The sequence below is a fragment of the Ohtaekwangia koreensis genome (genome assembly GCF_900167975.1).
Taxonomy (GTDB): domain Bacteria; phylum Bacteroidota; class Bacteroidia; order Cytophagales; family Cyclobacteriaceae; genus Ohtaekwangia; species Ohtaekwangia koreensis.
This window is the reverse complement of the sequence record NZ_FUZU01000001.1, coordinates 408,701-466,371: the sequence shown is the minus strand read 5'-3', so window position 1 is coordinate 466,371 and position 57,671 is coordinate 408,701. Positions and strand designations below refer to the sequence as shown.

Genomic DNA, 57,671 nt, shown 5'->3' with positions numbered 1-57,671 from the left:
ACATAGTACAGATACGCAACACCCTCACCTTGCTGAATAAGGAATTCTCCCTTTTTAAAATTTTTAACTATAAAATGAGATCGAATGAAAGCGAACTCATCATCTGTTAGTGGTATTAACTTTTCTATCTGGTATTTGAGTTGCTCGTGCATGGACACTTTTTCGTATTCATATCAACTAAACCGTAGTAAACTCTTCGCGGTTACTCTATTCGTGTATTTTCACTTCACCATTGCTGAATGACAATACCTAATTGTTTATCCGTTACAGCAAATTCTTTTGCACCCCATGGGCGAAGCGTAATTTTACTAAGGTTGGGATGCAGAAACTCTGGATGCGATGAACTTATCTTTCTATATACTTCCTCTATATCATTCGTTACAAGTCTAAATTCAGGGTTATGTTCTTTTGCTAATTTCCTATTTTGAAAAAGATTTATATGCAGCCCATCTTTTTCAATTACACAAAACGGATTATCTGATTTCAATTCATCGTGCCTAATACTAAACTCCAGACAATCGACAAACAGTTTCAGGGCATCTTGAATATCTATATAAAACACATTGGGAACTAACTTGACAAATTTCATAAATCATTAGTTTAAATATTCAACTTTTGAATTGTTCTTTGATGTCTCTGCAATGGCGGTTTTACTTATCAACGCTTAGCCCTCCAATATATATTTCGGTTATCGCTGTCTTTTCACCCCTGGCGCCTTTGTAAACATCAAGTATTTCAAATTCTATTATCAAAGGTGCGTTCGCAAATCGGATCCAATCTTTGGCATAAGGAGAATTCCTGCAGTTGTCTTGTATCGGCTAAATTTAGTTTTTCAAAGCGTATACCATTTACCAACATCTCAAGCACCTTAACGCGTGAGTATTCTGCCCATTCTTCCTTCGATTTAACGAAGCCGTTAACCACGACAATTTTAGTGACTGCCGGGTGATTGCTTTGTAAACCAAAGGTCAGCGATTCACCAACGCCATATCCCTGAACGCCTTCAACCCAAGCGGTCTTAAAACTTAAGTCAGCAGCATTTTTTGCCGAATAGTCAATTGAGTCTGATGTTAGTTCTGAAGAGGCACGTTGTGAATCAAATGAGTATCCAACAATATCGTAGTGCGCTACATCTATAAATTTATCCTTTTTATACTTAGCATCGTCTTGGGCACTCAGGTCAACTTGGTGTCCTAAAGTTGGAGTTCTTCTTGTGTTGTCCTGTCCGAAAGTTTCAACAGAAATTAAGAGTAGTATAAATAAAACCGATCTCATCATTGGGTGTAAGCTTCCCATATTTAGGACGTCCGCAAATTAGAAAATTTCATTTATAGTTGTGGCTATAGCCCGCTGTGGATTTGTGGGAACCTCTTCGGGAGTTTTCCGTAATCCATGGTTAGTTTATTTTGCCAGTCGCCTCAACCCCATATCGCATTGCCGCCTCAAGCACTTCAATATTTATGTTCTTTAGCGTTTTGAATTTAATGCAATATCCGGTTACACTGGCCTTGCCTATTTTTTCGCCGTACGTTTTGACTAAGTATGTCTTATCATCGAGGCCAAGTATATACACAGAGATTCCGGTTTTGTTTGCACTGATACCAATTTGATAAAACTCCTTGGTCTTTCCATCAGTATATTTTATGGTATATTGTCCATATCCTATATTAGGATTAGAAACAGTTTTACTTTCACTGTCTTTACCATCCAGGAACCATAATTTACATGCTGGCATTACTTGCAGAATGATGCGGTGCAACGCTTGCATGTCGCTGCGTTTTGGTTCAGGTTGACTAGCAATATACTCTTTGATTTGTCCTTGCACGTTCATATAAATTATAGGTTGCTTACCGTACGCAATCTAAAGATATTGATTAACAGCTAAGTGTTGTTGGCCGAGGAACACCAACAAAGCACTGGCTTTCTGTTAGTCAGAATTTCGAATAAAAAATTCAATAGTTGCATATGCTCCTCGAGCCTCTCTAATGGAGTCCTTTGAATTTTCAATGCGATGCCTTTCTTGAAAATAGGTTACTAGTCCCGATGCAAACATTGCGAAGAAGGCAGAAAGAATTCCTCTGGTTACAACCTGGTTGTCGGACTCTTCCAATACTCTAGGAATTTGTTTAACTCTTTCAATTAATCCAGAGTCCAATAAGTTACTGATCAAATATTTCTTGAGCTCTTCATTGTATTGGTCAAACTCCTCAATATCATCCATTGTAGGACTACCATTTATCAGGTGTTCGGCTCTGAATTGGATGTCCTTAATTTGTCTTCGTGCATTTGCATTCATACAAGATAATGATGGTAAAAATTGCTACTGACACACTGGTATATGAACATCGTTGCATTCTACTCTTCGCTCATTGATTGTGAAACCATAGCTGTCATATCCACAACTATGCTTCGAGTCTTCCTTTGACGCTGCAGAAATTAAAGCTGTCGTTTCATTTCAAATTTCGCTCACTTAAAAGATTCTCTAATTCTTTCTTACTATACTTTGAATTATTAATCAATTTAAACGCAAAGAATAAAGGGATTAGTGTAAAAAATCCTAAACTGCTTTTCGCAATGCTATAGATTACAATTCCTATCAGAAATCCAATTAATACAGCATTCGTTATGGCCGTTGATTTCATTTTTTTTGCTTCTAACAACAATTCCTGGTCTGTTAATTCTGATAGTTTTCTTCCTTTCATCTTCATTATTTTGTTTGTGGATATTTTTATCAATATAGCCTTTTCATAATAGCCGCCAACATTCGATATAAGAACATCGTTGCCCATGGAGTGTTGTTCTACTCTTCGCTCATTGATTTGTGAACTATATGCTGTTCATCTTTTCTTTCCTTTTTCCGCCTCTCCGATTTTACCTTTGCTTGGTACTTACTTTTATCACCATGAAAAAACATGCTTCTCTCGGCTAAAGGAGAACCTTTCTTAATCATAACTCCATTGAACTTGCAGTCATCATATCCACAATTATGCTTTGAGTATTGTCCAAAGCTTCGGTGCTTAATCCTTTTGTCTTTGAGAATTTTTTCTTGATTGGCGATAATGTCAGACCAAATTTGCTTTTCGTCTGCTACTGTTAATGATTGCCCAATTGTCGATACCCAAAAAAAGGTATCCGGATCTTTCAATTGCAAAAAGTCAAACGTCTTCTGGAAGAACTTATGTGCATACTCCCTTACCTCGATCTTCTCATCCAAGGTCAATTTCTCATTCTCAATTATTGATCTATAAAGTCCCAGGGTATTAAAGTCAGTATACTTCTTATGATTGTCGATGTAGAAGAAGTACTCCTTCAAAGTCAGCTGGTTAAAGTTCTGTCCGATCTTCATTTTACTTCTTTGTTACAATTTAAGAAAATATGTTTCAGAGATCAGTATATATATCGTTCTTACTACGATAAACACATAAGCTAAATCCCCAATTACTTTGAAACCAGAGCTTGTCCTTCAAAAATTATCCCTGGCCAGCCGTGGAGCATAAACTGCCTGATATTTTGGTGATCAGTTCCATCGGGATTCTCTAATACCGATCGATAATGCTCTGCAAATAAACTAAGTGTAGTAAGTTTCAATAAACGCAATCACATCCTTAAACAGGAGAGAATTGTCTTTTAACTTCTTTAACAAAATTGGAAGCTGCTGTTTCATTCAGATAAATTTTTACAAATTTAAATAACCCTTTGAGAATGAAAAGTGGCTATCGCTGGGGAGTACATGGGATCATGTACAACTATATATGGATGTCCCCATGCCTTTGTTGGTGTTCTTCACCGACAAAACACTCACACCCCACGCCTTTGTTGGTGTTCTTCACCAACAAACACCCACACTCACACCTAACACTACCCGTCAATATGTACCAAGAAATCCCAGCGTCTGTCTCCGCTATAATAAAAGGAAGCACTGGAATAGTAATAATCTTCAGAGTACTTACAAAGGCCGGCTTTAACCGGGTTTTGATGTATATAGTCTATCTTCTCCCAAAGAACTTTACTAGACCATAGCGATATACTCAATGAATTGCGCTCCCACACCTGATGCTTCCTGTCCCGGGCGTTTACAACTAAATCGTATTGTATAGGTGACTCCTCGGTGCGTAACACTTTTAGTATCTGCTGACTGGTGTATCTTAGAAAGTCGCGCTGGACTGCCTCACGGGTATGCTCATTCATAATCTGCCAAATGAGATGAAAGTGATTATCCATTATAACAAAGGCATATACCGTAACGCGATTCGCTTTACTTAAAAAGGACAAGCTGGAAATAATTATTTCTTTAAAACGATCATCATGTAAAACTGGCTTCCATTCGAGGCATGTAACAGTTATGAAATCCGGATGATCTTTAGCGTATTGGCCAATGCGCAATGATGGCTGCGTACTGTTCTTTTCCACAACGGTATATTTTTTATAGTAACGTTAAATTAGTATGGAGAGCGGGTGTGGTTTGTTGGTGAAGAACACTAATAAAGGCATGGGTTTTTATTACTTGATCCTCTTAAAAAAAACCGGAGTATTACTTGTCGTTGTTGCCGAACTGTCCTTTATATATACACTGTAGTTAATCCTTACTTTGTCAGCGTTAATCATTCGTATAGGAAAAGATAGGTCAGGCAATGTTCCTTCAAAAGGCGGCTGAGTCTGTCTGTTTTTATGAATAAGTACTTTCCCCTTATGCGCTATTTCCCAGTTGCCAGTATGAGTCTGGATATGGGTGTTCCCCGTGTCATGAGTTTTAAATCGAAAAGTCCTATCACTAAAAAACTGGATCGTATCAATGTGAAAGACTGTACTTGTATCGCGAAAAACAGCACCTTCAAGGTATCCGTTGTATATTGCATATTCCATTTTCCAAGATCCTACAAGGATATTAGAAACTTCAACGTTTTTACTCTCCTTTCTTGACTGTCCGAAACTAAAGAAGGAAAACAATATCAACGTAATCGAGTAACAGAGCGGCCTCATAAGGTATAATTGGTCCTACATCGAAATATATGCAATTACTCGGATAACACCACGTCCACACCTTTGTTGGTGTCGTCTTCACCAATAAAGGCGTGAGTATATACTTCACTTCTATCGTATTGCGCGATGTGCAATAATGGCTACACACTGTTCTTTTCTACAACGGGTATATTTGAAATTACGATAAAACTGGTGTGGGCTTGGGGTGTGGTTTGTTGGTGAAGAATACCAACAAACGCATAGAGGAATAAAAATGCAACGGGCACCCCACTAAGATTAAATATCCACATCCTTGATTTTAGACATTGACGGAAATATATTGGCTGAGATTTCCATTTTTGAATCCATGAAATACAGTGTACTACTTATTGCTCTTTGTGTATTCCGTAGCCTTTCTTCTGCACAGGAAAAAGAGGGAGAAGCAACCGCTATGATACCCGAAGAAATACCGGCCGTAAAATTCGAGCAAGACGGTTTATATGGGTTAAAAAATTATTCAACCAGCAAGGTAATTTTGCCGGTAATATATTTATCAATTGAGGACCTATCTTCTAACGGGAGGTTTATCGTAACACAGCGCGACCAACGCAAAGGCCTATATCACGCATGGTCTGGCAAAATGATCATTGCTGCAGAGTATAGCGATATTGAGATTGAAGACAACTGGACGTATGAAGATTACGTCACTCACGGCAGGAATGATTCAACATTTATTGCTTTAGTAAAAAAGAATAACCATAAAGGTGTATATATTTTCGGCCCGCAGTGCCAAAATATACCAGCAGAATATGATGACATTATCAAAGCCATCCCAACCCAGTGCTATATCGGTGTTAAGAGCAACCGGTATTCTCTTTTTGACAATAGTGGAAAGCTCCTTATAAGTAATCAAAACAAGATTGCAGTTTTTGAAAGCGATGGTCAAAAAAGCTTGTTCATTCAAATTACAAGTGATCAGGGCATAAAACAATTATACGACCCAAAAAAAGCTGGCTATATATTATCCGGTAAGTACGATCAGATCAGTGACTACTACCACGATCAGTTTATTGTAAAGCAAAAGGGTAAATATGGGATGGTGAATAGTATGAGCAAGGCAATTATCCCCTTCCAATACGATACGCTGGCATTCTTAAAGTCATATACTGTTGTCAGATTGAAAGCCGCGCAAAAGAAGCACTATGCATTGCTGACACTCAAAAACAAAGTACTCACAAAGTTCGAGTACGGTGACATTACGAGAAATGGGCCATTTTATACTGTAAAACTTGATAAAGGATATTCCATCATTGACTCAACTGGTAGTCGTATTACTTCTGTTTATGATCATATAGGTGTGTTTCAAAGTGATACCTGCACCATAGCGCTGAAGGATAAGTCAGGATATATCAACAACAATGGTAAAGTACTTTCATTCGGCAAACCGAGAAAAGGATATGGATTCACAACATTGAATGATCTGTACAGTGGTTTAGTAGAAGCCCTGAAAGCCGATAACGATACTATATTGACTGACTTTTGTGCGAAAATTATTTTCGACCAGGGCACATGTGAGTATATGAGGCGCGTTAACTTTTCTTATAGAGGAGTTCCTCGTCAAATTACCGCTGAAGGCAAATATAGTATCAAGACTGCCGTAGAGACGTACGCTGAACACCTGAGGCATTTTAGAGAACAGCTGCGAAAAAGTAACGAACTGCAAAGTCTGCGGTTTGTGAGTACGGAGGGTAACTATGACCAGAAGCCTCTAGGAACGGAAAGCATAGGCATATTATCCACAAACAAACAGAAGTATACATTTAAAATCGGTGAGCTATTATACCTGGACAATTTTTGGAAGGCGTTTACTTTCCCAGAGTGGTAACTGGTTGATCTGGGTAGATATACTATGTTTGAAAATAGCTGAAGCCAGATAATCTTTAGAGTATTGCGCGATGGCCAACTCAGACTGCACGATATTCTTTTTCCATACGGGTATGTTTAATGTAACGATAAACTGGTGTGGGAGCCTAGTGTGGAATTTACAATTTCAATTTTTATTACGTTCACCTCTTTCATTGTCCAAAGGTGGTTGCTGCTAACGTTTTGGTCAATTAGTTATCGAAGAGCTTCCTTTCACCGTAAAAGATATTTCTTCATCAAAATGAGAGCATTGTCCGTGATCAAGACAAACCATGTAATCAATAGCACCATTAATTATAAAATCATCTTTACTCGCAAGTTTGATTTTTTGTTTGAACACCGCGTCCCTTTCAAAATAGAGAACTTCCATCTCTAGGTTGGAGTCATATTTCTTTATTGTCTCACCTTCTTCAGTTTCTCCTATTAGTCTATAAGTCTGCAAACTATCATAGGTAAATTCCGTGGAAGGCCCCTTCCCTGGAATATGTTGAGAATATAAATGCCATCCCGAATCCAGCTTCGCTGTACTAACTAACATAGCTTCCCCGTTGCCACTTTGTTCAACTGTAAATGTCCAGCGGCAAGGTTGTAATATTTTATTCTCAGTATTTGAAGCACTGCCAAAAGGATTTTTAGTTTTATTGCTAGTGTCAGGTTTCTTCTCGCTACAACTAGCAAACGTCAAGAAATTTAAAAGAAGTATTGTCGACAATAATTGATTTTCTATTTTCACTGTTCTGTATTTAGTCCCATTTTTAAAATCTCATTTAGATTGTCCTGCCCATTACCGCCAACGCTCGGGTATAAGAACATCGTTGCCTTCTATGCCGTTTTAGCAGATTATAACAGCCCGTTAAAGTTTCTTTAAAACAATCTGGCCGCAGGGAATCCGTATAAAGTCCATCTGGTTAATTCTATAAAAAAGGCTGTGTGCTTCTAAGCCAAATCCGGCTCTCGTACCAGTATTATAAAACCCCTGACCTTGCGGAGCTTTTGGTTGATTAAAAAGTATTACAAGATAGAAAAGGCATTCTTGCCTAGGATATATAATTTTATGAAACGTAGTTGGTTTAGCTGAACCATGGTCAAAAAGCGACTTTAAACTTGTAAGGCCATAGTTATACGCAGCTTCTTTGTCTAGCGTCATGCTGTCTTGTGGGAGAAATATCTTAAGGTAACCATCAGGCGAGCCAGGAGAAGAGAAGAAATCAGTAGGAAAATCTATTGTTACTTCTATTGGATCATTTGCTTCATTAATGATGCGATTAAAAAATATCAAGCTACTAAATCCCTGTTCTCTTCTCCCAGAATCAAGTAACGGTGTTCCCCACTTAGGTAAACTATTTTGTATTATTACGTTTACCCCCGTAGGATCGGTGTACCTCGCCTCGGTGTCTATGTACGTTCCAGGATAAAATGTCAGTGCCTTTTTTGTCGAAAGGAACTGTCCTATGGCAGTAAAGCAAATCGTCAATAGTATTGAAGTAATCAAGAGTCTCATAAGTCTGTCTCAAATCTATCCGAAGGCTTGCGCACAACATTCCAATATAAGAACATCGTTACCTATATAAACGTTAGCAAACGAATATAGTATATTAAGTTTATAGTCCAAAAATGAATTATAAAGTATATATACTTAAACTCGATTACAACTTGCGTGCAAAACATTAATACGCTTTACAGTTCATCGTATTAACGCATTTCTCATGCCTTTGTTGGTGTTCTTCACCAACAAACACCCGCACTCACACCTAACACTAACCTTCAATATGTACCAGGAAATCCCAGCGTTTGTCTTCGCTATAATAAAAGAAGCACTGGAGTAACAATAATCTTCAGAGTATTTGCAAAGACCGGCTTTAACCGGGTTCTGATGTATATAGTCTATCTTCTCCCAAAGAACTCATGCCTTTGTTGGTGTTCTTCACCAACAAACATTCACACTCACACTTAACACTATCCGTCAATATGCACCAGGAAATCCCAGCGTTTGTTTCCGCTATAATAAAAGGAAGCACTGGAGTAACAATAATCTTCAGAGTATTTGCAAAGGCCGGCTTTAACCGGGTTCTGATGTATATAGTCTATCTTCTCCCAAAGAACTTTACTGGACCATAATGATACACTCAATGAATTGTGCTCCCACACCTGATGCTTTCTATCACGGGCGTTTACAACCAAATCATGTTGTATAGTGACTGCTCGTTGCGTAAAACTTTTAATATCTGCTGACTGGTATATCTTAGAAGGTCGCGCTGAACTGCTTCACGGGTATGCTCATTCATAATCTGCCAAATGAGATGAAAATGGTTATCAGTAAAGCATCAAATACGATGCACCAAAATTGGTGTAACATTTTCGGCTAATAGGGTGGAATTTTCGGCTGTGAAGGAAGAGCAGCTTTTACAGCAACTTATTGAGCAGATGGCCGTGAAATTCACGGAACTCCGAAAAAAGAAGGGCTATACAAGCTACGAGAACTTTGCATTTGATCATGAGTTGTCAAGGATGCAGTATTGGCGGATAGAAAATGGTAAGACAAATATTACTTTGAAAACCCTTTGTAAGCTGCTTGTTATTCATAAGCTCACACCTGAAGAATTCTTTTCATCGTTAGCCAAAAAAGATCCAAAGAGTAAGAAGTAATAAGTGACAACAAGCTAAGGCTCAAGTTCTTCTTTGTCGCGGTCATATACTTTTTTATCCCCGTCATAGCGAAAGTTTTTCGAAATCAAAAAGCGAATGTACCTTTTTTGATACTTTTCCAAAGGTTACACCAACTGCCTATACCTAATCAAAACCTTTCATTTCCATTTTATAGTATAAGGTACTACGCAACGAGGTACTTTTATACTATATCGCTTGTCTAAACGGGGTACGCAGGGTATTTATCCGGTTAGTAATATTTATGGCATTTTGAAACTGCAATAAATCGAGTGACACCTCAATTTTGGCTCAGCCCAAGCAAACCGAACTTAGTAATATCTGCTTTAACCTATGAGTAGTAAAAAGAACAATGAATCTCTGTTTCCTATTGAGATCATTGCATCCACCAGTGGTTCTTTAGCAGATCGCTATTCTGGCCATTCCCGGATCATTTATAATGCAATAGTTATTACGGTACTCTTAGGGCTTGGGTCTTTGCCGTTTATTTCAATTGATGTCAGTATAAAGGCAAACGCACTTATTCGACCTTCCTCAGAAATTAGTGCAGTTCAATCATTGGTTAACGGGCGTGTTAAAGAATCATTCGTTTCGGAAAATCGGCATGTTAGAAAAGGTGATGTACTATATATAGTGGAGAGTGATATAGCAGTTGAAAAAGAAAAATACCTCTTAAGCAAAATAAGTGAGGCAAAATACTTCATAGACGATCTTAAAGCATTAAGTGAGGCATACTCTTTTGATGAAGAGCTTTTCAAAAAAATAAGCACCTCTCTTTATCAGCAATCACTAGCAAGTTTTCAACAGAAATTGAATGAATCAACAACTCACTATAACAAAACGCTACACGACTATGATCGGAATAAAAAACTACATGATGAAAAAGTCATTGCGGATTCAGAATTTGAAAACTATGTTTTCGAATTAGAGAAAGCAAAGCATGAAATTGAAATTCTCCGACAGACGCAATTATCGCTATGGCAAACTGATTTAAACAATTATAACAAAGACCTGCATGAGTACGAAACTCAACGTACTCAACTACAAAAAGAAAGTGAAAATTTAGTAATTAAAGCGCCTGTTTCCGGGACGGTACAAAGTCACCTTGGTATATATTCTGGTAATGTGGTTTTTGCAAACCAAGACTTGTTACAAATTTCACCTGACACCAATCTCATTGTAGAGGTATATGTATCACCCAACGATATAGGACTTTTACAACATAAGATGAAAGTAAGATTTCAAATAAATGCCTTTAATTACAATCAATGGGGTCTAGCATCCGGGAGTATTGTTGAATTGCCAAACGATATACAGATGATTGATGACCAACCGATGTTTAAAGTAAAATGTTCGTTGGACAAAGATCATCTAACGCTTAAAAATGGATACAAAGGTTTTCTTAAGAAAGGGATGACATTACAAGCCAGATTTATCGTCACAGAACGCACGCTATGGCAGCTTCTATATGACAGAATAGACAATTGGATGAACCCGAATATATCTACCGCTAGCCTTTAATCCTTATATACATGATGATAAAGCCAGTTAAGGTAAAGCAGCGTGATATTACGGATTGTGGTGCCGCCTGTTTAGCCTCGATCGCAGCTTACCATAAGCTAAAAATTCCCGTGTCACGTATTCGACAACTTGCGTCAACGGATAAGAAAGGAACGAATCTGCTAGGTATCATTGAGGCTTCGACAAAACTTGGATTTGACTCCAAGGGGGTTCGCGGAAATCTTGATAGTCTGACAAAGATCCCAATGCCTGCAATTGCACATGTCGTAATGAACGAAGTCTTGCAGCATTATGTCGTGGTATATAATGTTACCACTACATCCGTTCAGGTGATGGACCCCGGAGACGGAAATATTCACAAGTATACTAGCGAAGAATTTAAAAAGCTTTGGACAGGTATATTAGTATTGGTGTGGCCTAATCAAAATTTCGAAGCAGGAAATAATAAAATATCTGTATTGTCGAGGTTTTGGTCATTGCTTCAACCTCACAAGAGTATCATTTTTCAAGCTTTACTTGGCGCACTTGTTTATACACTTATTGGTCTATCAACATCAATCTACGTTCAGAAAATTATTGACTATGTACTTGTAGATGGCAATCGGAACTTATTGAATCTAATGAGTATAGCAATGATTCTGCTATTAGTAATCCAGATTTTTATAAGTACTGCCAAGAGTATATTTATACTGCGGACGGGACAATTGATAGACGCACAGCTCATTTTAGGATACTATAAGCATTTACTTAAACTGCCTCAGCAATTCTTCGATACCATGCGTGTGGGAGAAATCACATCCCGCATTAATGATGCAGTGAAAATTCGTGTATTTATCAATGATACATTGATCAGCATTGCCGTCAATTTTTTCATTATTATTTTGTCGTTTGCGCTGATGTTTACCTACTATTGGAAGTTGGCTTGCGTCCTTCTTTTAATTATACCATTCTACTCAGTTGTTTATTTCATTACAAACAAATACAACAAGAAAATTGAACGGAGGCTAATGGAGAATTCAGCCGAGCTTGGTTCACAATTGGTGGAGTCGTTAAATTCCGTCAGCACTATAAAGGGCTTTGGTCTTGAAAACTATACCAATCTCAAAACAGAATTTAAATTTGTAACGCTTTTAAAAGCGGTCTATGAGTCAGGCGTCAATAGTATAGTCTCAGGAAATGCTTCCGAATTTCTTTCGCGTATTTTTACAATCGTTCTCTTGTGGGCAGGCGCAGGATTTGTTCTCGATAATCAAATTACGCCTGGTGAATTACTCTCTTTCTATGCACTTATTGCTTATTTCACAGGGCCGGTTAGTAGTTTAATAGGTTTGGATAAAAGTATTCAAAACGCAGTTATAGCAGCAGATCGCCTTTTTGAAATCATGGATCTTCAACGGGAAGAAAGTGAAAATAAGGTCAAGTTAACGGCAGACATGATTGGTGAGATTACAATGAAAAATGTTTCGTTCCGCTATGGTTCCCGCACTGAAGTTTTTAAAGATATTAATCTTACTATTCAAAAAGGAAAAGTCACTGCACTAATAGGAGAAAGCGGATCAGGAAAATCAACGCTTATCTCCCTTCTTCAAAATCTATATCCCATACAAAAAGGCAGCATTACCATCGGCAGATATGATTTAAAGTATATCGAGAATGAATCGTTGCGAAATATAGTGAGCGTTGTGCCTCAGAAGATTGATTTATTTTCTGGTAATGTTGTTGACAACATTGCTATAGGAGATCACGAGCCAGACATGAAAAAAATTATTTCAATCTGCTCTGATCTTGGTATACTTCAATTCATAGAAAAGCTTCCGCAGGGTTTTAATACATACCTGGGTGAAAATGGTGCCTCTCTATCTGGTGGGCAAAAGCAGAGAATAGCTATAGCACGGGCCTTGTATAAGGACCCCGAAATTTTAATCTTGGATGAAGCAACATCCTCGCTTGATTCCGCATCCGAGCGTCATGTTCAGCATATGATTAACCATCTCCAGAACCAAGAGAAAACCGTTATACTTATTTCGCATCGCTTAAGCACTGTATTTAATGCAGATAAGATCATTGTTTTGTCAGACGGAAAAGTTGTAGAAGAGGGCCGGCACGATGATTTGATAATTAACCAAGCACACTATTACAATCTATGGAAACAGCAATTTCCATTCTTGGATCAGATCAAAGAAACCATTCAAAATATATAGTCTCGATATGGATTTTGTAAAAGGAATTGAGAGAATTAGAAAGGCAAATCTAAAAATCAGGAACCAACATACCGGAAACCCGAAAGTATTTGCGAGTTCTTTAGGTATCAGCAAACGCCAACTTTATAACATATTTGATTTCTTCAAAGCACATGGGGCTACAATAAAATATAGTCGAAGCTTGCAAACATTTTACTATCCTGAAGATTTTGATATCATCATCAATTTTTCGGTTAAGACTATAAATGAAAAAGAAATGGAATCAATTTCTGGAGGTGCGATCCTATCTTGCCCTTCCATACAATTTTACTACACAGAAGGACATTATTTTTAATTACGCGATACGTGTATCATCTCCTGTTTCAGAACTGTCTTTCCGAATATAAAAGAACGTATGCATCAATTAACTAACATATATAGCGCTCTAAGAGGCACTATAGACTTTGAAGTAGCTAAAAAAATAAAAAAAAATTCACTTTATCTTCCGTGCAATAGAATTGCACGGAAGGACTATATATTGGCAAAGTAATCTGAAAGCCGGCTAGGTTACAAACTGTTCCAGACAGTTTTCTGGGATATATAATAGTACAAAGTGTATGCTTAATTCAAAATTAGAAGAATGTGGCGTTGTTGAGTTGACAACAAACGAACTCGAAGAGACAAATGGCGGCTTTCTAGCATTGCTGGTAACACTAGCGCCTGCGTACGCAATTCAAGCGGGCGTAGTAGGGATGCTAGCTGCTGGAGTAGTGGCTAGTTTCAAGTCAGGCTATAATGATATGCGGTCTTAAATCTTAAAGAAGATGGAAAAATTAAAATTATCCGAAGTTAATCTGCAAGAAGCAGAGTTAACTGAGTTGTCAAACGAGCAACTAGCCAATACAGATGGAGGAATCATTCCTCTCCTTTTAAATGTAGCGGCTGCCTATGGTGGTTTACTTGCACTTTCTTATGCAGCAGGAGCAGCTTACGGTTATTTGACAAAAGATTAAAATTAAAATTAGGGGCCAAGTTTACTTGGCTCCAATTTTTATATCTTTGATATTAATATATAGATCCAAATGGAAAAGAAAGGAATTGGTTTTTATTTGAACATATTAGGAGCTTCGCTTGGACTCAGTATGTTTTTCAAAAGTGCGTGGTATATAGTCAAGGCTGTGTTTCATGTAGGTAATCCCCTATCAGAATCTTTTTGGGATTATTACTTTTCAAGTTTTCAATTTCTAAATTTAAACTCCTTACTGCTTTGGACGGTAACTTTTATTATAGTTCTTATTTCTGTAAATATGTTCGCATCTATAAAGAAAACGACCTAAGAAAATATAGGTTCTTTCTCGGAAGCCAAAAAATCTTTTTAATATCCATTGAAATGGTACGAAAAATTCTGTACCATTTTTGTTTTTATGTTATCATGTCTATGGTGAAGCACACCAAAGGCATTGAAGACATATACCGTAACGCGATTTCGCTTTACTTAAAAAGGACAAGCTGGAAATAATTATTTCTTTAAACCGATCATCTTGTAACACAGGCTTCCACTCGAGGCATGTAACAGTTATAAATCCAGATGATCTTTAGCGTATTGCATAATGTTCAATGATGACTGCGTGCTGTTCTTTTCCACAACGGGTATATTTTAAAGTAACGTTAAAATAGTGTGGGTAGCACGTGTGGTTTGTTGGTAAAGAACAATAACAAAGGTATGGGCTTTTCATCACGTTGTCCTAGAAATAAAATTTGTCACGCCTTGATACATAAGTTCAACCTGTTCTTTTGTATATTCTGAATATTGTCCATGAGCAGCTTTGTTTCTTAGGTCTAACCATGATGTGATACTTTTTTGATCAAGCTTATTGTAAATGCTAGCAGAAGCCAATTCAGAATTCATCAAGTCCGCTTTCTTGGGATTAGGTTTGCCGTCTTTAATTGTCTCAATCGCGATTGAATTCCTAAGACAGAGTTGCCTTATATGCTCTTCTAATACGCTACCTATCATAACAGCTGCTGGGTCTTTATAACTTTCTTTCAAAAGATATTCAGCCATTTCAAGAAAGTCAGAAAAAATTTCTGCGGATATTAGCCCTTTCACAGTAGATAACCATCCTCCATCAATTTCTCGTTTAACTGCCTTTAATATTCCGCGCCCCTCTTCTGTATCATATGGTGATGCCTTTTTTGCTTGCTTATTAAATTCAGCATAAAAGGGATGGTCAGTTCCAAATGTGCTTTTTAAAAAAGATAATGATGCTGCTCGAAATTCATTGAATTGTTCCGATGAAACATGTGAACCAAAATCACTACTCCGTTTTGTATTGAGAACCTGTCCAGCGATAGTTATTAATTCGTCAACTCGTTTTTTTATGTCTTCTATTTTCATTTATAAATAGTTTTTTTAGCCTTTGTTCCTAACTTCAGATATAAGAATATCATTCCTATACCCTGTTACCCAAAAGATGGACACGATATGAATGCATGTATCTATAAATTAGATTGCAACTCTCAGCACGCAATGTAACGGTTATAAAATGGGATGATCTTTAGCTGTATTGCGTAGTGTGCAATGCTGGTTGCCTGCTGTTCTTTTCCACAACAGGTATATTTCATAGTAACGTTATAACAGATTACGTATTTTGGCATTGGTCATTGCTCAATGGCCTCGATAATTTTATCGGCCAATTCATCAATTGAGTATGTGGATGTGTTGAGCGCAAGTATATCGGCTATCATGGGACTAAAATTCATTACCTCATTTTTGGTAATCTTATGCCATATAGGAAGGATAACTTTTTTGCCTTCTATCTCCTTTGCAAAGAGGCCGTTCAGTTCTTTAACAGTCCATTCCTTTTTTATATAGGCTTCTGAAAGAACGACAATTCCATACCGCGAGTTTAGTAGTCCTTTATCAATAGAAGAACGTAGGCTATCTCCAACTTTTAAGGTAATGGCATCGTACCAAACTTTAAGACCTTTTGCTTGCAGCACATCAACAAACGGCTTTACAAAATCTTCTTTATCATCTGAGGCGTGTGATACGAATACGTCATAGACAACATCCTGAGCTGAAGCGGGTATATGAGCCGACCATGTTTGTATTGGCATTCTTTTTTGCCACTCCATCTCTCTGGTTATTTGCTGTTGAATATTTAAAATCTCCTTCTGCTGACTCATCGCTTTATCTCTTTCGACCTTCTCAACTTTGTTTAGTTGCTGCTGAAGTTCGTTTCGCTTTTTCTGCTTGTCGACAAGGGTCTTGGTTTTTGAATATTTGTCCTTCTCTATTCTTGATATTTCTTCGTTTTTGCCTGTTAAATCTTTTTGATATGTGATTATTCTTTTAAGATCCTTTTCGCGACTGATCTTATCCAAAATTGAATTGGCATCCTTTTGCTTTCTTGAAATGTTGTCATCTAAGGAATGAATTTGACCTTGAATGGTATTGATTTCGCGATCCGCTGTTGCAATTTGAGATATGATTGATTGGGCACTCATTTTAATTTTTTATCTCTGCCTATTCCATATAGTGCTTGTTAGCAAAAGAATACCAACAAAAGCATAGGAACACCAATAAAAGGCAGTTCTATTTTCCTTTCATCCCTGATAATACCTGGTCCAAATTTCTTTTTTGTAAAGTAAATTGATATTTGTCAGATTGATAACTACTGGCAGTGCTAAGGTCAATTAAGATCTTTAGTTCTCCATTTCCATTACCCACAAGGTGATTATAAATCAATGGATTCTTGTCATCAGGAGATTCGGATACTGTGTTTTTAAAGAAAAATACCCTTTCACTTTTAACATCTCCACTTGGAAATTTTATTTTAATTGTTCCAAATTCACTGTCCGGAAAGTTCTCTTTAAAACTCAGTGTACTATTATAAATTTCAAAGTAAATTCCGTGACCATTGATAATACTTTTTACATAAACGTCTGAATTGACTACTGTTGATGTCTCGTGGCTTCCAGATACCACAGTAAAAGGAAATCCCTCACCTGTTTTATCTCCAAATTCATCTACAAAATTTCCCTTTTGCCATTGACCCAAATTCTCCGTAAACTCTTTTAATTCATTTTGCTTTTCAATTAAATCAGTCAACATATTTTTCGTATCAACTGATAGATCTTCTTGATTCGACTTAATCATTTGTATGTTTTTAAACAAAAAACCTTTCTCATTTGGAACTATATAAACATCAGCGTCCTCAGATTTAATGAATAGACTGTCATTTCTTGTCTCTATTTTAGAATTTATAGAATTAGTTTGTCCTGCCAGAAACATAATTCCTTTAATAGAATCTCCACTAATCTTAAACTCGATTACTGCATTTTCAACCACTTTATTTAACAGCGCAGAAGCAAATGCGTTTTCGGTTCCCGTTTTCTCTTGCGTGATTTTCATAAGAGATTTTTTGTCTGCCACAAATACACCTTGAATCTTTTTTATCTGACTGTCTTTACAAGAAATTAATGTCACGAATAAAAATGAAATACAAATCTGTATTGCTAAATTCAGCTTTATCATAGTTTAATTATTTTGTCGTTTATAATTAATGAAATGGATTCGATATGTATACTATAAATCCGATTATAGCTTGATACGTAAATCCAAAAAATCATTGGTAGCGACTTTATATGCATTGTTTACAGTATCAGATTTCACTATCTACTAACATCTTACAAAAAAAAGAATAAACCTTATCGTCACCCACCTCTTTCATAATCTGTTTTCTAATAGCTTCCTTTATTGTCGCATTTGCTTCTCTCTTATATGAATCAATCATTCCCTTTAATGCTTTAATTCTTTCTGCTCTAGCTTCGATTAACTCGTTACGGTTTAAGCCAATCTCTAACTCGGTTAGTCTTGCTCTATTGTCATTGTCTTTTGGCCATAAGAACACTCCCCATGCATAAAAATGATTGTCCGGGCTATCTATGTATGGATTGATGAATGCATTGTTAGGATCGTAGGTATCAGATTTATTCCTGTTACACAAAGGGCAAGCAAGGCCTAGATTCGCGTATTCAAATGTTAGCTCAGGAAACTTTGTCTTAGCCTTTGGCTGAATATGTTCAATGTGTAAATCCGTAATATGCTCCACCTTGCTTTCACAATACATGCATTTACTGTTACATTCAGTTCTTAATGCATCCTTAACTTCATCATGGTTATATCTCGTGTATAAAGAATCAGGAACAGGTTGATTGTTGGCAATTAAATGAAGTAACTGAGATTTCCAGTTTGTCTTATTAGCAAGGAGTACAGCGGGTTCACCCGATTTAGTCAGTTTTATCATCCTTCAGAATATTTTTCATCGCTTCAGGCATCATATCTTCCAATCCAATCTGCTTTAGTTCATTTCTCATCTTATCAAACGAGTCTTCACTTATAGCTTCTTTAGAATACTTGTCAACAATTTCATTTATACTTGCTTCAACCCAAAGTGGCATGGTAAAGGGTACTCCAAGAACTTCATTCAAAATTTCTGTTGCAGTTTTAGCCTTATTAACCAAGTCTAATTTTTCATTAGCCACTCTTAGTTGAGACTGTTCGTTTTTAACATGTCTAAAGGCGTATACATTTGAATCTTTTACTGAGCCGACTATTAACGGGCTATGAGTGGAAACTATAAACTGGGTATTAGGAAAAGCAATTAATAGATCTGGTAAAATCGATCTTTGCATATTGGGGTGAAGGTGATTCTCTACCTCATCAATTAGCACTGTCATGAACTCATCTCCCTTATTTGTAAATGTATAAATTTGCCAAGCCAAATCGATAATTGCACTCACTCCACCTGACACAGCGTCCAACATAAAGTCTCCGGAATCAGTTATAAGTACGATTTCATAATTTCTTATAGTAATTTCTTTAAACCCCAAAGTTCGAGGAAGTACTTTTGAAAGAACTGTTTGAAATCCCAAAAAATAATCCTGCAGTTCTTTGTCAGCCTCTATGAATTTATTGCCTTCTCCTCCAATCGCCCAATTCAGCAATGTTTCTTTAATGTAAAAACTGCTAGTTTGGCCACCACTGCCATAGAAGAAATTTATACTAGAATCCTTAACTAAATTGAACGCCTCTTGCTTGCTCCGTTTTGTAGTTGAGATTTGTGACACCTGACGATAAAAGTAGGTAGAACGATGCGATGGTATACTAATGCCTTTTATAGTTTGTCGTCCGTTTATCGCTATTTGATATTGCGGAGAATTGTTAGAAGGAATTGTTAATGTTGCTTTGTTACTGTTTGAATAATGTAGTTCTCCGATCTGGTTATCATTGCTTTTTGAGGGGCTCTTGAAAAATCTAGTAAAGAATTTAAATATCCCAGTCTCTTCATCCTTAGCAGGTGTCGCTAGCTCAGAATGCTCCCACCCAAAATGCCGTGATAGTATATTCAACATTGTAGTCTTGCCGCTTCCGTTGGCTCCTGTTAATACAGTCAAATTAGGATGAAATTCTATGTCAACTTTACTAAACTGTTTCCAGTTTGTAAGTGTCAACATTTTAAATCGTAGGTCTGCCATTTTTAATTTAATATTGCTGCCAGCGCTCAGATAATTAAGAATACCGTTGCCTATATAAGCATTGTTATCGAATATATTCGTTAAGTCTTTAACCCAAAAGATAAGCTATATGTAAATATTTCGAACATTATCCAACAGTCAACAGTAAATTAACTTGGAAGCACTATCATCTCATTACCAAATTTCCCAACACCATACTTTTCTTTCCCAATAGCGCATTTCAGTTTCCGAAGGTATAAGCTGATACTAAACATTTATCTGTTAGGATATACAACAAAGCCCATCCTCTGCCTACTTTATTCAAGTAGCCAAAAGATGGGCTCGATGTGAATATATATAACTATAAATTAGATTGCAAATCTTGGTACGCAATCATTTAGCAAAAACTCAATTAGTAGTTATACTCCGCGTGAGGGATAGTAGCGGAAAGCCCGGAGCGTGGGCAGGGGTGTGCGAATGGCTGCGAGGACTTGTAGCGGATAGCCCGACCCGTAGGGGCACGCCCTTAATATTTACTTATATCTATAGCTTCTTAATATCAATCTTGCGTAGCTGCGTTATTCGCTGGATGGTGTCTGTATCTATACCCTCCTCTTTCATTTTCCTGGCCATGTCTTTCCGTTCTTTATCACGCTCTGCCTCCAACTTCATTTCTTGCAGCCAACCTTTTTCTTTATCGATTAACTCGTAGCGGCCGCTTTGTTTTAGTTCGTCCATTATACCTATATCTGCGAAGCTGGTGTAGCTCTCTTCGGTTATTACGAGGTGGTCGAGTACTTCTACGGCCAGCATGTTGCCGGATTTTATCATGCGGTCGGTAAAGTCGCGGTCGGCTTCCGATATCTTTACGCTGCCGCTCGGGTGGTTGTGTACGAGGATCATCTTTACGGCAGCTTTATAGATGGCCATGCGAAATACTTCTGCCGGTGCTATCTCTACGCGGTTGGTGGCTCCAAGACTCACCAGCTCTATAAAAAGTATTTTGCTGGCGTTGTTCAACCCTATTACCCAAAAGTGTTCCTGACTTCTGCGGATTTTATTCTCGCGCAGCAGAATGGTTTGCATAATGGTAAATATATCGGCCGAGTTAAGAACCTTGATCTTATGTGCAGATGATAGGCGAACGTTCATATTTGCAATATATAAATTCAGCAACAAAGTTATGAAGAAGCCCTTGGAAGTTACCGCTCGCGATAAAGATTGTCCGCACATCCGTGCCACAGGATTCTTATTATCGCGAATCGTATTATATTCCCTCCCATAATAATCCGTTAATTTTATGAGAGCGCTGTTTCTGATATACCTGATAAGCACCATGACCTTGCACGCACAAGAAAAAATCTTTCTATACCCTGCCAGCGAAAAAGTTACCATCGATGGTTTTGAAAAAGATAAGGAGGCTCCGTATTTCGAATACTATAAGGCTAACCCTGATTCGGCCAATGGTTCGGCTATATTGGTTTGCCCCGGCGGTGGCTATACCAACCTGGCACTGGGCCACGAGGGTAAAGATGTAGCGCAGTTTTATAATCAGTATGGGTTTGATGCTTTTGTGTTGCACTATCGGTTAAATATAGGTGATCAGTCGGGGCACCGCCATCCGGACCAGTATCGCGATGTTACTACGGCTCTGCGCATCATCAAGTCGCGGGCAAAGGAGTGGAAGTTTGATCCGGAGCGTGTGGGCATTCTGGGGTTCTCGGCTGGCGGACACCTGGCGTCTATGGCTACAACGATGCATCTACCCGCCAACAAGAAATCGAAGAATGTGTTGGAGCAGTGGAGTACGCGCCCTGCGTTTTCTATACTTATATATCCGGTGATTACGTTGGCTGGTGCGCCTGCGCACAGAGGTAGTCGCGAGATGTTGCTGGGGAAAAATCCGGATACAGCGCTGGTGGATTCTCTCTCGACTCAAAACCGTGTTGACAAACATACTCCTCCTACCTTCCTGGTATATGCGAACGATGATGGCGCAGTGCCGCCGGAAAATGGTATACTCTTCTACCAGGCGCTACGCAAACATAATATACCTACAAGCCTCCTCATCTACGATCATGGCGGACATGGCTTCGGCATGGCTCCGAAAGATCCGGTGTTAAATACGTGGCCGTGGCTGAGTGTGAAGTGGCTCGAACGCCTCGGCTATAAAACGGGTAAGCGTTAATTGTGAAGATCACGGTTTATCTCTTATTTTAAAATCCAGAAGCACAAAGTTCACAAAGAAGCCGCAGAGTTTCTCAAAGCCTTTGTGTCCCTTTGTGCCTTTCTTTGTGCTCTCCGTGCAATTGGATTTACGGCTCACTTGCAAGTTTCAATTCGTTGATTAACTTTGCACCACAAAGTACTTTCAAATGAAAGAAATCCAGGAGTACGAAAAAGACATTGCTTCCATCCGGACGATCATGGAGCGTTCCGCGAAATTCATTTCTCTGAGTGGATTATCGGGAGTGCTGGCCGGAATTTATGCATTGACCGGTGCTACCATAGCATACTTCACTATTCATTATCCGATCTCGCCGATTAATTACCGTACCTATTCGCTGCAAACTCCGGAAGCGCTTTCCAAACTGGTTCTTATCGCTACTATCGTATTGATTGCATCTATCACTACCGGACTATGGCTTAGTAGCAAGAAGGCTAAAAAGCATGGATTAAAACTTTGGACTGCAACCAGCAAAAGACTGCTCTTCAATATGGCAATTCCGCTGGTAGCAGGCGGAATCTTTATACTGATCATGCTATATACTGGCCACTTCGGATTAGCGGCCCCGGCTTGTCTTATATTTTACGGACTCGCCCTTATACAAGGAAGTATAAATACATTTGATGAAATAAGATACCTGGGCTTTTGTGAAATTATACTGGGATTGATTTCGGCTAGCCTTCCGGGATTTGGATTGATTTTCTGGACGATAGGATTTGGTGTGCTTCACATTATATATGGAGCCATCATGTATAATAAATACGACAAGTGAAGAATCCGTTCGACAATCTGGATAAAGTATTGGAGCATCGTATCAGGTTGCAGATCATGTCAGTCTTGGTTACGAACGATGGATTTGAATTCAGTGCACTGAAGGAGATGCTGAACGTTACCGATGGAAACCTGGCATCGCATATCAAAGCACTGGAGCGTGAGAAATATATATCTATTTCAAAATCATTTGTGGATAGAAAACCGAATACGAAATATAAAATTAGCGAGCGCGGGCGCAATGCTTTCAAAAAACACCTGGATGCATTGGAGGCTGTTGTAAAACAGCAGAAATAATTTTTTTTGTATATATACTTTGAAAATGAAAGTACTTTTAAATAAACAATAGCACCATGAAAAAACTGATCAACAAAACAGCTTTATGGTTTTGCATTACCATTATTACAGCCATCGTTCTACGAATTCTGCTAAAGGGAATCGCCTCTGGTGAAATGATCCTGATGCTGAACCCTACCAGTACATTTCTGGAAGTTGCGCTGGATCAACAGGCGCTCTCTACTCAAAGTGGTTTTTACTTTCCCGATCTCAACATCACCTTGGACCGTTCATTTTCCGGAGAGAATTTCTTCATCATCATTTTCTGTCTGATCTCTTTTACCGTTCCGTACCACATCTTTAAAAGCTGGCAGGCTATATCTATATACATAGGCGTTTTACTCGCCTCCTTTATACTTACTATTTTCATCAGTTCCGTTCGCATCATCAGCGCACTACCTATCCTCCGCATTCAGGATTCCATGCCCTGGATAAATTCCTTTTGGATGCAGCGGGTGGAAGGCGGCATCATCTACCTCAGTGGTTTACTGCTGGTATATATGCTATTTAAGAATGTATTTATAAAAATGAAGGATTACTATACCAGGCACATCCGTACTTCAGCAACGGTGGCCCGCATGGTGGTGGTCTACCGAAGAAACTCACATCAACTCTAATTAAAGTATATAAAACTTAAAGTCTATATGGAAACACTACCTTCTGCAGGAACAACATTATTCGAAAAAATTGGCGCCTGGTTTCGTGAGTCAATTATTATCAAATTATTCGCGATTGGTTTTTTAATATTGATACTGCTCATTCCACAGGTGTGGATCGAGAGTATTATTCATGAAAGGCAATACAGGGCCAACGAAGTAGTTGGTGAAATTACTTCCAAGTGGTCGGGCGACCAAACGCTGGCAGGACCTGTACTCGTTATACCGTTTACCAACCGCGAGAAGATTGATAAAGGTAAAGATGGCATCGAGATACGTGAGTGGACACAGGATGCATACTTTCTTCCGGAAACATTAACAGCCGATGGCACTGTAAATCCGCAGAAGCTACACCGTGGTATATATGACGCTGCAGTATATGAATCTACCATCAACATCAAGACTACATTTCAGCGACCGAATTTTAAGAAATTAAACATCAATGAAAAAGATGTTCATTGGAACGAAGCGCGCCTTGTACTCTGCATCAGCGATCTGCGCGGCATCCGTGAGAATCCTTCTTTAAAATTAGGCAGTGTAGCATTGGCGAGCGAGCCCTCAAATCAAATCGGGTTTGGTGTATCAACGCCTGCGAAGGCTTCCAACAATTATATAGACTCCGATAGACAATATTATCCGGATGCTGCCACAACGGCCAACACAACAAACAAAACCGGTATCATTGCTATGCTTCCCTGGCAGAAGGCTGAAGATTTTACGGGTGAAGTATCAACACAACTTAATATAAAAGGAAGCACTTCCTTAAATTTTATACCTACCGGAAAAACCACTGAAGTAAAACTGCAGGGTGCATGGTCTAACCCAAGCTTCAATGGAAAATTTCTGCCAGAGACACGCGAGGTAACAGACAAAGGATTTGCTGCAAAGTGGAAAGTGCTACACTATAACAGACCTTTTGCACAGGAGTGGACGGGCACTGAACAGGATTTTTCTGATTCTTACTTTGGAACAGAATTATTGATACCAGTAGATCAATACCAGAAGAGTATACGCACGGCTAAATATGGTGTGTTGATTATTATACTTACGTTCGTATCATTATTTCTGGTGGAAATTGTAAAGAAGATTCGCATTCACGCGTTTCAATATTTACTCATCGGTGTCGCGTTGATCATATACTATACGTTGCTGTTATCATTATCAGAGCACTTGGGCTACAATATAGCATACGCGATAGCCTCTTCTGCAACCGTGGCGTTGATCAGTCTATATGCATTTACCTTCTTACAACGCACAGCACTCGTTACGTTCTTTGGCGCTGTATTGGTATTCGTCTACGGATTTATTTTCGTGATCATTCAATTGCAGGATTACTCATTACTGCTCGGCAGCATAGGCTTGTTTATCGTGCTTGCGCTGATCATGTACTTCTCCAGAAATATAAAGTGGTATAAAGAAGAAGATGTAGCTATAGAAAAGGTATAGCCTGGCATTCATTTCAAAACAAAAGCCCATGAATTTATTCATGGGCTTTTTACATATATACGTTTATCTGTTTAATCTATTAACAGATCTTGATCACCGACTATTCTTTATCAAGGAAAGGATAACGGTAATCAACCGGAGGCACGAATGTTTCCTTAATTGTACGAAGTGATGTCCAGCGGAGAAGATTTACTTTTGCTCCAGCCTTGTCGTTGGTACCAGAACCTCTCGCTCCACCAAAAGGTTGTTGTCCTACTACGGCACCCGTTGGCTTATCGTTGATGTAAAAGTTACCGGCAGCGTTAGAAAGCTTTTTAGTAGCAAGCTCAATGGCATACCGATCTTTGGATATGATAGAACCCGTTAAAGCATACGGTGATGTTTTATCAACCAACTCCAATGTATCTTCAAAGTTCTCTTCGTGGTATACATATATAGTCAGCACCGGACCGAAAATTTCTTCGCACATAGTTACGGAAGAAGGATCTTTCGATTCAATTACCGTTGGCTCTACAAAGTATCCTTTTGATTTATCGTACTTACCACCCGCTATAATTTCATTCATCGGATTTTTACGGGCTTGTTCAATATAGCTTGCGATCTTATCGAATGAACGCTCATCGATCACGGCATTGAAGAAGTTTCCGAAATCTTCAGTACCGCCTATCTTGAAGGTTTTCAAATCCTCCAGAAGATATTTCTTTACATCTTCCCACAGGTTGGACGGTATATAGGCGCGTGAAGCTGCAGAACACTTCTGCCCCTGGTATTCAAACGCTCCGCGTGTAAGTGCTGTTGATACTTCTTTTGCATTCGCACTCTTGTGCACCATTACAAAATCCTTACCACCTGTTTCTCCCACCAGGCGCGGGTATGATTTATACTTATGTATATTCTGTCCGATAGTCTTCCACATACTCTGGAACACGGCAGTGCTTCCTGTAAAATGTAGTCCGGCAAAATCTCTGTGATTGAAGATCACTTCACCGGCTACTGGTCCATCAACATAAATGAGGTTGATTACACCATCCGGCAGACCGGCTTCTTTAAATACTTGCATAATCACGTTGGCTGCATATACCTGCGTATAGGCTGGTTTCCATACAACGGTGTTTCCCATCAGTGCCATACTCGCAGGCAGGTTGCCCGCTATAGCTGTAAAGTTGAAAGGTGTTAATGCAAATGTGAATCCTTCCAGCGGACGATACTCCATTCGATTCCAGACACCGGGAGATGATGCGGGTTGCTCCTGGTATATCTGCTGCATGAAGTATACATTGAAGCGAAGGAAGTCGATGAGCTCACACGCTGAATCTATCTCCGCCTGAAAAGGACTCTTCGATTGCCCGAGCATGGTTGCTGCGTTAATCTTATATCTATAGGGGCCGGCAAGTAAATCAGCAGCTTTCAGAAATATAGCAGCGCGATGCTCCCAATCCAGGTTAGCCCACAATTCTTTTGCCGCCAGTGCCGCATCAATTGCTTGTTCAACGTGCGCGGCATCACCTTCATGAAAATAACCAAGTGTATGCTTGTGGTCGTGTGGCGGTGCCAATCGTTTTTTATTTCCGGTACGAATCTCCTCCGCACCGATATACATGGGGATGTCCGTTTCTTGTGCGCGGGCTTCTTCAATCGCTTTCTTTAAAGCAGCACGCTCTTTACTTCCGGGAGCATAATTCAGAACGGGTTCGTTCCTCGGATCAGGAACCTGGAAAAATCCTTTCGGCATAAATTATTGTCAGTTATAGGTTAATGTATTTTGTTATTCTGCGGCAAATGTAATTGAATTCAAAGAATCTGCCGTAGTTCAGAAAGACATGCAATCTCATAGGTTACAATACTTTCGTGTGCACTCTTTTCAGGGTTGAAAAAAACGTTATCGATGGCAGCATTTCTCGAGCCTCCTATATCCGTGACGAGGTTGTCACCGATCATTACAGCCTGATTACATGTTATGGAATGGCTCTTCAGAGCATACTCAAAGATTTCGCGTGAAGGTTTTTTATGCCCTGCCTTTTGTGAGGTAACGATGTGATCAAAATATTTATGCATGTTTCCGGAAGTGAGTTTCGTGTGCTGAATTTCCTCAAAGCCGTTTGTAATCACAGAGAGATTATATTTTTCGTACAGGTACTCAAGCACTTCAATCGCATACGGCATAAGATGTCCTTTTCGGGGGCACGTCATCAAATAGTCTGCGGAAATATCTTCACTCAGTTTTTCTTCATACGCATTAAACGGCTCGAGAATCTGCTTGAAGCGCTCCTTTCGTATAACCTCACTTGTAATTTTGCCGGTGTCGTATAGATCCCACAATGCCAGATTTACTTCTTTGAACCTATTTTGAAAACTTTCCAATGACGGAACGCCTTTATTTTTCAGATCATATTGAATGTATAGTTCATGCAGTGTTTCGCGGGAATTGGTTTCATAATCCCACAATGTGTGATCAAGGTCGAAAAAGATACAGGTATACTCTTTTGTTGATGAAAAATCCGATTGCATGTTTATTTAAAATCTCAATTCAAAAAAATTACTTCACGTTCTGCGGTTCAAGTGCTAATCACTTTTTAATCTTTCCTTGTCAACCCGTCCTCCACGCCATTCCTGAATCTGACGGTTATTAACTGCTAACTCACGATTTGTAAATAAAGTTTGATAAATGTGCTGATCGTGCTGCAATTGCGAATCCTTCCGAAGAAACTGAAAAATCTGTTTAATAATATCGCCTACCTCATCCTTGATCTGGTAGAACACCCAGTGATTATACCGTCTGTAACTTAGTATACCTGCATTTTTCAGATAAATAAGGTGACGGGAAGTTTTGGCTTGCGTAAAATCCAGGATTTTTTCGAGATCGGTTATGCACATTTCGCCATTCATAAAAATGAGGTGAAGAATCCGCAGCCGCGATTCATCAGCGCAAGCTTTGAAAATTTGCGATCCAAGGGTAAGATTAAAACTTTTCAGGCGCATGGTACATCCTTGCTTTACTGCCAAAGGTATGGGAAATTAGGCAGTTGTAAGGCTTATCCCTATATTTGAGAAGTGAGGACGCGTACCGTGAAACAGTATTTTACAAAATCCATCATCGTTGGAACATTGCTGCTTGCCATCATTTGTATAGCACAAGTGACGACACAGGCTCAGCAAAAAAAGAGAGTTATACAGCTCTCTGGTGTTGTTATTGAAGAAGACACTGTACATGGCAGACCTGTTGGTGGTGTTCACGTATACGTTCCGAAAGCGGGCCGCGGAACCACAACCAACAACGTTGGCTTTTTCTCCATGCCGGTATTAACGGGCGATGAAATTTTAATCAGTTCTGTCGGCTATCAACATCAGACTTTTATAGTGCCTGATGACTCACCAGAATATCAGACGATCATCATAACGTTACTCCAGGATACTACCATGCTTCCTGAAGTTGTCATCATGCCATTCCCGACTGAAGAAGTATTCAAGCAAGCCGTACTTGCGTTAAACATGCCGTTGGGAGAAGATCGTATCGATCAAAAAAATATGAACCAGGAGTTGCTTGCACTCATGGTGAAAACTACTCCGATGGATGGTTATCAAAACCAGCGCTACTATCTTAACCAGTGGGCCAGCTCTACAAGCTCTAAATTTCAACCCGTTACAAATCCCTTCCTGAATCCATTCAACTGGGTGAAGTTCTTTAATTCGTTAAAGAAGAATAAGAAGAAGTAGTCTTTCAGCATTTCACTTTCGAGAAGACACATATAGTATATAGCAGTTGCTATAGTTAATACTATGACTTCGTGTGATTCAAGTGCACTCAAAGTTTTTATGATGTCAGTTATCACAGAGACCAAATTCATTAGTCCTGAATGGGTGTATTCATTCTGCAGTCGCAAGATCTTTCAATGATCCAAACCTTGTTATTTAACAAGATTTAAAGCCTGATAAATATTTTATTCTCTTTCCTTGCAAACGTTTGAAATCTATGCTAATTATGTAAGTAGTTATAAGTGTTTCATCAACACTTTACCTAAACCAACCTATGGCTGAGCAAAGTTTACATGTTCAAAAAACGTTTCGCGAAACGGATTCCAATCCGGTCGTTCAGCCTGAAACAGCGCCTTTAGAAAGCCAGGTTTGGATTGACTTTCTGCAAGGTGACGACAAAGCGCTCGCTTCATTATATCATCAATACGCCAATAAGCTTTTTAATTATGGGCGACAATTCACACCTGATAAAGAGCTCATCGCTGACACGATTCAAGATGTTTTCTTAACATTAATCAGAACGCGTTCAAAGCTGAGCGTGGCCACTTCGGTGAAGTTCTATCTGTATGCTGCATTCAGAAGATCGCTGGTGCGACAACTCAAACACAACAGCAAGTTTATTATACCGGAAGATATGGAGGACGAGAGCTTCCAGATTTCAATCAATGCCGATTACCTTTCTGTTAATCCGAATTTGAATAACGATCAGAAAAAGATTGTACTTCATTTCTGCAACAAGCTTCCCGCGCGACAACGCGAAGCATTGGTGTTGCATTATTTTGAAGATCTTAACTATGCGGAGATTGCCAAGACCATGAAATTGTCTACAAGTAAATCGGCGCGCACCATGGTATACCGGGCACTGGATTCACTGTCACAGCTTCTCTCAACCTGGAAGAAAGAATTGACTATATTCATCAGCTTTCTTTCATTTTTCTCCTAAGCATCAATACTATATCTAATTCTTACAGGGTATAGTATATCCTTAAAACCGTTTTTCAGGCGTACGGTCAGGTTGGTATATAGCTATATTAATTCAGTTTCTATTTTCGATCAAACTCCTGCCCCATCGGCCTATTCCAAGCTCCGGAAACAATATTTTCATCTTTTTTTAAAAAACATTGCAAACGATGTAGTCGTTTGGCCGCGGAGTGTCTCTTGTATATAAAGAACATCGTCAGAGACTTTATAATATACCGCTATAATGACATTCAACCCCCGTACCGAAACCGACTTTTTAAAGCATGAATACTTTGTGCAGTGGGTCCTCTCTCCCACGAAAGAGTCATCGGCATATTGGCAACATTGGCTAAATCAACATCCGGATAAAGTGGAAATGCTCGGTGCCGCGCGTGACCTGTTACTTTCTTTTGAGATGAAAGAGACGCATCGCATGGACGATGCTGCATACTATAAAGTCCTGGAAAATCTTTTACAGGAAAATGCCAGGCAAAAAGAGAACTATACATCTGGCAATTCGCATTCATGGTTGCTTGCAGCAGCTTCCGTTATAATTTTTTCGAGTATTGCCCTCGTAGGATATTTTATACTGAATAAAAAAGAGAATAACATTCCGGTTGCAAAAGCTATAGAGTATCACCTGGAATCGGCTCCCGGAGGAGTAAAGAAAACCATTACGCTTCCGGATGGCTCGGTGGTTACACTGAACTCGGTAAGTGAACTCAAATACCCTGCTCATTTCTCCGATACGTTACGCGAAGTATATCTTACAGGACAAGCCTTTTTCGAAGTCACTAAAAATGCACGCGCTCCTTTTATAGTACATACACGAAATTTTTCCACGCGCGTACTCGGAACTGCTTTTGACATTAGCTCCTACGAAAACGAAAAGAACAACCACGTAGCTGTACTCTCCGGCAAAGTAAAAGTGATGACCATGGAAGGGAATTCTCAATTGTTATTACCCAAGGATATGACACGCTATAACGAGGAGAAAAAAGTACTGCAGAAGTCCACGTTCGATCCTGCTCTTCTATTAGCATGGCGCAACGGCATTATAGCATTTGATCACGCCAATTTCAATGAAGTCGCAGCATATCTGTCGCGGTGGTATGGCGTTGAATTTATAGTTGAAAAAGGATTCAAGGTAAAAGGCTTGTACACGGGCCAGTTCGATAAAGAAGCACTCATCACAGTGCTAAGGGGCATCTCCTACTCTTCGCATTTTTCATTTCGTGTAGAGGGCAAGACTGTATATATATCTAAACCAAACCTGTAAATGATGCATACGAACGACTCGTCATAAAATAAAAATAGAAGAGCCGGATATGATCCAGCTCTTCAGAATGCAACTCCCCCGGGATTTCGCAGGTCGCAGGGAGATGCCGCAAACATTTGTATAACACAAACATATCAAAGGTATGATACCATCATTACTTAAAAAAGTACTGACCATGACCAAGTACGCATTTTATGGTCTTATTCTACAGTGCACAACGATGACCGTTTTATTATCCTATAACGGCACCCTGGCACAGCGTAAAAGCATGAAAAACATTTACGTTACCGTGCATGTGCAGAATCGCCCTATCAAAGATGTATTTCATGAAATTGAAAAGGCAACCGGTCTGCATTTCGCCTACAACAATATAAATCTGAAAGCAACCGACAGTCTCTCGGTTACAGCAGACAAAAAAGATCTGGCAACTTTACTCGGAGAAATTGCCGGCAAAACAGATCTGCGCTTCAGGCGCATCAATGATAATATACATGTAACGCGTGTTGAAGAATCGAAAGAGGCGACTCCTCCGGTTGAAGAAGTAACACAACGTACCGTTACCGGACAAGTGACTTCCTCCGATGATCAATCGCCTATGCCCGGTGTAAATATAGTTGTGAAAGGAACAACGGTCGGTACCGTTACAGATGCCGATGGCGCGTATACAATAGATATACCCAATGATGACGCTATACTGGTATATAGCTTTATCGGCTACCAGACTTTAGAGGCTACTGTTGGAACACAATCGACTTTAAATATATCGCTCAAAGCGGACATCACTGCGTTAGATGAAATTGTTGTGATCGGTTATGGCTCACAGAAGAGATCTGACCTGACGGGTGCAGTTGCCATTGTGAGTTCCAACGAGATCAGAAAATATGCAACGAATGATATAGCACAGTTACTTCAAGGCCGGGCAGCCGGTGTTGCTGTAACGAGTGATGGTCAACCCGGAGCCTTTCCAAGTGTCCGCATTCGCGGAATCGGAACTTTCGGAGATGCAGAGCCACTCTATGTTATCGATGGTGTACCCATTGGTACAACACCTCGCGATTTCAATCCCAACGATGTTGAATCTATACAGGTATTAAAAGATGCATCGGCTGGTGCGGTATATGGATCAAGAGCGGCAAATGGTGTGGTGATCATCACTACCAAGCAAGGTAAAAAAGATCAGCCGTTACGCGTGGAGTATAATGCATACTATGGTATAGATAAAGTATGGCAGCACATGCCCGTCACTAACCGTGTTCAATACCAGATGTTGAACAATGAATCACAATTGAACGGAGGCGGAACGATGGCACCGGGAAATGATCCAACCTCTCCGTTGTTCATTGATGATATTGATACCGATTGGCAAAAAGTAGGTTTGGAAACTGGCGTGCGACAAGATCACAATTTGAATTTCTCCGGTGGAAGTAAAACATCTACCTATAATTTATCACTCGATTATTTGAATAACCAGGGAACATTTGTTGGCAATGGTCCTTCTTTTGATCGTTATGCTATACGCGTCAATTCCACCACAGAAAAAGGCATTTTCAAAATAGGCGAATCGCTATACTATACGCATTCGCATGAAAATGCTTTAACTAACTCAGCCGCATTTCTGAATGGAAACAGACCTCCGCTTATCAACGATTTGCTGATGGCCATTCCTACCATGCCCCTATACGATCCTAATCGTGAGGGTGGATACGGTGGCACATCATCCAACATTGAACGCGCCATTGTTATAAATATACCGGGCTTAAACAGTCTTGTGAAAAACTATACGGATGTAGACCGCATCTTCGCCAATGTATATACGGAGACCAAGTTGCTTAATAAGAATGGTCACCGCATCAACTATAAATTAAACCTGAGCTACGATAAAACATTTGCACGCGACTTCTTCTTTCAACCTGTATTAGACCTGGGATTCTTTTTTCAATCAGCTATACCCAGGCTGGATGAAGCAACACGCATGTATACTACTGGTCTTGTCGAAAACACCATTACCTATCAAAAGAATTTCGGACGCCATGGTATAGATTTTCTTGCCGGGCAAATGTACCAATCGGGCAGCACGGTAGTACAAGGTGGTCACACCGAAAGTTTAACGAGTCCGTATTACCCGGTGCTTGACAATGGAAGTAATAAATCTGCCAGCGGAGCTTCTTATCGAAATACGCTATCATCCTTCCTTGGAAGATTAAACTATAATTACGATGACCGCTATTTATTAACCGCTACAATTCGCAGAGACGGTTCATCACGTTTCGCGCCTTCAAACCGCTATGGGAATTTCCCGTCTGTAGCGGTCGCCTGGAAACTGCACAACGAAAAAATATTTCAGTTGCCCAGCTTCATCTACGAGTTAAAAGCAAGAGTAAGTTATGGTGAACTCGGCAATCAAAGCATTGGCGATTATTTATATGCCGCTACCATCAACCCGAATTTATCCTATAACTATAGCGGCCAAAAAGTAACAGGCTCTACACAAACAGCACTGGTTGATCCGAACATCAAGTGGGAATCAAAAGTGACCAGCAACGCAGGACTTGACATTTCATTCTTCAATGGAAAAATTGATTTTACCGTTGAATATTATCGGAACAAAACTAAAGATGTATTGGTAGGTGTACCGATCCCTGCTTCCACTGGCTCGAATGGAAACCCGGTAGTGAATGCCGGAAGTTTACAGAATACAGGTTTTGAATTTACTGTTGGATATCACAAAAAGACGGGCGACTTCACTTTTGATATATCAGCCAATGCATATACACTTAAAAATAAAGTACTCTCCCTCGGAGGATTTGATGAACCGGTATATGGCGTTGGATCCAAAACACAGGTTGGAAGTTCTATCGGCCAACATTTCGGATACGATGTTGAAGGTATATTTCAAACACAGGACGAAATCACCGGGCATGCCTTTCAAAATGCGGGCACATCTCCTGGCGATTTAAAGTTCAGAGATCAGCTTACTGTCGACACCAATGGTGATGGCGTTCCGGATGCTGCTGACAATGTGATTAACGCTGAAGACAGAGTATATCTGGGAAGAGCTTTACCTAATTTTTACTATGGCGCCAATTTCTCTGCGGGCTATAAGAATTTTGATCTGACAATCTTCATGTCCGGAAGCACCGGGAATGTAATCAACAACTGGACGTATCGGTTGCTGATGCACACTACGGACTATATGAACTATCATGAAGATGCGTTGAATCGTTGGACACCCACGAACACGAATACGGATGTTCCCCGGTTAGTAACAGGTGACCCGAATAATAACGGTGGTGATAATAACCGTAAAGACTGGCTACAGGATGGAACGTATCTCCGGATCAACACGCTCTCGTTGGGATATAAATTAAAAGACAATCTTGTAAAAGGGCTTACGAATTCCAGAGTATACATCACCTGTCAGAATTTATATACGTTCCAGAAGTATAAAGGATACAATCCTGACTTTACAACGGGTGTATGGAACCCTGGTTTTGATGCCGGGTCCTATCCAAAGCCAAGAACTATTATGGTTGGCGTTCAAATAGGTTTCTAACCCAGGCGAACATCTGTCCACTCACTAAAAATTTCAACACATGAAAAAAGTTATATACCTGATATTAACCGTAGCGCTGATTGCGTGTGATGATAAACTGGATATATCAAATCCCAACCGCCAGACTACATCCGATTTCTGGCAGACGCAAAGCCAGGCAATGGCCGGCTGCAATGCTATATATGCAACGCTGATCATTGACGGAACCTATACACGCATGACTCCTGCATTAAGCGATGGAAGAGGTGACGATGTTACAGGGGATAGCCCGTGGCCTGATCTTGTTCAAGTCTCTAACTTCACCATACCTACTACTTCTGGCCCTGTACAATGGATCTGGGCAGATTATTATAGATTGATCTGGAGAGCAAACCAGGTATTGGAGAATACAGTAGACATCGAAATGGATGAAGCGCTCAAGAACAGAATTATAGGGCAAGCCTATTTCTTAAGAGGCTTAGCATTCTTTAAACTGGCAAACTTTTATAAAATTGTTCCGCTTGTATTGGCAACTCCTAAAACACCGGATGATTATTATCCCACAACAGCTACCGAAGAGGAATTATGGAATCAAATATATAGTGACTTTCAGCAGGCAAAAGATTTACTCCCTGATTCCTATGCGAATGTAACGGGGCCAGACGCAGGACAAATCGGACGCGCTACAAAGGGTGCTGCAACGGGTATGCTAGGTAAATCGTATCTCTATAGGAAAGAATGGCAAAAAGCCGCAGATCAATTCAAGGAGCTTATCGATGGAGGACTATATAGTTTAGTGGATGACTATCGCGACAACTTCACAGACGGAAATGAAAACAATTCAGAGTCATTATTTGAGGTGCAGTTTGCTGATCCATCGCAGGTTGGTGGTACAGTTATGAACTGGGGTGGCGATCCGGCTGCCAACTGGAAACAAGCATCTGCCCAGGCATGCACGTATTCTATGGATGGTCGCGGATACTCGGATTTTCTTCCTACGCAATGGATCTATAATGAGTATAAACTTGAACAGACCACCGATGGCAAAAGTGATCCGCGTTTGCTGGCAACCATCGCTTCTTACGAACCGGATGATAATTCCACAAAAGTATATGGAGATGCATGGCCGTATGCATCGGATAAGATATACCCGAGGAAATATACCAACGATGGGAAAGCCGGTTATGTGAATGAGTATGATTTAAATTCCGGCATCAACTATCGTGTGTTACGATATGCAGATATACTGCTTATGTATGCGGAAGCTCTTAACGAATTAAAACAAACTGCAGCTGCCTATCCCTATATACAGCAGGTGAGAGACCGCGCAAATCTTCCGGATCTTGCTACCACCAAACCCAACATGACGCAAGATGAGATGCGTGACCAGATCGCACATGAACGTGCATTGGAATTTGCCATTGAAGGCCAACGCATCAATGACATCATTCGCTGGGGATGGTTTTATGATGCCGATAAGCTTGCTGCATTAAAAGCGCATGATGCCGACTTCAACTTATGGAGTGCAGGAAATGAATACTTGCCGATCCCGCAAGGAGAACTGGATGTAAACAAAAAATTATCGCCTAATCCGGCTAACTAATATTGATAAAAGTCTTTCCTGTCTATTGACGGGAAAGACTTTATTGATGATGCAACAAAAAATCAGACCTCCAATTTTCAAATTATTACATACTAATTATATATAGCCGGCATGATTTATTTTGAATGCTCAGGCCATACTAAAAGAATCTGACTTATGCCATATCTGAAGTATATACCTGCTGCGTGTATTTTATTTTTCACTGTTATCTGTATGTCGTCTTGCTCCAAGGACGACTCTATCGAAACCGATGGCACAGACACCGTCATTGTCACACCGGTAGCATTTGACATCAACAACATTAATGATACCTATGCCGATGTAGCACCGTTCAGCAATTACTCGAAGTGGGGCCCTTACAACGTCCATGATCCTTCAATCATGAAAGATGGTGACTACTATTACTGCTATAGCACCGATGTTGGCTTTGGCACTGATGTACCTCCGGGAATACAAATCCGCAGATCCAAAGATCTTGTCGAATGGCAATTTGTGGGATGGGTATTCGATGGACTGCCAAAGAAAGGATCTGATTTCATCAAAGCCAATGGAGGAACTCCCTTTAACGCATTATGGGCACCCTATATATTAAAAGTTGGCAGTGAGTACAGACTATATTATTCACTCTCATCCGCGAAACCGCGCCTCAGCGTAATTGGTTTAGCAACTGCATCAACACCCATTGGTCCCTGGACAGAGAAAGATATCGTGGTAACATCGCTCGATAACAATACCATCCAGACGAATGCAATAGACCCTACGGTATTGGTAACACCGGCTGGGGATCATTGGTTGTACTATGGCTCTGCCTGGGACGGTATATATATTGTTAAACTGAATGCTGCCACGGGACTTGCAGCCTCCGGAGGTGATAAAGGGAAACGTATCGCGCAGCGTGGGTTTACAAACGGCAAGGTTAATGGGAACCTGGAAGGTCCTGAAATTATTTATAACAGTACACTGAAGAAATATTTTCTCTTCATGGCCTACGATTGGTTGTCAACAAAATACAATGTTCGTGTAGGGCGCGCTGATGCTCCCGAAGGTCCGTTCTATGACTTTAATGGCGTTGACCTTAACGTAGAGCAAGACCATGGCCCGATGATCATTGCACCCTATCAATTTACAGGACATGGTGGATGGCAGGGAACATCGCATTGTGCGGTTTTTCAAAATGGTGAGCAATACTATATAGCGCATCAAGGCAGGCCAGGCGTTAATTTCTACTATATGGATTTACATGTTCGTAAATTATACTGGACAGGTGATGGCTGGCCGATTGCTTCACCGGAACGCTACGCTGCAACGGAGCAGACACCGATCACAGCAGAAAATATAGCAGGCACGTGGGAGAAAATCACGCTCGGGTATAAAGTTGTTCCCGGATATTCCGAAGAACAGACTTCACCCGATATGCAGGTTGCTGTTAACATGGTTCTCGGCAACGATAATACTATAGATGGAAACGCCAACGATACGTGGTCTTACCAGGCACCGTGGCTAATCTTCCATTGGCATGACGCTTCAATTGATAGTGTATACCTTGAACGGGGCAGAGATTGGGAAAATAAAAAAGCTTGTCTCGTATTTACCGGGCTGAATAACGAAGGCACTGCACTCTGGGGAAAAAAATAAAAAGCGACCCACAGAGTAATACCTGCACTTCCATGTAATCGGCACTTCAGTCCGTTAGTTTTAAAGTACTAAATGTATACTTCAGCGCATTGGATATGTTGTTGACGGGATTGCTATGTCAAAATATAGCGGTAATGCTTCTCTATTTTTCTTAGCGATAGCATATTCTTTCTGCATCTATACCGCACACTACTTTTTAAAATTATTACTACACCTAAAACAAACTATTATGATAGCTAGATCGCTCTGTTTATCAGATTGTATTCTTCGGATGAAGAATATGATTGTCATTGTTATTTTCCTGGGCACACTCTTTCTTGCGCAACATGGATTCGCGCTGCAGGGTATAACCGGAATTCATGATCCCTCGTCCATCATTAAACGCAACGGTGTATACCATGTGTGGGGTACTGGCGACCAGATCTATCACCTTACATCAACCGATCTTATCAAATGGACCGCTGCGCCAACTGTTTTTGCATCGGGCACATGGCCCAGTTGGATCAACACCTATGTATCGGGGTTTGCTGGTTTTTTCTGGGCGCCCGAATGTATCTATATGAACGGAAAATATTATATGTACTATTCGTGCTCCACAGGCGCAAGGCCTTGTGCTATTGGAGTGGCTACCAGTACCGATCTCACGAACTGGACGGATCAGGGAATGGTAATTTACTCGGATAACTCCAGTGCGTACGGATCTATTGACCCCGCTTTATTTGCAGATGCCAGTGGTAACTATTGGATGACCTTTGGATCGCATCTTACCGGTATATGGATCGCACAGCTTAATGCATCCACCGGCAAGCGATTGAATTCAACACTCAAAAATATAGCGGGTAGCAGCAGCAGCGAACACGAAGCATCGTACGTGATCCGCAATGGAAGTTATTATTATTTATTTTACAACCGTGGCGTATGTTGCAACGGCACGAGCAGTACCTACTATGTACAGATGGGCAGGTCTACGAGTCCGAATGGAACGTACTACGATCAGAACGGAGTCAACTTGCTAAGCGGTGGTGGCACTACGGTTCTTGCTGCTTCAGGTAATTATATAGGCCCCGGACATGTTGGCTTATATTCCGAAAATGGATATAACTTTATTTCATATCATTATTACGACAGCAATAATAATGGTACGCCAACATTGGGGATTGCAAACATTGGCTGGAATTCCAACTGGCCCTATATTACCCGCGACTGGATTGCAGCAGGACGCTATAAAATCACAAATAAAAATAGCGGTCTCGTATGGGATGCGTGGGGATGTACCGGTGCATCGGGGCAAGCTATTGCACAAGGTACCAGTAACGGACTTACTTGCCAGCAGTGGGCCTTTGCAGCTTTGGGAAACGGAACCTATAAAATTACCTGTACGCTTGGCGGGCTTGCTGCAGATGTCATTAACTGTGGTGCCAGCAATAGTTCCAAACTACAATTATATAGTTGGTTAAATAATAATTGCCAGAAGTATAAACTTGAACGTGCTGGTGACGGCAGCCTGGTATTTACATCATTAACAGGCAACCGGGTAGTGGAAGTACCCAATGCATCAACCACGGCTGGTGTACAACTTGCGCTCTACGACTACAATGGGAACAACTGTCAGAAATGGATCATTGGAACTGCAGGTGTAGCCAGGTTAGAAGCACAGGCAAATGAGCAAGGGGATATCCTAGTCGCTGAGCTTGACGAGGCTATTTCTCTATATCCCAATCCTGTAAAAGAAAATATACTGAAGCTGCGCACGGTGCTAAAAGAAAAAACAAACATTCAGATCAAGTTGATTGAACCGAATGGCCAGGCGGTATATACCGAAGACCTTGGTGTCCGTGAAGCTGGCGAGCTATATCACGAAATCAACGTATCTGCTTTTATGAAAGGTATGTATATCGTGCAGTTAACCAAGGGAAATTCAGAAGCGAAATCCAGCAAGGTCATCACAAAAGTAAGTATAGAATAAAGATATATAACAAACAAAACGGCCGTACATAGTGCGGCCGTTTGTTTTAAAAAATATAGTATGAGACCTATTCCTGTATAAACAAAATGATCAACATCATTTCATCTGCGCTTTGCTTTGTGATAACAACCATCCAGGGAGAGATTTCTCCTGAGTAGTCTTTTCCCAACTATTATGTTTTACGTCCGGGTACTCGGTATATTTTACATTCTTGCCGCCTAATCTGACAATTTCGTGATATACGTCTCTGGAGAGCGACACCGGGACAACATCATCTTTATCGCCATGAAAAATCCACAATGGAGTTTGCGTTAATGTACTCGCGACCTCTGTGCTGCTTCCTCCGCAGATGGCGTACGCTGCAGCAAATTTACCGCGCTCCTTTGAGACGATGGAAAAAACACCAAAACCGCCCATCGATATACCATATAGATATAGACGATTGGTATTGATGTTATATACTTTAACAAGGGAGTCTATAAGGCTCAATGTTTTTATAGCAGCAGGTGTATGTGCAGCGCGCCAGGTATCGCCCCAGCCCAGGTTAGACTCGTCACATTTAGGTGTTAGCACAAAAACGGGATTCTCTTTCTGAATGGATTGCTGATACCAGGTGATGTCACGCGATACTGTATCACGACTACCGTGAAGATATACAATCAACGGATATGATTTTTTCGCATCATAATGTTCCGGCTTGAATAAACCATAGCGTAATGCTTTATAAGAATGCTCCGTATAGTTTGGATACTTTTCAGAAAGCTGTGCTTTCGAAAACTGACAGCAGGAAAGAAGCGCTGCCGACAGCAAGATCATTTTAAATCTATGCATATAAAATTGTCTTTATAAAATGAATTTAGTGAAATGAATGATGATAGGCTACTGTTAATCATACATCGCCATGTGCCTGAAAATTTTCAACGATCCATTGGGCTCTCTCCGCCAGATGGCAAGATCCTTTCCTGTAAATACACCGGAGAAAGTTCCATTTCTGATGATCGCTATATGACTGGCATATTCTATTACATAAATTCCGGATTCATCAATGCGATCGTTCCGAATATCCAGCTTTTCAAATACCGGAGTTTCCTTAACGTGTTGCATATAGTATTCACCGATTGCTTTTCTTCCCTTTTGCATCGGATGATACTGCGTGTAGAGAATTGCATCGTCTGCGTAGAATTGCGACCAGATGCTCGCATCGTGCTCCGATATGGTAGCTTCTTGTAACCGGTTTAATGCTGCCAGTTCAAAACTTATATTCGTATTAATTGGCACGTGCGCCTGTGTCGCGACATCTACTATAGGTATATCTGAAAATCGAAGCTGATCCGCTATATCCTGGCGTTCATTGTAATTCCAGCCTTCGCTAATGAGAAGCAACGTGCCATTCGCAAGCTTCTTCCATACATGCTGATATTTACCACTCAGATCATACTCTTTGCCGGATTTCTGAAGTATAGCTTTCCAATTAAATATACCGTATTCAACCACCATTGAACCCAGATCCAGAATCTCCAAGTTTTCCCGACTATAGGATTTAGTATCAAATCGTGTGAGCAATGCTTTGTGATATGCAGTGACATTACTTTTGCCGAACATGGTTTTTTGAAATTCTACCATCAGTCGGATGTTATCGTCATAGAAAGCTGACAATTGTTCAGGCTTTCCTTCCAGTATACGCTTGCTATAGTCAGACCTGAATTGAGTTAAATAAGCAATCGTTCTGTCATCAGCCTTTATACTGGTCTGGGCGAATGAAGGTGCGTTATACAGCCCAACCAGTGTGAGCAAGGTGAACGTAAACCTTTTATACATCATTGAATTATATGGTGTAGTGTAATTGATAAGACGTTTTTCTTTCTTGACAGGGCGAAAGATTGCGTTGTGCTGAAGAAGGCAAAGGCAAGCAAATAAAATCTGGGTCTAGTCATAATCGTGATGTCATATATTAACCAACGGAAAATAATGATGACATACGACCGTGCAAAATGAGATTGACAACCCGCAACTGACGGTATAGGAAAGGTATCTTTAAATTGATCAGCGTTTTTCTGTGCTCTATATATGATATATATCGATACAGTCTAAAAGAGGGGAAATGCTGATATAAAAAAAGGGCGGCTCAAAGCCACCCCAGTTTCGTTTCTAAGACATTAATAGCTTACATTAAGCGTAATGGGTACACTCGCGAGTGCCTTGGATATAGGGCAGTTCTCTTTTGCTGCAGTAGCAATAGTTTTAAATTGCTCCGCTGATACATTCGCGATCGGTGTAGCCACCAAGTCAAGTGTTATACCGGTGATCTTTAAAGCGTTTGTATCAAATTCAACGGTCGCTTTTGTGTCCAGGTCTCCGGCTGTGAAGCCTGCCTGCATCAAAGCAGCACTTAGTGCCATTGTAAAACAACCGGCATGGGCTGCTCCTATCAGTTCTTCCGGATTAGTACCAACACCATCTGCAAAGCGGGTGTTGAATGAATATTGTGTTTTGTTGAGGGTTGTGCTTTGGGTTGTTATGTTTCCCTGACCTGCTTTGAGGTCACCACTCCAATGTGCACTTGCTGTTCTTTTCATAGTAATAACATTTAATTTATGTAATATATAGTTTGTGTTGTTGGGATACAAATGAATGGTGGTGAACGGTATAACCCGAGGAGATATCGACTCAACGTTCGCTATATATAAAATGTGAGTTTACTGTTCCGGGTTAACACAACGTTCCTTCAATATTAAATTAATGATACGTACAAATGACTGACGAATCCAATTCAAGCGAGTGATTGTGAATTAGATGAACCACTTTTTTCAAATGGAAGTGTCCAACGAGCTGGATGTTTTCTTTCCTTTTTGCAGATGAATGGTTGTACCGCCATTTAACGTGGCGTCCATTTGACAGGAAAAATTTATCTGCCCGGCCCGGTATTGAATATTCTTTAAGCCTTTTCCATAGATCACATCTTCCATCTTGAATCCAACACCATCATCGCTTATGGTAATACTAAGTTCCTGGTTGAATTGAACTATAGAAACTGAAATATTTTTGCATTGTGAATATTTGATACTATTGTTGATTGATTCTTTTGCAATGAGAAGGAGATTTCTTTTTTCAGTTTTGAGTAAATTCCTTGTCTTGTTGTCAGACTGAATGTTCGTATTGAATTTAATGTTGTTAACGATACATACCGGCAATGCAAACTTTTTGATACGCTCGGTTAATTCAAAGATCGTGTCTTCCGGTTCCTCCAATACCCAGATCATATCACGAAGACCAGTAGTGGCTTGTGTTATCGATTCTTCAATCTGATCGAGGTGAGATTTATTTTCCGGTTCGCGCTTGGCCAAGTGTGTAAAGATCTTCAGTGTATTCAGCACGCTACCTATATCATCGTGCAGGTCGCTGCCGATCTGCTTGCGTATCTCCTGCTGTTTTCTAAGCTGATCGATGCGATAACGCAGCAACCCATAAATAAACATAGCCCCTGACAGCGCAATAGCAATTTTAAAAATATTCGTCTGATACCACTTCGGTATATAGATGAGACTAAGCGACAGCGGCACGTCACTCCATATACCATCTTCGTTTGCCGCACGTACTTCCAAAGTATAATCTCCCGGGGAGAATCCGATCAAGTCTACAAAATTCTGTTTCCCTAAATCTATCCAGTCGTTATTAAGTTCATTGATCTTATAAGCATACCGAACCGCCTTTGGATTGCTATAGTTTAAAGCCGAAAAGGATACAGTAGTCTGCAGCACATCAGTCGGTATACGCATTGCTTTCATCGCAATGTGACAGGTATCGAGCACACCGGATTTTGTATTTACCTTCAGATTCCAAAGATATAGATCGGGAGGTCGTGCGTTACTCGGAAGTCGTGAAGGATCAATAATTGTAAAGCCATCAACACCTCCGGTAATAATACGATGGTCGTCCTGGTAGCCGCAGAGTTGTTCAAAAGCATTTGTATTGAGTCCATCGGTTTGAAAATAATTCTTGATCTTTAACGGGTTCAGGTGTATCAGCGAAAGCCCATCGTTAGTCGTTGCCAGTATAGCTTTATTCTGAAAGGGAAATACACGATATATACAGGTATTGTTCAAACCATCTTCCGAGCGAATAATTTTCTTTACATGAAGTTGCTTATCCGTTTCAATCAGTCCGTCACCATACGTAGCAATGTAAAAGCGATCATCTGTTTCACACATATCCATAAAATTACTAATCACCTCCTGCGTCAGATTGTCGCGAATGGTGTGCGTGGTATATTTGCCAATGAGCGGATTAAAAGCGATAATTGATTTTTCCGTAAGGATCATCACATCGCCTGCGCGGGTCTTATAGAGATAATTAATAATGGTAAGTCCTGCTATAGTATGGTCAGTCGATTGCCGATGGTATACCTGCAATTTACCCGTACGCGTATTCCAGATGGTAAGTCCTTTCTGTATAATACTACCGAACAACACCAACGAATCATTATACTGAATGCCGCAGCTAAGATGATCGGAGTTCAGCAATTTCATGGAAGGAAAAACCGAGTGTGCAGGCCTCAGACTTTTACCATCAATAAGATGAAAGCCGGTTTTATTCGAAACGAATACATGACGTGCCTGATCCTGAAACAACATCAGGTTACTACCGGATGCATCAATCTGCGTAATCTCACCTGTCTTTGTATCGATATAGTATATGCCATTCTCATCACCTGCATAAATTATATTCTCCGACACGGGCAGTACAGAAAACAAATGCTTAAGTTTTACGTTGGCGCCATACTCAGAAAATGTTTTGAAATGTACCACACGCGTAGGAAAAGAAGCAATACCCGCCAAGGTACCGATCCAAGCCTGGTGTAGTTGCCGATCATAGTATATATCATAAGTCGTGGTAAATAAATTATTAGCCGGATTGTTATCCCGCAACGAAACAATACTTCCTGCCGACAGGCTATATTCATAAACACCTGCTGACGTTGAAAACATCAAAGAAGAATCGGAAGATGCAGCAATGCTCAACAGCTCACCCTCACGCACCAGTGGAATATCATCAGCCGGCACTAATGCCATTTGCGCAGGAGCTGTATCTACTATCTTTAATCCTGTACTGCTGGCGATATATAGTATATGCTTCAGCATAACAGCGTCCCAAAACCGAAGTTTGGTATACGTGCCCGGAGCATTCAATTCATCCGCCCGGAACGTATGGAGGTGACGAAGATTTTTATCGAGTATAATTATACCATAACCGTCAGCGCAGATGATCATGCTTTGATGCTGATCAAAATGAATCATCGAGATATTGAGTTCTGCCTTACCGACAGCGCATTTCGCCCGAATATCAATGGGTAATATTTTGTTCGTGGAGACCTGGTAAGCGTATGCAAAGTCAAGTCCTGCTATCCACAGTGTGTCACCTTTCAACGCAAGACATCGCTTCCACTTTACGTTATCGGGATTGCTCGTATCGAGCAAAACCCTACGGGTAACAGTACGAGTTTGCAGGTCGATGGCACAAACTTCCCCATACGACAAAAGCACCCAGATACAATTTCGCTTTTTATCTTCCAGCAGATCAGAGATAAAACTTCCGTTCAGTTTCTGTTTGGCCGGTGAGCGCTTTGTAAAAGTCTGAAATCGATTTCCGTCAAACAGATTGAGACCTTCCTGTGTACCGATCCAGAGAAAGCCATAAGAGTCCTTGATTATTTTTGTTATATAGTAACTGGAGAGTCCTTCGTTTTGGGTATATTTAATAGGCGTGACAAATTTAGTCTCCTGTCCCAAGGAAGCCATCGTTGGACAGAGTATAACCGTTAGAAGTATATAGTAGGTAAAGCTTTTCACAACAAAATATCAAACTACAAAAATGAAGTCGCAAAAGAAACGAAAGTGGACTGTTTTCTTTGTTATTAAAGCAACTGATCTAAGTGTAGTTGAGCTTATTGAGATGTTGAACGAACTTCGTTCTATAAAAATGAACGATGAGGTGTGCATACTCCTATGCATGAGCGTAGGCAAAGAAAATCGAGAAGCTATCGAGTCGGGAGACCCTTCCCTTATTCAAAACCCCAATAAAAATCTTACTCCGACAACTTTGTTTTACGGTTTTGAGAAGAGCGCCGAAAATTCTGAATTTCTAAATGACCTTAAATTTATCCAGTCTGATGACACCTTTGATATTACTCTACAGCGGGATTTGGAGAAATTTCTAGTCAATACAAATAGCCATCGTTATATAATATTCACATGGGATCATGGAAGCTCTTATGGCATATTTAACAATTTACCTAATGGAAACCCTCAGACAGATCTACATCCTCTAAGTGATAACCTATTCAAAAAATATCCACAGCTAGCTATCAAATCAACTTCTTTGCCACCAAAAAAAATAACAGCAGAAACCAATCTGAATAACGAAGAAGAACAAAAAATACTCACTATGGATGAATTGGCTGCAGCTCTTAATCAAAACTTTAAAAACACAAAAATAGAGTTAGTCGTCATGATGAATTGCTATATGCAATTATTTGATACCGGGTATGCATTGCGAAGAAATGTTAAATATCTAATTGCACCGGAAACATATATGTTCTTTAATGGATATAACTACCAGTTCTTTTTCAAAAAACTCTTTAGCAATCCAGATATACCTACCAAACAACTTGCTAAACATATTGTAAATTCATTCGAAACTAAAATATATACAGACGCGGAAATTGGCAGTATAGCAAAATCTGTAACAGCTATTTTTGCTACTAATCTTAGTTACTACTCATTAATCGCCAGGCTCATAGACCGATTGGTACATGCATTGTCAAGAGAATTAAGCCACAACAAAAACGAACTTATAATGGCCAGACTTAATTCTCCAGAACTTAATGATAGCCTAAATATTGTCGACTTCTTCAACCTCTTAAAAAATCTCCAACTAACTATTGGACGATATTGGCAGTTTCTTACTCGAACTCGGCTATGGCTCCTAATGAAAAGAGTAATCGTTGCCAGATATATAGGTAAAGTCTATTATCATGACGTTGCCAAAAGAAAATTTCCATATGGGTTCTCCATTTTCTTTCCAATTCAATTAAATGGTGTAATTGTCTCCAGGCGTCATTTGAAATTCTTCGAGAATACAAGTTTCGCCAAAGAACGACTTTGGTTTAACTTTGTTATGGAGTTCATGAAGCCAAATACACCAGGCTCAAAATAACGCCTGAATCATTTCAATAATCCGTCCAAATCGGATATTTCAAAAACTGTTATTGATGAGGATCCGGTACCAGGAACCTTCGTGCCTAGTTTTGCTTTTACAATAAACGTCAATATAGAACCTGCGTCATCACTAGCTATAGGCGTAAGCCCTATTGAAACGCGCGCCTCATTAAAGATGTTAGCACCTAGTTCAGTCTCTCGCTGACTTTTTACTTGGCCAGATGTAGGAGGAGCTGTGACTTTGGTAGCTAATATTCCAAAAGAAACAACTACCCTATAACCAGCCATATCTGGTTCAATTCTAATCGTTGGATCAACCGATGCATTCACAAGATTGCTTGAGAGATCAATTCTTACATTATCCATAAATTTAATTGTTAGTATACTATATCTCCACCAACTTCCTCCGAATCGCCTCCATCGCCATTCCCACTCTGCTTTGCACATTCAGTTTTTCGAACAGTGCTTCACGATATCCATCGATGGTGCGTTCGGCAAGGTTCATCTCAGAGGCAATCTGTTTATAGGTCATGTCCGTACATGCGAATTTCAAAAATGTCATTTCTCGCTCGGTGATCCTGATCTCATTTTTCTTGTTACCATGCGCCAGCAATCTCCGGAAATTTATATTCATAGCATCGGCATTGTAAAATCCTTTGCTATATACTTCAGCCAATGCCTTCTCGAGTTCATCGGGATGTATATCTTTTACCAGATATGCACAGCATCCGGCTTTGAACATGCTGATAATGGTAGTATCATCATCCTTCATCGATAATGCTACGAGCTTGATAGCTGGATATCGCTGTGAAATTTCCTGCGCAGCATGTATACCATCCATACCCGGCATGTTTACATCCAGTAAAATGATATTAGGTTCCTGCTCGGCTCGTTCCAGCTTATTTAAAAGATCACTACCATTCTGCGCATCCAGTACAACAGTAAACTGGCTGAAGGTATTAACAAGGGTTACCAGCGATTTTAAAAATAACCGTTGGTCATCAGCGATCCCGATCATCACTTTCATCATATCTCATAAAGGTTGTAGTGCCAAACGTTACCAGTAACTATCGGAATATGTATGGAATATACATCATCCGCGTCAACTGTACAATATTCCGGTTTTAAGATTTTACAGATAACGGGAATTTTCCCGTTATCACTCCGGACGTTTTCACATTGTGATGTATAATGATTGTCGGCAACTTTACTTATACTCTAAAACCCTACAGTTATGTCACAGAAAAAACACAAATGGACTGCCATCTTTCTAATTAAAGGTGCAGCCGACAACATTCGAGAGCTTAACCAACTACTCGACCAGCTAACCTCTGTTGAAAAAACGGGAGATATAGCCGTAGTGCTCTGTATCAATATAAAAGCAGAGATAGCCCCGGATATACTTCCAATTACGAGAGTACTTGGGCCAGGTGATGTTTCTATGAAGGAACCCGGATGGACTACACTATTCTGCAGCCTTGAACGTAACCCGACGGGTGGATGTATATTTCAGTATATCCATGAAAGCCGCGACTTTAGAATTGACAAAGAACAAGACATCACCGGTTTCTTCAAAGAAAAAGTTCTTTCATCTTTTATGGCAGAGAAGTATATATTATTCACCTGGGATCATGGCCAGCCCTTTGGCATCTTTCCGGGTATAAATAGAGCAGCGAGGAATCCTCCAGAAAATCTCAATCTAAAAACATTTCATTTCCGCCAGCAAAAACAATTGAACTTAGAAAGGCAAAACCGAATAGCGGTGCCGGCAGAGGAGGATGACGTACTACCAATATTGACGATGACCGAATTGAAGCAGGCTATTCAATGGGCGTTTGATGGTCAGAAGATCGATGTGCTTGTTATGGCCAATTGCTTTTTGCATTTCTTTGATACCGGATATGAGTTGAGTGATACAGTAGATTACCTTATTACTTTTGAAACGGTGATGTTCTTTAAGGACACATTCAATTACAAGGTTATTCTCGAAGGTATAGGAAACGATCCGGATATATTGCCCGAAGCGCTTTCAAAAAACATAGTAAACTCATTTGCTGAAGAAACGAATACAGCTATTTCTGCCTCACGCGATGAAGTAGCTTTATTTGCAAATGATCTTTCGTGGTACCCTTCGTTAGCGCGAATGATCGATAAGCTCGCGAAAATATTAACAAAAGCTTTACCTACCCATCGTGAAAAAATACTTGCAGCTGCAAACAAATGTGACTATATATCTCCGGGTATACCAATGTTCTGTCTCCTCGACTTCCGAAATCTTATCACACGTCTTTATGAAGAAATACCCGAAGTATTCACGGATAGTCTCTTTAATACATTCAAAACATTGCTGGATAACGTTGTTATAGAATCTTTTGTTGGGAAAGACTTTGATGATGACGGCACCAGCGCTGCTATAAAACCTTCTGGATTTTCCATTTACTTTCCCCGATTACAGGAAGACTACAAAACATCATTCCTCGATAACTTCATGACTGAATCATCGCTCTCGCCCACTGAATTCACAAAACGCTTCGGGTGGGACGTGTTCATTCGGCGCTATATACTTACGGAGCCTGTAGAAGAAGAAAGTGAGACAGGTGAAGAAGAAGCTGTCGCGCTTTCATAAACATATCTTAATATATACCTTAAACCGTTGTCAGTAAAAAAAGAAAGCTACCTCAAATGAGATAGCTTCTTTCATTTATAGAGAGGATAGGGGACCTATGAATGATGGCTGTTACCGTTGCTGCCATTAAGAATCTTGGCAAAGGCCGTTCCTGTACCTGGCACTTTTGAATTTACTTTCATGCTCATCGTTAATACTGCTTCGTCTCTGTTCACACTGGAAAGAGAAACCTTCAGGCCATTGCTGAAAACTGATCCACCTGCAAGCTCGACAAGATCACGATGCGTGTGACGCTTACTGTTTTGCGGCTCTTCTGATTCTGAGTCGGGTAATTCTGTGGAAATTACCGGAAAGGTAAAAATCATCTGGGTTCCATCATTAGAGAACCTCAACGATGGTGTCTGCTCGATCGAAGCAATTTTGTCACCGAGTTTAAATCTTCTTTGCATACATCTTAGTTTTTAGAGTTAGAGTTTCTTTAAGAGGAGATATACTCTCCTGATTTGAATGCTATATTCCAACATTCTCTCCGCGTTCGGAACGGGATTTTTCACGGTATAAATACGTCTCTTTTCACGTTGATATACGGCTTCTGTCGAGTGAACTTTGATACTGTTATCAGAGATCATAAACCCTGATGCCCAACCTCAAAATATACTGTTGTCTAAATAAGCACTAATATGAAAACAATTATCTGCATCATGATTTTATTCTTGGGAGGTGTATATACATCGCACGCGCAGTCATCTCCCGGAACCGATACGGTGATCGTGAATCGCTTAAGTAAGCTTGTTAAGTTGAATACCACTGGAAACAAATCCCTGGAGACCTTGATCAAAAAATCCGATTCAATAAAGCGTGTAATCATTGCTCGTCCTCCTGTACCGCCTTGTGTGGAATGCATAGCAAAACCCGACTTCATCCAATGGGTAATGATCCTACTGCCGGTGATCCTATTTATACTCTTACTCTGGTATTTCCTGCGCTGGCTGAAGAAGGACAAGTATAAAATAGCGGATGCTCTTTCTGTAGACATGTCGGATGACCAGGTAGAACAGCTTCAAGCCGTTGCTATAGCCGGCGGAAAAACACCCGAGCAACCCGTATTAAAAAGAAGCAGCAGTCGGTTGATCGCTTTCTTCTCCGGTCTCTCTGCGGTGATCATTGCGATCTGCATCACCTCTTACTATATGTACTTCGCGATCAAAGGGCTACCCGTGCCTAAGTTCGAAGAATTGTGGCCTATACTGGCATCGCTGGGTATAGGTATAGTACCATATGCAACAAAAGTTATAAACGAAAAGAAATAAAATACACTAAACTCATCAAACGTTATGGAACTCATTCGATTCAGTAAAACCGACAAACCTGTATCAATTGATATACAAGTCGAAGAAGCACCAGTATGGAGCTATATATATGTGGGTGATCTCACCTTCAAATCCAAAAGTTCGGCCGGTGGTAACTCTAACCATATATTGGGGCTCCCTGTCAATCTTGATGACGACATTAACTCCTGGGATATAAGACTTGGCAATATCTCGACAAGCACGTTGACCGCTACTGTTACGATAACCTGGACGCAGGATGATAAAGTTTTGAATATATGGACACGACAGATCGATGTCCCGGCAGAAGCGGCAGTAAAAATTTCTGACGATGCACTTTTAGAAGCCACAAATTAAACTCCTATATATATGAAAAAGATTATTCTCATCTGTATAGGTATACTTGCAGGAGCCTCTCTATACGCACAGAATCCCGATTCTATCACTATTGACGATTACTATGTCGATTTCTCCGTACCCGATATAACTGCATTTTCTATACTGGATATAAATTCCAATGATGTTGTACGTCCGGGGAATGTAAAGGAGTTGGCGGTTGGCATTCAAAATTATGTTGACCAGGATGGAAATTTGAAACCAGGATTGGCAATGGAAATTGCACCGTATCGTATACTGGCAAAGGCTTTAAAAGTACGCTCCTTTTGGGAGAAGAATAAATCTCTGAAGAATTTACAGATCAGTATAGGAACGGCACAGGGAGACTCCTCTAATTTACTCGCAGCGTGGGGTATAAACTGGACACCGATTGACAGGACCGATCCTGTGGCAAATATAGCTTTACAAAATTTCTTTGCAGACTACCTGGCAAACAAAGATAGTATAGCTAACCAGATGTCACTTGCAGGTCAGCGAAACAAACACCTGCAATCTGTAAATCAATTTCTAAATTCACTGACTCCTACCTCCAGATTATCATCACAAACAAAAGTAGCAATACTGCAATACTTTGGCGGTGGATATAGAAGCAGACTCCTTCGCTATGATTCAACCGACAATCAACTGTATGCTCTCGTTATGAAAGATACCGTACTGCAAAAGCTCGGCACTTTCAACATCAATCTTGATAGTGCTCAAAGCAATGCATTGTCAATGTTGATTGTCCAAAACGCCAAGCTCACATTTACAGAGCAGGCAGAAGAGGAGGAGTTCGCCGAAAATTTCAGTGAAGAATTAAAGCGGCAAAAGAAAATTTTTATCGAAGAGAATTGGAATCGCCTGGTTATTCAATTAAAGGCAGGGTCCAAGTATAACTCTGCTGAAAACACCATCAAAGATCTATCACTTCTCAACTGGCGTATCTTCGGTGGCATTGCCGGACGCATTCCTGGTCTTGCTAATAGTAACTCAACACTTGCCAAAAGTTCACAAGTTATATACCAGGCAAGCTATATTAACTACAAAGATAAATCCATGCCGCTGAAGTGGGAGTTTTCTACTGGCGGAAGGTTGCTGCTTGGCAAAGCTGATAAAAGATTATCCGCAGAATTTCTATACAGTCAGGCTACCATCAACGGCGAGACTACAGACAAAAGCGAATATATACGCTATACTATAGGTGGAGAAATGAAGATCAACGAAGGCTTATGGCTTGAGTTAGCGGTAGGCGGACAAAAATTTCTTCAAGGCAACGATGACACCAGAGTAGTTCCGCAGTTCGGACTTAAGTATGCCATCCAGAAAAAATCACGGTTTTGAATTAACACAAGCATAGCTTCTCTTCATCCTCCGGTCTCAGCAATGTCTTCAAAGATGGGCTCTTAGGAGCGTTGCTGGGTACCGGTATTTTATAAGGAAATTTTTGAATTGCATTTATACCTCTGAAGTGTTATACTTCAGAAGTATTTTTTTTAGCATAAACGTTACAGTGCATTTTTATGGACAGGGTAGCTATCACATTAACAAGTGACGAAATATTTATCAGAATGTCTAAAAACTATGATCGATAAAATTACCCATGATGACACATTAATTGAAACAAAAGTTAACTTCTTCGCTGCATATACAACTTTACAACACCCAACAAGGGTAAAAGTGACTTGATCCCGATTGATAATCCGTTGTCACTAGTTGAGAAGGCATTATTTCAAATCGAACATAACGCGGAATATTGCAATAAGTACCTTTGCACATTCTTAGATCACCCTTTGCTCCGCGCTAATAATAAGCTTGTAAGAGTATTGACAAAAAAGGAAATATCCCAAATGGGTCGGTGTATGACATCGCCGACAAATTAAAACGGGACGTAAAATTGATTACCTACCTATCTGAAGAACTCGGAAGGGAAGAGCTTGTAAAGTTGACTGAGGTGACTTCCAGAAATAGTGAGGTTCCAAGAGAATACATTCTTTCGCGGACAAATAAGGGATTTTATTTTTTGTCATTTGACGGTGGACATTTTCAAAAATTTAAAGAGACAAGAGTAGAGACACTTTGGACGACTGTCAAAACAATAGATGCGATCATCAACGCGCTTGCAATTTTGGCTATTGGTGTTTACAGTTTGTACTTAAGTGACAAATCTGACAGATTGGAAAAGGAAAAGAGAAACGAGAAACTAAAAATTGAAATCCAAACGAAGAGCAAGTAAGACGCCCCAGCATACAACAACAGCTATAATACATATGCTTTATTGTAGGTTCTTAACGCATGTGCTATTAAATTTCGTCAGCAACGTGGGACAAAGATGTAGGTATTTACACGCGCACGTCTTATAGCTAAGCGTTGGTGGCAACCCGTTTTGGACAATGGCGACAAAATTAAAAATAGAGAAAATATTATCCATCGCGGGACAAGGACAATACTTACTAGTTCGACCAATCATTTCAGGACAAGAGATTACTTTGACCGAAAAGATATACTTGGACAATATTGAACTTGATCAATACTTGGACGCTCCAAGAAAGCTAAAAGAAAACGGTGAACTTGATCTTGATTTATATTCAGTTAAACTAAAAAACGACCACGAAGTATTTAGATTAAAAGAAAATACCATCGTTGACCTAATACCTGGTAAACAACCTTGTTTGACACCTTGGCACTTCGCGGACAAGGGACTAAATAATCAACTTGAAAAGGAAATTAGTCGTGGACACATTCTCTATGGAAAAGATGTAACAACTGTTGCAAGACGACAGGACAATGATGATGTACTGTTTGCAGTTTTTGATTCTGACTTTAAATATGCCAGAGTACATTTGACATGGTCTCAATCAAAATTGGCAGGCACTGACTACCCAACGACAAGGACATATAAGGACTGGGATGATGTTTATGAGAATTTATTTATCCCTGACAACAACGATTGGGAGTAAAAGGGGCACCTACCAACAAAATGTATAATCCATTGCGGGGTTTGGGTTAAGGTATAAATTTTATCACCTCAAAATATTTGTAACGTAAGACAATTTACTAAACTTAAAGCCGCAACGGCTAATAGGTAAACGTTGCGCGTCATTTTAAGAAGCGACACCATTGAACAGAACGACAGACATAATTGCAATAAGTTCGGTTGAACGAATTCCGACACTTGAAACAGTTCAAGCAATTCCGCGGGAACGGATATTGAAACTTGTTTTTGAAAAGGGAGTTCAAAGTCAACGAGAAGCAGTCGGACAAAAATTGAAAAATGAACTCCCGGGTTTTCAGATTGGAATACATACAATTGAACCCGAAATAAATATTGCCAAACTTATAACAGATCAAGAAATTGAAACCAATCAAGCCTTTTTTGAGCAATGTGCAAAGGATTACCGAAAGTTAGGAGAAGAATTACTATTCAAGTTGGTTGACGAACTTGACTTGAAGTTAAATAAGGACTTTCCAATGGAAACGTTCAACGAGCTAAAGTGTGACAAACGACAAATTGGGAAAATTAAAGGCTGGAGATATTTTGTTCATGGATTTCATTGTGGTTTTGAAAATAATGAAACAGGACAGCTCATAGAAGTCCCTCTTGTTTTCGGTCTTGAATTTGGTGACCTAGATCCATACTTCTTTTCAAAATTCATTAAGTCAACATCGAACTACAGACCATTACCAGTTGACATTTTTGAAGACTACGCAGACGGAGTTCGAATAATTGAAAGAATGGTTTCGCTTGGCAAGTTTGAAAGGATATGTTCCAATGTCGGGAATCATTATGGTGTCGTAGTTGCAGACAGAGCTAAAGTTGGAATTAAATCCTATTTGGAGTTGGAAAAAATGTCCCAAGAACAAAACAAACAAATTGAAAGACCTAAATTTAATTTTTGGAGTTTTATAGGGTTGAAAAAATAAAAACGAAACGCACAAACGGAAGTATATTTTCCAAATTTACATGCTCCAAGAAAATTTGAATTTCTCCAAAACAGCAAACAAAAATATGGAATGAAAGTATATACTGATGAGGGAGGAGGACGTCAATCGCAAACAACAACATATATACAGTGGGGTAAAAATGATTTCAACTATATCGACACGATTGAAACCTATGTCAGTAAGAAATATACCGACAATAGTGAATCTATATATGTAACTAAAATCATATATAACGGTGTCATTAAATGGGATATCGTGACTTATCCATTTTATATTCAATGGGGAGATCTTTTTTATAAGATATTTTTTTGAAGTTGTTACGTGATTTGTAATTTAAAAAGAAGGTTTTAATACCTCCTTGATTACTCACAGTTCTCGGGCACGTGAGCTATCATGTTACACCAAAAGAATCAAAAGTTGTGATTCAATAATTTAATACCCAGATAACCACATAACATTCTGTGCCCTAAATATAGTATAGGGAAACAGGGCACCGAATAGGGCATATGTCTATCGAATAAAATGAAATGAATTAGTATAAAAGAAAAGAAAAGAAAAGAAAAAACCCTTTACATCATACGATATAGAGGTTTTTCGAACAATTGATTGTCTCAAAGTCGACCTGAGTGGTAAAATTTCGAGCCGTTTTTAGAAGACATTAAACTTTTGTACAGACTTGTATTTCATCTATCGTTTGACGCTCAAGAGATTTTCGCGTGAGAAAATCCAAAGGTCACAAGCCGAAAAGTAATCGATGCTGCTAGAAAAAGGCAAAGCAAGAATTAGGATAAATCAGGATTATGAAAGTTGATCAGTAGCTTCACATAACCTAAGGGCGTAAGCAAACGCTGGAATTTTTACCCAATCCTTAGTAACTAGAAAAATCCAAAGCACGAGCAGAATAATCTCCAGAAGAAGTACCAGAAATTATGAAATCCTGGATTGCTATAACATTAAAGCTACTGGTATACGGAAGGAGCACTAAGAGCCATTTATAGTTTTACTTATATATACGATAGCCGTAACGTTGCATACTTCAGAATCTGTTCTAAGCAGTTTATATGCCACCATGGTCGCAAATAAATACATCTTAACACATATATTCGAATAAGGATTGTATATATCAGGGACTCTAAGGTAAGATGATCTGGTCAGGTATTGTCTGTTTAAAATGCTTGATAATAATTTTTTCCAACATTTCTTTGGTCAATGGTTTTGTCTTAAAGTCAGCAGCGATATTCAATGCTCTTGCTTTCATCTTATCATCCGGATTCTCTGAAGTTGTAAGCATTACAATAACAGCCCGGCTTTGTAATTTTTTATCCAGCTTGGTGTATTCCATCAGAAAATCCCATCCGTTCATGCCGGGCATGTTAATGTCCAGAAAAATAAGATCGGGGTGGGTGTTGTGATTATTCTTTTGTGATCTTAAATATTCAAGTGCATCCGATGCTGATTCCTTTGGTATAACAATGTCGGCAGCATTACTTCTTGTTATCACTCTCTCGTGGTAAAAATTGTCATCAGGGTTGTCATCAACCAGCATGATACAGTTTAACTTTTTATTCATAAGGATAAATTGGGAATGGTGAAATTAAAGGTGCTTCCTTCTCCTAACGTTGATTCGATCCAAATCTCCCCTTGGTGGAGTTCAACAATTTTTTTACAGTTAGCAAGTCCAATTCCGTTTCCTTGATATGCATCACTGACTTGCAAGCGTTGGAAAATATCAAAGACCTTTTGAAAATGAGCGGGTGCAATTCCAATTCCATTATCACTTACTGAGAAGAGCCATTTTTCATCTACTTTCCTGGAGCGGATTTTAATTTCAGCGCGGGTGTCTTTTTTTTGAAATTTAATTGCGTTGGTTATAAGATTTTGGAATAATTGACCAATTTCTATTTTATATACATTTAGCGTAGGCATTTCGGCTACATCAATAGTTGCATTGGTTTTCTTTATTAAAGTTTGAAGATCTGCGATCACATTATTAATTATCTTTTTGCAATCAGCATACGTGATTTTTTTATTATGACCCAGTCGTGAAAAATCCAAAAGTGATTTAATCAGCATACTCATTCTTTTTGTAGCATTATTTACTGATTGAAGGTACTTGCGTGCATTGTCATCCAGCAATGCTATATAATCCTCTTCAAATACCCGCATATAGTTGGAAACCGTGCGAAGTGGTTCTTGTAGATCGTGAGAAGCTATATAAGCAAATTGCTCGAGTTCTTTATTATGTTTTTTTAG

General features: G+C 39.8%; 57 protein-coding genes (2 of these 57 running past the window's edge). 27 read left to right on the top strand and 30 right to left on the bottom strand.

The features are described from left to right. From B5Y40_RS02020 to B5Y40_RS30075, 10 genes are all read right to left on the bottom strand, one after another. Nucleotides 1-152, bottom strand: partial view of a Crp/Fnr family transcriptional regulator gene (locus B5Y40_RS02020; RefSeq protein WP_079685038.1) — the 5' end (the start) only. 421 nt of this gene lie to the left of the window's left edge; only the first 152 of its 573 coding nucleotides appear in the window; it begins with the start codon at nucleotides 150-152; its stop codon lies off the left edge, out of view. Nucleotides 153-226: 74 nt separating this feature from the next. Further along, nucleotides 227-589 carry a VOC family protein gene (locus B5Y40_RS02015; RefSeq protein WP_079685037.1) on the bottom strand — a complete coding sequence of 121 codons (363 nt, stop codon included), beginning with the start codon at nucleotides 587-589 and terminating at the stop codon, nucleotides 227-229. 146 nt (nucleotides 590-735) lie between these two features. Further along, nucleotides 736-1,278, bottom strand: a complete 543-nt coding sequence (locus tag B5Y40_RS02010; protein WP_079685036.1) for an NADase-type glycan-binding domain-containing protein — start codon at nucleotides 1,276-1,278, stop codon at nucleotides 736-738. Between the two features lie 118 nt (nucleotides 1,279-1,396). Further along, a complete protein-coding gene (locus B5Y40_RS02005) occupies nucleotides 1,397-1,831 on the bottom strand; it encodes a DUF1801 domain-containing protein (protein ID WP_079685035.1) in 435 nt (144 codons plus the stop codon). A 96-nt stretch (nucleotides 1,832-1,927) separates the two neighbouring features. After that, nucleotides 1,928-2,296, bottom strand: coding sequence for a hypothetical protein (locus tag B5Y40_RS02000; protein ID WP_079685034.1), 369 nt, complete (start codon nucleotides 2,294-2,296; stop codon nucleotides 1,928-1,930). 154 nt (nucleotides 2,297-2,450) lie between these two features. Then, nucleotides 2,451-2,789, bottom strand: a complete 339-nt coding sequence (locus B5Y40_RS01995; protein WP_245840456.1) for an FUSC family protein — start codon at nucleotides 2,787-2,789, stop codon at nucleotides 2,451-2,453. Between the two features lie 11 nt (nucleotides 2,790-2,800). Next, nucleotides 2,801-3,313 (bottom strand): hypothetical protein, encoded by a 513-nt coding sequence (locus tag B5Y40_RS01990; RefSeq protein WP_245840455.1) that lies wholly within the window; start codon nucleotides 3,311-3,313, stop codon nucleotides 2,801-2,803. Nucleotides 3,314-3,438: 125 nt separating this feature from the next. Then, nucleotides 3,439-3,588 (bottom strand): HopJ type III effector protein, encoded by a 150-nt coding sequence (locus tag B5Y40_RS01985; protein ID WP_245840531.1) that lies wholly within the window; start codon nucleotides 3,586-3,588, stop codon nucleotides 3,439-3,441. Nucleotides 3,589-3,858: 270 nt separating this feature from the next. Further along, nucleotides 3,859-4,410 (bottom strand): REP-associated tyrosine transposase, encoded by a 552-nt coding sequence (locus tag B5Y40_RS01980; protein ID WP_221408858.1) that lies wholly within the window; start codon nucleotides 4,408-4,410, stop codon nucleotides 3,859-3,861. Between the two features lie 90 nt (nucleotides 4,411-4,500). Then, complete coding sequence (locus B5Y40_RS30075) at nucleotides 4,501-4,980, bottom strand: lipocalin family protein (protein ID WP_079685031.1); 480 nt, start codon at nucleotides 4,978-4,980, stop codon at nucleotides 4,501-4,503. Between the two features lie 292 nt (nucleotides 4,981-5,272). Here B5Y40_RS30075 and B5Y40_RS01970 point away from each other — a divergent pair, with 292 nt between their 5' ends. After that, entirely contained in the window at nucleotides 5,273-6,844 is a 1,572-nt protein-coding gene (locus tag B5Y40_RS01970) for a WG repeat-containing protein (protein WP_143785571.1), read from the top strand. 225 nt (nucleotides 6,845-7,069) lie between these two features. On the opposite strand, the gene B5Y40_RS01965 is transcribed toward B5Y40_RS01970, so the two are convergent. Together B5Y40_RS01965 and B5Y40_RS01960 are read right to left on the bottom strand one after the other, a co-directional pair. Then, entirely contained in the window at nucleotides 7,070-7,615 is a 546-nt protein-coding gene (locus tag B5Y40_RS01965; RefSeq protein ID WP_079685029.1) for a protein-disulfide reductase DsbD domain-containing protein, read from the bottom strand. 120 nt (nucleotides 7,616-7,735) lie between these two features. Continuing rightward, complete coding sequence (locus B5Y40_RS01960) at nucleotides 7,736-8,383, bottom strand: hypothetical protein (protein WP_079685028.1); 648 nt, start codon at nucleotides 8,381-8,383, stop codon at nucleotides 7,736-7,738. Nucleotides 8,384-9,252: 869 nt separating this feature from the next. Between B5Y40_RS01960 and B5Y40_RS01950 the strand changes: the two genes are divergently transcribed. The 6 genes from B5Y40_RS01950 (at nucleotide 9,253) to B5Y40_RS01925 (ending at nucleotide 14,260) form a co-directional block, all read left to right on the top strand. Beyond that, entirely contained in the window at nucleotides 9,253-9,528 is a 276-nt protein-coding gene (locus tag B5Y40_RS01950) for a helix-turn-helix domain-containing protein (protein ID WP_079685026.1), read from the top strand. A gap of 351 nt (nucleotides 9,529-9,879) precedes the next feature. Then, on the top strand, nucleotides 9,880-11,067 hold the full coding sequence (locus tag B5Y40_RS01945) for an HlyD family secretion protein (protein ID WP_079685025.1): 1,188 nt from the start codon (nucleotides 9,880-9,882) through the stop codon (nucleotides 11,065-11,067). 14 nt (nucleotides 11,068-11,081) lie between these two features. Beyond that, a complete protein-coding gene (locus B5Y40_RS01940; protein WP_079687049.1) occupies nucleotides 11,082-13,268 on the top strand; it encodes a peptidase domain-containing ABC transporter in 2,187 nt (728 codons plus the stop codon). Between the two features lie 7 nt (nucleotides 13,269-13,275). Beyond that, a complete protein-coding gene (locus B5Y40_RS01935) occupies nucleotides 13,276-13,602 on the top strand; it encodes a bacteriocin (protein ID WP_079685024.1) in 327 nt (108 codons plus the stop codon). Between the two features lie 262 nt (nucleotides 13,603-13,864). Further along, the gene (locus B5Y40_RS30070) at nucleotides 13,865-14,059 is read left to right on the top strand and encodes a class IIb bacteriocin, lactobin A/cerein 7B family (protein WP_079685023.1); all 195 of its coding nucleotides are present in this window, start codon (nucleotides 13,865-13,867) and stop codon (nucleotides 14,057-14,059) included. Between the two features lie 12 nt (nucleotides 14,060-14,071). Then, complete coding sequence (locus B5Y40_RS01925) at nucleotides 14,072-14,260, top strand: class IIb bacteriocin, lactobin A/cerein 7B family (RefSeq protein WP_079685022.1); 189 nt, start codon at nucleotides 14,072-14,074, stop codon at nucleotides 14,258-14,260. Between the two features lie 722 nt (nucleotides 14,261-14,982). Here B5Y40_RS01925 and B5Y40_RS01915 read toward each other — a convergent pair. The 6 genes from B5Y40_RS01915 to B5Y40_RS01890 form a co-directional block, all read right to left on the bottom strand. Next, nucleotides 14,983-15,645 carry a HEPN domain-containing protein gene (locus B5Y40_RS01915; protein ID WP_079685020.1) on the bottom strand — a complete coding sequence of 221 codons (663 nt, stop codon included), beginning with the start codon at nucleotides 15,643-15,645 and terminating at the stop codon, nucleotides 14,983-14,985. 263 nt (nucleotides 15,646-15,908) lie between these two features. Next, the gene (locus B5Y40_RS01910; RefSeq protein WP_079685019.1) at nucleotides 15,909-16,757 is read right to left on the bottom strand and encodes a TIR domain-containing protein; all 849 of its coding nucleotides are present in this window, start codon (nucleotides 16,755-16,757) and stop codon (nucleotides 15,909-15,911) included. 88 nt (nucleotides 16,758-16,845) lie between these two features. Beyond that, on the bottom strand, nucleotides 16,846-17,787 hold the full coding sequence (locus B5Y40_RS01905) for a hypothetical protein (RefSeq protein WP_079685018.1): 942 nt from the start codon (nucleotides 17,785-17,787) through the stop codon (nucleotides 16,846-16,848). Nucleotides 17,788-17,914: 127 nt separating this feature from the next. Next, on the bottom strand, nucleotides 17,915-18,559 hold the full coding sequence (locus tag B5Y40_RS01900; protein ID WP_079685017.1) for an HNH endonuclease: 645 nt from the start codon (nucleotides 18,557-18,559) through the stop codon (nucleotides 17,915-17,917). Then, on the bottom strand, nucleotides 18,543-19,790 hold the full coding sequence (locus B5Y40_RS01895) for an AAA family ATPase (RefSeq protein WP_079685016.1): 1,248 nt from the start codon (nucleotides 19,788-19,790) through the stop codon (nucleotides 18,543-18,545). The genes B5Y40_RS01900 and B5Y40_RS01895 overlap by 17 nt, the downstream gene beginning before the upstream one ends. A 522-nt stretch (nucleotides 19,791-20,312) precedes the next feature. Beyond that, nucleotides 20,313-20,921, bottom strand: a complete 609-nt coding sequence (locus tag B5Y40_RS01890) for a JAB domain-containing protein (RefSeq protein WP_079685015.1) — start codon at nucleotides 20,919-20,921, stop codon at nucleotides 20,313-20,315. 148 nt (nucleotides 20,922-21,069) lie between these two features. Here B5Y40_RS01890 and B5Y40_RS01885 point away from each other — a divergent pair, with 148 nt between their 5' ends. The 5 genes from B5Y40_RS01885 to creD all read left to right on the top strand — a co-directional run bounded on the left by B5Y40_RS01885 (nucleotide 21,070) and on the right by creD (nucleotide 25,205). Then, a complete protein-coding gene (locus tag B5Y40_RS01885) occupies nucleotides 21,070-21,957 on the top strand; it encodes an alpha/beta hydrolase (RefSeq protein WP_079685014.1) in 888 nt (295 codons plus the stop codon). Nucleotides 21,958-22,144: 187 nt separating this feature from the next. Next, nucleotides 22,145-22,768 (top strand): hypothetical protein, encoded by a 624-nt coding sequence (locus B5Y40_RS01880; protein WP_079685013.1) that lies wholly within the window; start codon nucleotides 22,145-22,147, stop codon nucleotides 22,766-22,768. Then, nucleotides 22,765-23,064, top strand: coding sequence for a winged helix-turn-helix domain-containing protein (locus B5Y40_RS01875; RefSeq protein WP_143785570.1), 300 nt, complete (start codon nucleotides 22,765-22,767; stop codon nucleotides 23,062-23,064). The genes B5Y40_RS01880 and B5Y40_RS01875 overlap by 4 nt, the downstream gene beginning before the upstream one ends. Nucleotides 23,065-23,120: 56 nt before the next feature. Continuing rightward, nucleotides 23,121-23,720, top strand: a complete 600-nt coding sequence (gene xrtK / locus B5Y40_RS01870; protein ID WP_079685012.1) for an exosortase K — start codon at nucleotides 23,121-23,123, stop codon at nucleotides 23,718-23,720. A gap of 27 nt (nucleotides 23,721-23,747) precedes the next feature. Continuing rightward, nucleotides 23,748-25,205 (top strand): cell envelope integrity protein CreD, encoded by a 1,458-nt coding sequence (gene creD / locus B5Y40_RS01865; RefSeq protein WP_079685011.1) that lies wholly within the window; start codon nucleotides 23,748-23,750, stop codon nucleotides 25,203-25,205. Nucleotides 25,206-25,305: 100 nt separating this feature from the next. Here creD and pruA read toward each other — a convergent pair whose 3' ends face one another. Genes pruA through B5Y40_RS01850 form a run of 3 tightly spaced genes read right to left on the bottom strand, consistent with a single transcriptional unit; the run spans nucleotide 25,306 to nucleotide 28,184 of the window. Next, nucleotides 25,306-26,937, bottom strand: coding sequence for an L-glutamate gamma-semialdehyde dehydrogenase (gene pruA, locus B5Y40_RS01860; protein ID WP_079685010.1), 1,632 nt, complete (start codon nucleotides 26,935-26,937; stop codon nucleotides 25,306-25,308). Nucleotides 26,938-26,996: 59 nt separating this feature from the next. After that, nucleotides 26,997-27,713 (bottom strand): YjjG family noncanonical pyrimidine nucleotidase, encoded by a 717-nt coding sequence (locus tag B5Y40_RS01855; protein ID WP_079685009.1) that lies wholly within the window; start codon nucleotides 27,711-27,713, stop codon nucleotides 26,997-26,999. A 54-nt stretch (nucleotides 27,714-27,767) separates the two neighbouring features. Beyond that, nucleotides 27,768-28,184, bottom strand: a complete 417-nt coding sequence (locus B5Y40_RS01850; RefSeq protein WP_079685008.1) for an ArsR/SmtB family transcription factor — start codon at nucleotides 28,182-28,184, stop codon at nucleotides 27,768-27,770. Between the two features lie 87 nt (nucleotides 28,185-28,271). Here B5Y40_RS01850 and B5Y40_RS01845 point away from each other — a divergent pair, with 87 nt between their 5' ends. From B5Y40_RS01845 to B5Y40_RS01815, 7 genes are all read left to right on the top strand, one after another. Further along, a complete protein-coding gene (locus B5Y40_RS01845; RefSeq protein ID WP_079685007.1) occupies nucleotides 28,272-28,919 on the top strand; it encodes a carboxypeptidase-like regulatory domain-containing protein in 648 nt (215 codons plus the stop codon). Nucleotides 28,920-29,232: 313 nt separating this feature from the next. Then, a complete protein-coding gene (locus B5Y40_RS01840) occupies nucleotides 29,233-29,901 on the top strand; it encodes an RNA polymerase sigma factor (RefSeq protein WP_079685006.1) in 669 nt (222 codons plus the stop codon). A 261-nt stretch (nucleotides 29,902-30,162) separates the two neighbouring features. Then, nucleotides 30,163-31,197: a FecR family protein gene (locus B5Y40_RS01835; RefSeq protein WP_079685005.1), complete on the top strand. Its 1,035-nt coding sequence runs from the start codon at nucleotides 30,163-30,165 to the stop codon at nucleotides 31,195-31,197. A 268-nt stretch (nucleotides 31,198-31,465) separates the two neighbouring features. Beyond that, on the top strand, nucleotides 31,466-34,750 hold the full coding sequence (locus B5Y40_RS01830) for a SusC/RagA family TonB-linked outer membrane protein (protein ID WP_159453580.1): 3,285 nt from the start codon (nucleotides 31,466-31,468) through the stop codon (nucleotides 34,748-34,750). A 40-nt stretch (nucleotides 34,751-34,790) separates the two neighbouring features. Further along, nucleotides 34,791-36,332, top strand: coding sequence for a RagB/SusD family nutrient uptake outer membrane protein (locus tag B5Y40_RS01825; RefSeq protein ID WP_079685003.1), 1,542 nt, complete (start codon nucleotides 34,791-34,793; stop codon nucleotides 36,330-36,332). Between the two features lie 156 nt (nucleotides 36,333-36,488). Continuing rightward, the gene (locus tag B5Y40_RS01820) at nucleotides 36,489-37,967 is read left to right on the top strand and encodes an arabinan endo-1,5-alpha-L-arabinosidase (RefSeq protein WP_079685002.1); all 1,479 of its coding nucleotides are present in this window, start codon (nucleotides 36,489-36,491) and stop codon (nucleotides 37,965-37,967) included. Between the two features lie 229 nt (nucleotides 37,968-38,196). After that, nucleotides 38,197-39,933 (top strand): family 43 glycosylhydrolase, encoded by a 1,737-nt coding sequence (locus B5Y40_RS01815; protein WP_159453579.1) that lies wholly within the window; start codon nucleotides 38,197-38,199, stop codon nucleotides 39,931-39,933. Nucleotides 39,934-40,029: 96 nt separating this feature from the next. Here B5Y40_RS01815 and B5Y40_RS01810 read toward each other — a convergent pair whose 3' ends face one another. From B5Y40_RS01810 to B5Y40_RS01795, 4 genes are all read right to left on the bottom strand, one after another. Continuing rightward, entirely contained in the window at nucleotides 40,030-40,764 is a 735-nt protein-coding gene (locus B5Y40_RS01810) for a carboxylesterase family protein (protein WP_079685000.1), read from the bottom strand. 54 nt (nucleotides 40,765-40,818) lie between these two features. Continuing rightward, nucleotides 40,819-41,754 (bottom strand): YybH family protein, encoded by a 936-nt coding sequence (locus B5Y40_RS01805; protein WP_079684999.1) that lies wholly within the window; start codon nucleotides 41,752-41,754, stop codon nucleotides 40,819-40,821. Nucleotides 41,755-42,089: 335 nt separating this feature from the next. Continuing rightward, a complete protein-coding gene (locus B5Y40_RS01800) occupies nucleotides 42,090-42,509 on the bottom strand; it encodes an OsmC family protein (RefSeq protein WP_079684998.1) in 420 nt (139 codons plus the stop codon). A 231-nt stretch (nucleotides 42,510-42,740) separates the two neighbouring features. Then, a complete protein-coding gene (locus tag B5Y40_RS01795; protein ID WP_143785569.1) occupies nucleotides 42,741-45,779 on the bottom strand; it encodes a ligand-binding sensor domain-containing protein in 3,039 nt (1,012 codons plus the stop codon). A gap of 22 nt (nucleotides 45,780-45,801) precedes the next feature. On the opposite strand from B5Y40_RS01795, the gene B5Y40_RS01790 reads away from it, so the two are divergent. Continuing rightward, on the top strand, nucleotides 45,802-47,145 hold the full coding sequence (locus B5Y40_RS01790; protein WP_079684996.1) for a clostripain-related cysteine peptidase: 1,344 nt from the start codon (nucleotides 45,802-45,804) through the stop codon (nucleotides 47,143-47,145). 8 nt (nucleotides 47,146-47,153) lie between these two features. Here the strand turns inward: B5Y40_RS01790 and B5Y40_RS01785 are convergent, their stop codons facing one another. Together B5Y40_RS01785 and B5Y40_RS01780 are read right to left on the bottom strand one after the other, a co-directional pair. After that, on the bottom strand, nucleotides 47,154-47,513 hold the full coding sequence (locus tag B5Y40_RS01785) for a hypothetical protein (protein WP_079684995.1): 360 nt from the start codon (nucleotides 47,511-47,513) through the stop codon (nucleotides 47,154-47,156). Between the two features lie 19 nt (nucleotides 47,514-47,532). Then, nucleotides 47,533-48,177, bottom strand: a complete 645-nt coding sequence (locus B5Y40_RS01780; RefSeq protein ID WP_221408857.1) for a response regulator transcription factor — start codon at nucleotides 48,175-48,177, stop codon at nucleotides 47,533-47,535. 204 nt (nucleotides 48,178-48,381) lie between these two features. Between B5Y40_RS01780 and B5Y40_RS01775 the strand changes: the two genes are divergently transcribed. Beyond that, nucleotides 48,382-49,773 carry a clostripain-related cysteine peptidase gene (locus tag B5Y40_RS01775; RefSeq protein ID WP_079684994.1) on the top strand — a complete coding sequence of 464 codons (1,392 nt, stop codon included), beginning with the start codon at nucleotides 48,382-48,384 and terminating at the stop codon, nucleotides 49,771-49,773. A gap of 95 nt (nucleotides 49,774-49,868) precedes the next feature. Here the strand turns inward: B5Y40_RS01775 and B5Y40_RS01770 are convergent, their stop codons facing one another. Then, nucleotides 49,869-50,222 (bottom strand): hypothetical protein, encoded by a 354-nt coding sequence (locus tag B5Y40_RS01770; protein WP_079684993.1) that lies wholly within the window; start codon nucleotides 50,220-50,222, stop codon nucleotides 49,869-49,871. Nucleotides 50,223-50,453: 231 nt separating this feature from the next. Here B5Y40_RS01770 and B5Y40_RS01765 point away from each other — a divergent pair, with 231 nt between their 5' ends. The 6 genes from B5Y40_RS01765 (at nucleotide 50,454) to B5Y40_RS01740 (ending at nucleotide 55,397) form a co-directional block, all read left to right on the top strand. After that, on the top strand, nucleotides 50,454-51,083 hold the full coding sequence (locus tag B5Y40_RS01765) for a hypothetical protein (RefSeq protein ID WP_079684992.1): 630 nt from the start codon (nucleotides 50,454-50,456) through the stop codon (nucleotides 51,081-51,083). Between the two features lie 24 nt (nucleotides 51,084-51,107). Continuing rightward, nucleotides 51,108-51,458 (top strand): hypothetical protein, encoded by a 351-nt coding sequence (locus B5Y40_RS01760; RefSeq protein WP_079684991.1) that lies wholly within the window; start codon nucleotides 51,108-51,110, stop codon nucleotides 51,456-51,458. Nucleotides 51,459-51,470: 12 nt separating this feature from the next. Then, complete coding sequence (locus tag B5Y40_RS01755; protein ID WP_079684990.1) at nucleotides 51,471-52,817, top strand: hypothetical protein; 1,347 nt, start codon at nucleotides 51,471-51,473, stop codon at nucleotides 52,815-52,817. 553 nt (nucleotides 52,818-53,370) lie between these two features. Beyond that, nucleotides 53,371-53,709, top strand: a complete 339-nt coding sequence (locus B5Y40_RS01750) for a hypothetical protein (RefSeq protein WP_143785568.1) — start codon at nucleotides 53,371-53,373, stop codon at nucleotides 53,707-53,709. Between the two features lie 157 nt (nucleotides 53,710-53,866). After that, the gene (locus tag B5Y40_RS01745; protein ID WP_079684988.1) at nucleotides 53,867-54,433 is read left to right on the top strand and encodes a hypothetical protein; all 567 of its coding nucleotides are present in this window, start codon (nucleotides 53,867-53,869) and stop codon (nucleotides 54,431-54,433) included. A 160-nt stretch (nucleotides 54,434-54,593) separates the two neighbouring features. Next, nucleotides 54,594-55,397, top strand: a complete 804-nt coding sequence (locus tag B5Y40_RS01740) for a DUF6896 domain-containing protein (protein ID WP_185145716.1) — start codon at nucleotides 54,594-54,596, stop codon at nucleotides 55,395-55,397. Between the two features lie 1,153 nt (nucleotides 55,398-56,550). On the opposite strand, the gene B5Y40_RS01730 is transcribed toward B5Y40_RS01740, so the two are convergent. Continuing rightward, nucleotides 56,551-56,988 carry a response regulator gene (locus B5Y40_RS01730; RefSeq protein ID WP_079684986.1) on the bottom strand — a complete coding sequence of 146 codons (438 nt, stop codon included), beginning with the start codon at nucleotides 56,986-56,988 and terminating at the stop codon, nucleotides 56,551-56,553. After that, nucleotides 56,985-57,671, bottom strand: partial view of a sensor histidine kinase gene (locus B5Y40_RS01725; RefSeq protein WP_079687046.1) — the 3' end only. The gene runs 792 nt beyond the window's last position; 687 of the gene's 1,479 nt are visible here — the last part of the coding sequence; its start codon lies off the right edge, out of view — the gene reads right to left on this strand; its stop codon occupies nucleotides 56,985-56,987. Before B5Y40_RS01725 ends, B5Y40_RS01730 begins: the two co-directional genes overlap by 4 nt.

Bases quoted from the DNA above. Each gene is read 5' to 3' on its own strand.
- B5Y40_RS02015 (WP_079685037.1), bottom strand. From the start codon at position 589: ATGAAATTTGTCAAGTTAGTTCCCAATGTGTTTTATATAGATATTCAA.
- B5Y40_RS02010 (WP_079685036.1), bottom strand. From the start codon at position 1,278: ATGATGAGATCGGTTTTATTTATACTACTCTTAATTTCTGTTGAAACT.
- B5Y40_RS02005 (WP_079685035.1), bottom strand. From the start codon at position 1,831: ATGAACGTGCAAGGACAAATCAAAGAGTATATTGCTAGTCAACCTGAA.
- B5Y40_RS02000 (WP_079685034.1), bottom strand. From the start codon at position 2,296: ATGAATGCAAATGCACGAAGACAAATTAAGGACATCCAATTCAGAGCC.
- B5Y40_RS01995 (WP_245840456.1), bottom strand. From the start codon at position 2,789: ATGGGCAACGATGTTCTTATATCGAATGTTGGCGGCTATTATGAAAAG.
- B5Y40_RS30075 (WP_079685031.1), bottom strand. From the start codon at position 4,980: ATGAGGCCGCTCTGTTACTCGATTACGTTGATATTGTTTTCCTTCTTT.
- B5Y40_RS01960 (WP_079685028.1), bottom strand. From the start codon at position 8,383: ATGAGACTCTTGATTACTTCAATACTATTGACGATTTGCTTTACTGCC.
- B5Y40_RS01945 (WP_079685025.1), top strand. From the start codon at position 9,880: ATGAGTAGTAAAAAGAACAATGAATCTCTGTTTCCTATTGAGATCATT.
- B5Y40_RS01940 (WP_079687049.1), top strand. From the start codon at position 11,082: ATGATAAAGCCAGTTAAGGTAAAGCAGCGTGATATTACGGATTGTGGT.
- B5Y40_RS01935 (WP_079685024.1), top strand. From the start codon at position 13,276: ATGGATTTTGTAAAAGGAATTGAGAGAATTAGAAAGGCAAATCTAAAA.
- B5Y40_RS30070 (WP_079685023.1), top strand. From the start codon at position 13,865: ATGCTTAATTCAAAATTAGAAGAATGTGGCGTTGTTGAGTTGACAACA.
- B5Y40_RS01925 (WP_079685022.1), top strand. From the start codon at position 14,072: ATGGAAAAATTAAAATTATCCGAAGTTAATCTGCAAGAAGCAGAGTTA.
- B5Y40_RS01915 (WP_079685020.1), bottom strand. From the start codon at position 15,645: ATGAAAATAGAAGACATAAAAAAACGAGTTGACGAATTAATAACTATC.
- B5Y40_RS01910 (WP_079685019.1), bottom strand. From the start codon at position 16,757: ATGAGTGCCCAATCAATCATATCTCAAATTGCAACAGCGGATCGCGAA.
- B5Y40_RS01905 (WP_079685018.1), bottom strand. From the start codon at position 17,787: ATGATAAAGCTGAATTTAGCAATACAGATTTGTATTTCATTTTTATTC.
- B5Y40_RS01900 (WP_079685017.1), bottom strand. From the start codon at position 18,559: ATGATAAAACTGACTAAATCGGGTGAACCCGCTGTACTCCTTGCTAAT.
- B5Y40_RS01895 (WP_079685016.1), bottom strand. From the start codon at position 19,790: ATGGCAGACCTACGATTTAAAATGTTGACACTTACAAACTGGAAACAG.
- B5Y40_RS01890 (WP_079685015.1), bottom strand. From the start codon at position 20,921: ATGAACGTTCGCCTATCATCTGCACATAAGATCAAGGTTCTTAACTCG.
- B5Y40_RS01885 (WP_079685014.1), top strand. From the start codon at position 21,070: ATGAGAGCGCTGTTTCTGATATACCTGATAAGCACCATGACCTTGCAC.
- B5Y40_RS01880 (WP_079685013.1), top strand. From the start codon at position 22,145: ATGAAAGAAATCCAGGAGTACGAAAAAGACATTGCTTCCATCCGGACG.
- xrtK (WP_079685012.1), top strand. From the start codon at position 23,121: ATGAAAAAACTGATCAACAAAACAGCTTTATGGTTTTGCATTACCATT.
- creD (WP_079685011.1), top strand. From the start codon at position 23,748: ATGGAAACACTACCTTCTGCAGGAACAACATTATTCGAAAAAATTGGC.
- pruA (WP_079685010.1), bottom strand. From the start codon at position 26,937: ATGCCGAAAGGATTTTTCCAGGTTCCTGATCCGAGGAACGAACCCGTT.
- B5Y40_RS01855 (WP_079685009.1), bottom strand. From the start codon at position 27,713: ATGCAATCGGATTTTTCATCAACAAAAGAGTATACCTGTATCTTTTTC.
- B5Y40_RS01850 (WP_079685008.1), bottom strand. From the start codon at position 28,184: ATGCGCCTGAAAAGTTTTAATCTTACCCTTGGATCGCAAATTTTCAAA.
- B5Y40_RS01840 (WP_079685006.1), top strand. From the start codon at position 29,233: ATGGCTGAGCAAAGTTTACATGTTCAAAAAACGTTTCGCGAAACGGAT.
- B5Y40_RS01835 (WP_079685005.1), top strand. From the start codon at position 30,163: ATGACATTCAACCCCCGTACCGAAACCGACTTTTTAAAGCATGAATAC.
- B5Y40_RS01830 (WP_159453580.1), top strand. From the start codon at position 31,466: ATGAAAAACATTTACGTTACCGTGCATGTGCAGAATCGCCCTATCAAA.
- B5Y40_RS01825 (WP_079685003.1), top strand. From the start codon at position 34,791: ATGAAAAAAGTTATATACCTGATATTAACCGTAGCGCTGATTGCGTGT.
- B5Y40_RS01820 (WP_079685002.1), top strand. From the start codon at position 36,489: ATGCCATATCTGAAGTATATACCTGCTGCGTGTATTTTATTTTTCACT.
- B5Y40_RS01815 (WP_159453579.1), top strand. From the start codon at position 38,197: ATGATAGCTAGATCGCTCTGTTTATCAGATTGTATTCTTCGGATGAAG.
- B5Y40_RS01810 (WP_079685000.1), bottom strand. From the start codon at position 40,764: ATGCATAGATTTAAAATGATCTTGCTGTCGGCAGCGCTTCTTTCCTGC.
- B5Y40_RS01805 (WP_079684999.1), bottom strand. From the start codon at position 41,754: ATGATGTATAAAAGGTTTACGTTCACCTTGCTCACACTGGTTGGGCTG.
- B5Y40_RS01800 (WP_079684998.1), bottom strand. From the start codon at position 42,509: ATGAAAAGAACAGCAAGTGCACATTGGAGTGGTGACCTCAAAGCAGGT.
- B5Y40_RS01790 (WP_079684996.1), top strand. From the start codon at position 45,802: ATGAAGTCGCAAAAGAAACGAAAGTGGACTGTTTTCTTTGTTATTAAA.
- B5Y40_RS01785 (WP_079684995.1), bottom strand. From the start codon at position 47,513: ATGGATAATGTAAGAATTGATCTCTCAAGCAATCTTGTGAATGCATCG.
- B5Y40_RS01780 (WP_221408857.1), bottom strand. From the start codon at position 48,177: ATGATGAAAGTGATGATCGGGATCGCTGATGACCAACGGTTATTTTTA.
- B5Y40_RS01775 (WP_079684994.1), top strand. From the start codon at position 48,382: ATGTCACAGAAAAAACACAAATGGACTGCCATCTTTCTAATTAAAGGT.
- B5Y40_RS01770 (WP_079684993.1), bottom strand. From the start codon at position 50,222: ATGCAAAGAAGATTTAAACTCGGTGACAAAATTGCTTCGATCGAGCAG.
- B5Y40_RS01765 (WP_079684992.1), top strand. From the start codon at position 50,454: ATGAAAACAATTATCTGCATCATGATTTTATTCTTGGGAGGTGTATAT.
- B5Y40_RS01760 (WP_079684991.1), top strand. From the start codon at position 51,108: ATGGAACTCATTCGATTCAGTAAAACCGACAAACCTGTATCAATTGAT.
- B5Y40_RS01755 (WP_079684990.1), top strand. From the start codon at position 51,471: ATGAAAAAGATTATTCTCATCTGTATAGGTATACTTGCAGGAGCCTCT.
- B5Y40_RS01745 (WP_079684988.1), top strand. From the start codon at position 53,867: ATGGCGACAAAATTAAAAATAGAGAAAATATTATCCATCGCGGGACAA.
- B5Y40_RS01730 (WP_079684986.1), bottom strand. From the start codon at position 56,988: ATGAATAAAAAGTTAAACTGTATCATGCTGGTTGATGACAACCCTGAT.